Below are 57,671 nucleotides of genomic sequence, written 5' to 3' on the forward strand. Positions count from 1 at the left end.
GATCATCCTCGCTGGGATTTTTATCGGCGTACTGTATTCCGTCTCCTCGGTGCTGATTAACGTCTTCGTCAGCAGCAAAGAGTTGAAATTTACTGGCGGATCGGTACAGGTATTCCACGGCATGGCGGCGTATTTTGGTCTACCGGAAGCACTGATGAATCGCTTTGTCGGTCTGGTGTCCTTTACCGCGATGTTCGGTTCCCTGCTGATGTGGACGGCAACGCCGGTGAAAATTTTCTTCTCCGAAATTCCGGAAGGCATCTTTGGTAAGAAAACCGTCGAACTGAACGAAAACGGCGTTCCGGCGCGCGCAGCGTGGATCCAGTTCCTGATCGTCATCCCGCTGATGATTATCCCGATGCTCGGTTCCAATACCGTGCAGGATCTGATGAATACCATTATTAATATGACCGCCGCAGCGTCCATGCTTCCGCCGTTATTCATCATGCTGGCTTACCTGAATTTACGCGCCAAATTAGATCACCTGCCACGCGATTTCCGTATGGGTTCCCGACGCACCGGTATTATCGTTGTTTCAATGCTGATTGCGATATTTGCTGTAGGGTTTGTCGCTTCGACATTCCCGACTGGCGCGAATATTCTGACCATCATTTTTTATAACGTCGGCGGTATTGTTATCTTCCTCGGCTTTGCGTGGTGGAAATACAGTAAATATATAAAGGGATTAACGGCTGAAGAGCGCCATATTGAAGCGACGCCAGCCAGCAATGTTGATTAAGCAGAATAATAAAAAATGAGCAGGCATTTTCCCTCTTCCTGGATGGGGAGAGGGAAAATAGTTTCTGCCTTTATATTTTTATAATTACAACGATAAAAGGCTGTACTTTTTCTTTAGCTCATGGATTAACACAATGAAATTAATCACTGCACCATGCAGAGCATTACTTGCTCTGCCGTTTTGCTACGCCTTTTCTGCGGCCGCTGAAGAAGCACGTCCGGCAGAACATGACGACACAAAAACACCCGCAATTACCTCGACATCTTCTCCTTCATTTCGTTTTTACGGCGAATTAGGGGTTGGTGGGTATATGGATTTAGAGGGTGAGAATAAACATAAATACAGCGACGGCACCTATATTGAAGGTGGCCTGGAGATGAAGTACGGCTCCTGGTTCGGCCTGATTTACGGCGAAGGCTGGACCGTGCAGGCCGACCACGACGGTAATGCCTGGGTGCCTGACCATAGCTGGGGCGGTTTCGAAGGTGGGATTAACCGTTTCTATGGCGGTTATCGTACCAATGATGGCACCGAAATCATGCTCAGTCTGCGTCAGGATTCCTCGCTGGATGATCTGCAATGGTGGGGCGATTTCACGCCCGATCTGGGCTACGTCATTCCCAATACCCGCGACATTATGACTGCGCTGAAGGTACAGAACTTAAGCGGCAACTTTCGTTATAGCGTTACCGCCACACCTGCCGGACATCATGACGAAAGCAAAGCCTGGCTACATTTTGGCAAGTACGATCGCTACGACGACAAATACACCTATCCGGCAATGATGAACGGTTACATCCAGTATGACCTTACAGAAGGTATCACCTGGATGAACGGTCTGGAAATCACCGACGGCACAGGCCAACTCTATCTCACGGGCCTGCTTACCCCTAACTTTGCCGCTCGCGCCTGGCACCATACCGGACGCGCCGACGGGCTGGACGTACCGGGAAGTGAAAGCGGGATGATGGTGAGCGCCATGTATGAAGCGTTAAAGGGCGTTTATCTCTCCACCGCTTACACCTACGCCAAACATCGCCCTGACCACGCTGACGATGAAACCACCTCTTTCATGCAGTTTGGTATCTGGTACGAATACGGCGGCGGACGTTTCGCAACGGCTTTTGATAGCCGCTTCTACATGAAAAATGCCTCTCACGATCCCAGCGACCAACTCTTCCTGATGCAATATTTTTACTGGTAATAAGGACAGTAATCTCATGAAAATAAAAACTATTTTAACGCCAGTAGCCTGTGCTCTGCTGATGAGCTTTTCCGCCCATGCCGCTAACGCCGACAATTATAAAAACGTGATTAACCGTACTGGCGCGCCGCAGTACATGAAGGATTACGATTACGACGATCACCAGCGTTTTAATCCGTTTTTCGATCTCGGAGCCTGGCATGGTCATCTGTTGCCAGACGGCCCGAACACCATGGGCGGCTTTCCGGGCGTTGCGCTGCTGACGGAAGAGTACATCAACTTTATGGCCAGCAATTTCGACCGCCTGACCGTCTGGCAGGACGGCAAGAAAGTCGACTTCACGCTGGAGGCATACAGTATTCCCGGCGCGCTGGTGCAAAAACTGACAGCAAAAGATGTGCAGGTCGAAATGACTCTGCGCTTCGCCACGCCGCGCACATCACTACTGGAAACCAAAATCACCAGCGATAAACCGCTGGATCTGGTGTGGGATGGTGAACTGCTGGAAAAACTGGAAGCGAAAGAAGGGAAACCGCTTTCCGATAAAACCATTGCTGGCGAATACCCTGACTATCAGCGCAAAATCAGCGCCACCCGTGATGGCCTGAAAGTCACCTTTGGCAAAGTGCGCGCCACCTGGGATCTGCTGACCTCCGGTGAATCAGAATATCAGGTGCATAAATCCCTGCCAGTGCAGACTGAAATCAACGGCAATCGCTTTACCAGTAAGGCGCATATCAACGGGTCGACCACGCTCTATACCACCTATTCCCATCTGCTGACCGCTCAGGAAGTTAGCAAAGAGGAAATGCAGATCCGCGATATTCTGGCACGTCCGGCGTTTTATCTCACCGCCTCGCAGCAACGCTGGGAAGAGTATCTGAAGAAAGGGTTAACCAATCCGGATGCGACGCCGGAACAGACGCGCGTCGCGGTGAAAGCCATCGAAACACTCAACGGTAACTGGCGATCGCCGGGCGGTGCGGTGAAATATAACACCGTCACACCGTCGGTGACCGGGCGCTGGTTCTCCGGCAATCAGACCTGGCCGTGGGATACCTGGAAACAGGCGTTTGCGATGGCGCATTTCAATCCGGATATCGCCAAAGAGAATATCCGCGCGGTCTTCTCCTGGCAGATCCAGCCAGGCGACACCGTGCGTCCACAGGATGTGGGCTTTGTCCCCGACCTGATTGCGTGGAACCTTAGCCCCGAGCGTGGCGGCGATGGCGGCAACTGGAACGAACGCAATACCAAGCCCAGCCTTGCCGCCTGGTCGGTGATGGAAGTGTACAACGTCACCCAGGATAAAACCTGGCTGGCAGAGATGTACCCGAAACTGGTGGCCTATCACAACTGGTGGTTACGTAACCGCGATCATAACGGCAACGGCGTGCCGGAATATGGCGCGACCCGCGACAAAGCCCACAACACCGAGAGCGGCGAGATGCTGTTTACGGTGAAAAAAGGCGACAAAGAAGAGACGCGGTCTGGGCTGAACAACTACGCCCGTGTGGTGGAGAAAGGCCAGTACGACAGTCTGGAAATTCCGGCACAGGTTGCTGCGTCGTGGGAATCAGGTCGTGATGACGCCGCCGTCTTTGGGTTTATCGACAAAGATCAGCTGGATAAATATGTCGCTAACGGTGGCAAACGTAGCGACTGGACGGTGAAATTCGCCGAAAACCGCAGTCAGGACGGAACGTTGCTGGGCTACTCGCTATTGCAGGAGTCGGTGGATCAAGCCAGCTATATGTACAGCGATAACCATTATCTGGCGGAGATGGCAACCATACTCGGTAAGCCGGAAGAGGCCAAACGCTATCGCCAGTTGGCACAGCAGCTCGCGGACTACATCAACACCTGTATGTTCGACCCGACTACCCAGTTCTACTATGACGTACGTATTGAAGATAAACCGCTGGCGAACGGCTGCGCGGGCAAACCGATTATTGAGCGCGGTAAAGGGCCAGAAGGCTGGTCGCCGCTGTTTAACGGTGCGGCAACGCAGGCCAACGCCGACGCGGTGGTGAAGGTGATGCTCGATCCTAAAGAGTTCAACACCTTTGTCCCGCTGGGAACGGCGGCGTTAACCAACCCGGCTTTTGGCGCTGATATCTACTGGCGCGGGCGCGTATGGGTCGATCAGTTCTGGTTTGGTCTGAAAGGAATGGAGCGTTACGGTTATCGCGATGATGCCCTGAAACTGGCGGATACGTTCTTCCGGCACGCCAAAGGGTTAACCGCCGATGGCCCAATTCAGGAGAATTACAACCCGCTGACTGGCGCACAGCAAGGCGCACCAAATTTCTCCTGGAGTGCCGCGCATTTGTATATGTTGTATAACGATTTTTTCCGTAAGCAGTAATTTTTCCCGATGCCGGACGACTGTATTACCGCCGTCCGGCATGACGAACGGGCGTATTCTTTTTGAATCCCATCACAAACCCCGCACTCCCCTTTTCCCTTTTCTCCGGCGACGGCTAAATTAGAACTCATCCGACCACATAACAATTATTTTACATACTGGACAATTTTATGAGCTACCCGTCGCTGTTCGCCTCGCTGGATTTAGGTTTTACCACGTTAAAAAACCGCGTGTTGATGGGTTCAATGCACACCGGGCTGGAGGAATACCCGGACGGTGCTGAACGGCTGGCAGCGTTTTATGCCGAACGCGCCCGTCACGGCGTGGCGTTGATTGTCAGCGGCGGTATCGCACCAGATTTAACAGGCGTTGGCATGGAAGGCGGTGCAATGCTCAATGACGCCAACCAGATCCCACACCATCGCACCATTACCGAAGCCGTACATCAGGAAGGCGGCAAAATTGCCCTGCAAATTTTGCATACCGGGCGCTACAGCTACCAACCGCATCTGGTCGCCCCCTCCGCATTGCAGGCCCCCATCAACCGTTTCGTGCCCCATGAGTTAAGCCATGAAGAGATCCTGCAACTGATCGACGATTTCGCCCGCTGCGCACAACTGGCACGGGAGGCTGGATACGACGGTGTAGAGGTGATGGGTTCCGAAGGGTATTTGATCAACGAATTTCTGACTCTGCGCACCAACCAGCGTAGCGACCAGTGGGGCGGCGATTACCGCAACCGGATGCGATTTGCCGTCGAAGTAGTGCGTGCGGTGCGCGAACGCGTCGGCAATGACTTCATTATTATCTACCGTTTGTCGATGCTCGACCTGGTCGAAGGCGGCGGTACTTTTGCCGAAACGGTAGAACTGGCGCAGGCCATTGAAGCGGCGGGCGCAACCATTATCAACACTGGAATAGGCTGGCATGAAGCGCGGATTCCGACCATCGCCACGCCCGTGCCGCGCGGCGCATTTAGCTGGGTCACACGCAAACTGAAAGGCCACGTTTCGCTGCCGCTGGTGACCACCAACCGGATTAACGATCCGCAGGTTGCCGACGATATTCTCTCGCGCGGTGATGCCGATATGGTATCGATGGCGCGACCGTTTCTTGCTGATGCGGAGCTGCTGTCAAAAGCGCAATCGGGGCGAGCCGATGAGATCAACACTTGTATTGGCTGCAATCAGGCCTGTCTCGATCAGATCTTTGTCGGCAAGGTCACCTCGTGTCTGGTGAATCCTCGCGCCTGCCACGAAACCAAAATGCCGATCCTTCCCGCCGTGCAGAAAAAAAATCTGGCGGTGGTCGGCGCAGGTCCGGCGGGGCTGGCGTTTGCCATCAATGCGGCGGCGCGTGGTCATCAGGTAACGTTGTTTGATGCACATAGCGAGATCGGCGGGCAGTTTAATATCGCCAAACAGATCCCCGGCAAAGAGGAATTTTACGAAACATTGCGCTACTACCGCCGGATGATCGAAGTGACTGGCGTGACACTGAAACTTAATCACACCGTGACCGCAGATCAGTTACAGGCGTTCGATGAAACGATCCTCGCCAGTGGGATCGTACCGCGCATTCCGCCTATCGACGGGATCGATCATCCGAAGGTGTTGAGTTATCTCGACGTACTGCGCGACAAAGCGCCGGTGGGCAACAAAGTTGCCATCATCGGTTGTGGCGGGATTGGTTTTGATACGGCGATGTATTTAAGTCAGCCGGGCGAATCCACCAGCCAGAATATCGCCGGGTTCTGTAATGAGTGGGGAATCGACAGCAGCCTGCAACAGGCTGGTGGCTTAAGCCCGCAGGGAATGCAGATCCCGCGTAGCCCACGGCAGATTGTGATGCTCCAGCGCAAAGCCAGCAAACCGGGACAGGGGTTAGGCAAAACCACCGGCTGGATCCATCGCACCACCCTGCTCTCGCGGGGTGTGAAAATGATCCCAGGCGTAAGTTATCAGAAGATTGACGATGACGGGCTGCATGTGGTGATCAACGGCGAAACGCAGGTATTAGCAGTGGACAATGTGGTGATCTGCGCAGGGCAAGAGCCAAACCGCGCATTGGCGCAACCGCTGATTGATAGCGGGAAAACTGTGCATTTAATTGGCGGCTGCGATGTAGCTATGGAGCTGGACGCACGACGGGCAATTGCCCAAGGAACACGGCTGGCGCTGGAGATTTAAATTGTGCATTGAAGTGCCGGATGCGACGCTTGCCGCGTCTTATCCGACCTGGGGGTAATGTGCTGAACGTATGCCAGATAAGGCGTTTACGCCTTATCTGGCAGGTAGCTGTCAATCTTACCGACGACGCCCCAGCTTCACTGCTTTCAGCACCACAAATTTATTATTCGTGGCGATGGTGGTGCAGTTGCCGAAAATCTTCTTCAGTTTATGGAAGTAATCCAGGTGACGGTTGGCAACGATATACAGCTCGCCGTTGATTTTCAGACAGCGGCGGGCGTGGTGGAACATCTCCCAGGCGACGTTATCGGTCAGCGCATGTTGCTGATGAAACGGCGGGTTGCAGAGCACAGCATTAAAGCGGAAAGGCTCCACGCCGGAGAGCGCGTTGTTGATCATAAACTCGCAGCGATCCAACGCCTCTGGCATGTTGGTTTCAACGTTCAAACGGCTGGAAGCAACCGCCATCGGCGATTCATCGACAAACACCACTTTCGCCTGCGGGTTTTTATCAAGCAGCGTCAGGCCAATAACGCCATTACCGCAGCCGAGATCGACAATCTCACCCTCGAGATTCTCTGGCAGATGTTGCATAAAGAAGCGCGCGCCAATATCCAGCCCGGTGCGGGAGAAGACATTCGCATGGTTGTGGATAGTCCAGTCAGTACCTTCCAGTTTCCAGCTAACGGTCTGCGGCGCATCGGCCAGCGGCGGCTCGTTGAAAGTACAGTTAATTAAGCGTGCCTTCTTCCATGCCAGCGTGGTGGTGGTCGGGCCGAGCACTTTTTCGAACAGTTCCAGCGTGGAAGTGTGGATGTCACGGGCTTTGGCACCGGCAATAATACGTGTATCCGGCGTGACCACTTTGCGCAGCGCTCGCAGTTGTTGTTCCAGCAACGCCAGTGTTTTCGGTACTTTGATCAGTACCACGCCCGGCTGTTGCGGGTAGTCGGCGGTGCTGTCGAGAAACTTCACGCTCGACTCATCAATCCCGTTGAGGCGTAAATTCTCGCGCGTCGCCAGTTCGCTGATGTATGAGTCGCCAATGCTGTATGGCTTATGTTCCGCCAGCGCACAACTTAACGCACCAAAGGCATCATTCAGGATCAACACCGGGCCGCGGATTTCTGTGTCGTCCAACTGTTGCAGCAAATATTCATCCGCCGCTTCCCACGCCTGTAGCGGGTTAACGTCATCCGTCGCCGGAAAACGTTGTAGTGTCAGTGAACGGAAACCGTTGTCTAAGTGGCTCATCGGCCCTCCTGAATGATAAAATTTCGACGTTGCCCCTGAAAAGGGTGCGTGAGTATACCCTTTTTCTCTTTTTCGTGGGCGGTTATGAGCAATCTTACTTATCTTCAGGGTTATCCCGAGCAGCTACTTTCCCAGGTGCGAACGCTGATTAACGAACAGCGTCTGGGCGATGTGCTGGCAAAACGCTATCCGGGAACACACGACTACGCCACCGATAAAGCCCTCTGGCAATATACTCAGGATCTTAAAAATCAGTTTCTGCGCAATGCCCCGCCGATCAATAAAGTGATGTATGACAACAAGATCCACGTGCTGAAAAACGCGCTCGGGTTACATACCGCTGTCTCGCGTGTGCAGGGCGGCAAGCTGAAAGCAAAAGCAGAGATCCGCGTCGCTACCGTGTTTCGCAACGCGCCGGAACCGTTTTTGCGCATGATCGTGGTGCACGAGTTGGCGCACCTGAAGGAGAAAGAGCATAACAAAGCGTTCTATCAATTGTGCTGTCATATGGAGCCGCAGTACCACCAGCTTGAGTTCGACACCCGGCTGTGGCTAACGCAGTTGTCGCTTGGGCAGGACAAAATCTGAAAATGATGTCAGGCGTTATTTTTTCTTTCTTTAGCGCCTAAAATCGACCTCCCCCCTTTCGTTAAGGATAACGACCATGCTGCGCGCCTTTGCCCGCCTTCTTCTCCGTATTTGTTTTTCTCGCCGGACTCTAAAGCTTGGCTGTTTATTGTTGCTTATAGCAGGAGCGACCATTTTTATTGCCGATCGCGTTATGGTCAACGCCAGCAAGCAGCTGACCTGGAGCGATGTCAACGCCGTTCCGGCGCGGAACGTGGGTTTATTGCTGGGGGCGAGGCCGGGTAATCGCTACTTTACCCGACGTATTGATACCGCAGCAGCGTTGTACCACGCCGGAAAAGTGAAATGGCTATTGGTAAGTGGCGATAACGGACGTAAAAATTACGATGAAGCGTCAGGAATGCAGCAAGCCTTGATCGCTAAAGGCGTACCGGCAAAAGTGATCTTCTGCGACTATGCCGGATTCTCAACGCTTGATTCGGTGGTGCGTGCCAACAAGGTGTTTAGTGAAAATCATATCACCATTATCTCGCAAGAATTTCATAACCAACGCGCCATCTGGCTGGCAAAACAGTATGGTATCGATGCTATCGGTTTTAACGCGCCAGACCTCAATATGAAGCACGGTTTATATACTCAACTGCGGGAAAAACTTGCCAGAGTCAGCGCGGTGATTGATGCGAAAATCCTCCATCGCCAGCCGAAATATCTCGGGCCGTTGGTTATGATTGGGCCGTTTAGTGAGCATGGCTGTCCGGCGAAAGAATAATGCGTATCTGCGCACGTCGAAGATAAAAAAGGCGTGCTACAGTGACGAGAGAATCCCTTTATGGAGTATCCACGCGTTATGATACGTTTCGCTGTGATTGGTACGAACTGGATCACTCGCCAGTTCGTCGAGGCCGCCCATGAGAGCGGTAAATACAAGTTAACTGCCGTTTATTCCCGCAGTCTTGAACAGGCCCAGCACTTCGCCAATGATTTTTCTGTCGAGCATCTGTTTACGTCGCTGGAAGCGATGGCAGAAAGCGATGCCATTGACGCGGTGTATATTGCCAGCCCGAATTCCCTGCACTTTTCCCAGACACAACTTTTCCTTAGTCACAAAATTCATGTGATTTGCGAGAAGCCACTGGCGTCGAATCTGGCGGAAGTGGATGCCGCCATTGCCTGTGCGCGGGAAAATCAGGTGGTGCTGTTTGAGGCATTTAAAACCGCCAGCCTGCCGAACTTTCATCTGTTGCGCCAGGCGCTGCCGAAAGTCGGCAAACTGCGTAAAGTCTTTTTCAACTATTGCCAGTATTCCTCGCGGTATCAACGTTACCTGGATGGTGAGAATCCCAACACCTTTAATCCGGCATTCTCTAACGGTTCAATTATGGATATCGGCTTTTACTGCCTGGCGTCGGCGGTGGCATTATTCGGTGAGCCGAAAAGCGTGCAGGCAACCGCCAGTTTGTTGGCAAGCGGCGTAGATGCCCACGGCGTGGTGGTGATGGATTACGGTGATTTCAGCGTTACGTTGCAGCACTCAAAAGTGAGCGATTCTGTCCTGGCAAGCGAGATTCAGGGCGAAGCGGGATCGCTGGTGATTGAAAAACTCTCTGAATGCCAGAAAGTCTGCTTTGTACCGCGTGGCAGCCAGATGCAGGATCTCACCCAACCGCAGCATATTAATACCATGCTCTACGAAGCAGAGCTGTTCGCTACCCTGGTGGATGAGCATCTGGTGGATCATCCAGGGCTGGCGGTCAGTCGCATCACCGCCAAACTGCTGACCGAGATCCGCCGCCAGACTGGGGTGATTTTTCCGGCAGATAGCGTAAAACTATAAATTGCCAAAGTAAAACAGTGTAAAAGGTATGTAACAGACCATTGACTGACTGAATGGTCTGTCATACTTTGTTACCTGCAAAGGGGAGTAACTTCATTGCCGGTCGATCGTCATTACGATGTGTGAAAAACCACATCCGGTCACCGGGCAACCCGAAAGGAATACGCAGACGTATTCCTTTTTTGTTGTAAGTGAGACCTTGCCGGAAGGCGAGGTCTATGCATAAAAAGCAGCGGCTGACGTCTTCCGACGTTGGCCGTTTTTTTATGTGTAAGGAACTTCTATGAATACTGTCGGCACGCCGTTGCTATGGGGCGGATTCGCTGTTGTTGTCACCATTATGCTGGCTATCGACCTGTTGTTGCAGGGGCGTCGTGGGGCACATGCCATGACCATGAAACAGGCTGCGGCCTGGTCGCTGGTCTGGGTGACGCTGTCGTTACTGTTTAACGCCGCTTTCTGGTGGTATCTGGTACAGACACAGGGGCGCGAAGTCGCTGACCCGCAGGCGCTGGCCTTCCTCACCGGTTATCTGATTGAGAAATCGCTGGCGGTCGATAACGTCTTTGTCTGGCTGATGTTGTTCAGCTATTTCTCTGTTCCGGCGGCATTACAACGTCGCGTGCTGGTGTATGGCGTGCTTGGGGCGATTGTTCTGCGTACCATCATGATCTTCACTGGTAGCTGGCTGATTTCACAGTTCGACTGGATCTTGTATATCTTCGGTGCCTTCCTGCTGTTTACCGGCGTGAAGATGGCGCTGGCTCATGAAGATGAATCAGGCATTGGCGACAAGCCGCTGGTGCGCTGGCTACGCGGTCATTTGCGCATGACCGACACCATCGACAACGAGCATTTCTTTGTGCGTAAGAATGGTTTGTTGTATGCCACGCCGCTGATGCTGGTGCTGATTCTGGTGGAGTTGAGCGATGTGATTTTCGCCGTGGATAGTATTCCGGCTATCTTCGCCGTGACCACCGATCCGTTTATTGTGCTGACCTCAAACCTGTTTGCGATCCTCGGCCTGCGTGCGATGTATTTCCTGCTGGCGGGCGTAGCAGAACGTTTCTCGATGCTCAAATATGGTCTGGCAGTGATTCTGGTGTTTATCGGTATCAAGATGCTGATTGTCGACTTCTACCATATTCCGATCGCCGTCTCGCTGGGCGTGGTGTTTGGCATTCTGGTGATGACGTTTATTATCAACGCCTGGGTGAATTATCGGCATGATAAGCAGCGGGTTGGATGATTTTTAATCTGCCCACGCCGTGTACCCTGTCATCAACATGAGCACCGTTTTCTCCCTCTCCCCAAAAGGGGCGAGGGGACTGACCGAGTACTTTTTTGACGTTGTCATCAGTCTGGAAGCCGCACGTTGGGCTTTATTTTTATGTCAAATAAATGTAACCATTAAGTTGCAAAATATGACCTCTCTTTAAAATCCAGCATTTTTCGCTTCCCGAAGCTGTAACTTTCCTTATACTCGACCTTGCAAACACTTTGTTACATCCTGAAAGATGCGTCGACAGAACGCACCAGGGATGTGCGACAACACAATGAAAGGATCGAAAAATGACTACGCAACGTTCACCGGGGCTATTCCGGCGTCTGGCTCATGGCAGCCTGGTAAAACAAATCCTGGTCGGCCTTGTTCTGGGGATTCTTCTGGCATGGATCTCAAAACCCGCGGCGGAAGCTGTTGGTCTGTTAGGTACTTTGTTCGTCGGCGCACTGAAAGCCGTTGCCCCCATCCTGGTGTTGATGCTGGTAATGGCATCTATTGCTAACCACCAGCACGGGCAGAAAACCAATATCCGTCCTATTTTGTTCCTCTATCTGCTGGGCACCTTCTCTGCTGCTCTGGCCGCAGTAATCTTCAGTTTTGCCTTCCCTTCTACCCTGCACTTGTCCAGTAGCGCGGGTGATATTTCGCCGCCGTCAGGCATTGTAGAAGTGATGCGCGGGCTGGTAATGAGCATGGTTTCCAACCCCATTGACGCGCTGCTGAAAGGTAACTATATCGGGATCCTGGTGTGGGCAATTGGCCTCGGTTTCGCACTGCGTCACGGTAACGAGACCACCAAAAACCTGGTCAACGATATGTCGAATGCCGTCACCTTTATGGTGAAACTGGTGATTCGCTTCGCACCGATCGGTATTTTTGGTCTGGTTTCTTCTACCCTGGCAACCACCGGTTTCTCCACACTGTGGGGCTACGCGCAACTGCTGGTCGTGCTGGTTGGCTGTATGTTACTGGTGGCGCTGGTGGTTAACCCCTTGCTGGTGTGGTGGAAGATTCGTCGTAACCCGTTCCCGCTGGTGCTGCTGTGCCTGCGCGAAAGCGGCGTGTATGCCTTCTTCACCCGCAGCTCTGCGGCGAACATTCCGGTGAATATGGCGCTGTGTGAAAAGCTGAATCTGGATCGCGATACCTATTCCGTTTCTATTCCGCTGGGAGCCACCATCAATATGGCGGGCGCAGCAATCACCATTACCGTGTTGACGCTGGCTGCGGTTAATACGCTGGGTATTCCGGTTGATCTGCCCACAGCGCTGCTGTTGAGCGTAGTGGCTTCTCTGTGTGCCTGTGGCGCATCCGGCGTGGCGGGGGGGTCTCTGTTGCTGATCCCACTGGCCTGTAATATGTTCGGTATTTCGAACGATATCGCCATGCAGGTGGTTGCCGTCGGCTTTATCATCGGCGTATTGCAGGACTCTTGCGAAACCGCGCTGAACTCTTCAACTGACGTGCTGTTCACTGCGGCAGCTTGCCAGGCGGAAGACGATCGTCTGGCAAATAGCGCCCTGCGTAACTAATACTTAGCCCCTTTCGTCTACGGCGGAAGGGGTTTTCTCCACTTTAAACGGATCAATTCCCCTTCTCTGCATACGCCAGAAACGAATGATATTCAGGCCATTCATTAGCAGAAAACTCCCCTCAATCATCGTGCCGCCTATCGACCCCGCCCAGAAGTTGTGAATCACCCAGCAACACGTTGAAAACCACATTACGCAGCGCATGGTCAGCCCTTTACAGCGGAACAGCGCCCAGGTACTGACAATCGTGCCGATTACCGGCAGTAGTTCGACAGGATGATGGAACTTCGCGAGGCCAATTCCGCCAGTCAGCACAATAAAAATCGCCATTACCCATAAGCTGCGCGTGCGTAAGGTAATCAATGTACGAATGGCATTAAGGATGGCACTGGCACCGGCAGGATAGGTGCCCAGAAGAAAAAAATGTACGCCAATAACGGCGCTATAGACCGAAAGCTGCTTTTTGAAGCGACGTTCGTCACGATTGAAAAATGTTGTGATACCAATCAGAAAGGCGATGACACCCACGCCCTGGGCCAGCCAATACGCGGTCATGATAAATCCTTAGCAGGTATGGAAAAGCAAACGGCGCTTCACATTATGAAACGCCGTTTTTTATTAACAACTCATTTCGACTTTATAGCGTTACGCCGCTTTTAAAGATCGCCAGTTCACGGAAGTCGTTACGCTCGTTGCAGGTTTGCTTACCGTTGGCAAACTCAACGATGGTATCGATAAATTCTTCCAGCAACTGCGGCATCGCTTTACCGTGGATCAGCTGACCCGCGTCAAAGTCGATCCAGTGTTTTTTCTTCGCCGCCAGTTCACTGTTGGTGGCGATTTTCACCGTCGGCACAAATCCACCATACGGCGTACCACGACCAGTACTGAACAGCACCATATGGCAGCCCGCACCCGCCAGGGCGCTGGTCGCTACGGCATCGTTACCCGGCGCACTTAACAAGTTCAGCCCCGGCGTTTTCAGACGCTCGCCGTAACGCAGCACGTCAACCACGACACTGGAACCCGCTTTCTGGGTACAGCCGAGGGATTTGTCTTCCAACGTAGTGATACCGCCCGCTTTGTTCCCCGGTGATGGGTTTTCGTAGATCGGCTGGTCATGGGCAATAAAGTACTGCTTGAAGTCATTGACCATGGTGACCAGTTTTTCAAACGTTGCTTCGTCGCGGCAATGGTCCATCAGCAACTGCTCTGCGCCAAACATCTCCGGCACTTCGGTCAGTACGGTAGTACCACCGTTAGCAATCACGTAGTCAGAGAAACGACCGAGCATTGGGTTGGCGGTAATACCGGAAAGACCGTCAGAACCGCCGCACTCCAGACCAAACTTCAGTTCGCTGAGTTTGCCCGGCTCGCGCTTGTCGTTGCGCATCACGTTATACAACTGATGCAAATGCGCGATCCCGGCCTCGATTTCATCATCCTGCTGTTGGCAGATCATGAAATGAACGCGTTCAGGATCGATATCGCCCAACGTTTCACGGAATGCGGCAACCTGGTTGTTTTCACAGCCCAGACCAATCACCAGCACTGCGCCCGCGTTCGGGTGGCGCACCATGTTTTGCAGCATGGTGCGAGTATTGATGTGATCGTCGCCCAGTTGTGAGCAGCCGTAGGTGTGGCTGAAGAGGAACACGCCGTCGGTACCTTCAGCGTTGTTGGTCTCTTTCAGGAAACGATTTTGGATCTGCCGCGCGATGCCGTTGACACAGCCCACGGTTGGCAGGATCCACAGCTCATTACGCACCCCGACATCGCCGTTCGCGCGACGATAGATCTGCACTTCACGATCTGCCGCTTGCGCAGGCAGATCCTGAAAATCAGGTTGATAGCGATACTGATCCAGATCGCTCAGATTCGTGCGCGTATTGTGGGCGTGAACGTGTTCACCCGCCGCAATATCCGCCAATGCATAACCAATCGGCAGGCCATATTTAATGACGTTGGCCCCTTTTGCGATATCCGTTAACGCAAATTTATGTCCACGAGCAACATCCTGGCGCAGCGTAACAGTCTGGTTATCGACACTGACTTCTGTGCCTTCAGCCAAATCCGCTAAAGCAACCGCGACGTTATCCAGCGCATGGATCTTGATGTATTGCATATCAACCCCAGACCTTAGTTCAGTTCAATGGCGAAGTAGTCACGCGCATTGTTAAAGCAAATATTTTTCACCATCTCGCCCAGCAGGTTGATGTCCGCCGGTGCTTCGCCTGCTTCCACCCAGCGACCGATCATCTGGCACAGAATGCGGCGGAAGTATTCGTGACGGGTGTATGACAGGAAGCTACGGCTGTCAGTCAGCATACCGACAAAGCGGCTCAGCAGACCGAGCTGCGCCAGTTGGGTCATCTGACGTTCCATACCGTCTTTCTGGTCGTTAAACCACCAGCCGGAACCGAACTGCATTTTGCCCGGCATACCTTCGCCCTGGAAGTTACCGATCATGGTGCCCAGCACTTCGTTATCGCGCGGGTTCAGGCAGTAGAGAATGGTTTTCGGCAGCAGGTTTTCTTCGTTCTGCTTGCTCAGCAGCTTAGACAGCTCTTCCGCCATCGGACGGTCGTTGATGGAGTCAAAGCCGACATCCGGCCCCAGCAGTTTGAACTGACGCAGGTTGTTATTACGCAGTGCGCCAATGTGGTACTGCTGTACCCAGCCGCGACGTGCGTATTCAGCGCCGAGGAACACCAGCACCGCAGTTTTGAACTGTGCCACTTCGTGCTCGCTCAGGGTTTCGCCTGCCAGACGGCGCGCGAGGATGCTGTCCAGTTCCGCTTCGTTCGCTTCAGCAAACATCACTACATCCAGCGCGTGGTCAGACACTTTACAGCCGTGAGCGGCGAAGTGATCCAGACGTTTAGTCAGGGCTGTTTGCAGGTCAGCAAAGCGGCGAATGTCGGTATCGGAAACTTCGCCCAGCTTCGTCATGTAGTCGTTAAAGGTCGCCTGTTCAATGTTAAAGGCTTTGTCCGGACGCCAGCTCGGCAGCACTTTAATGGTGAAAGAGCCATCTTTGGCGATCTCTGCGTGATGCTCCAGAGAATCGATCGGGTCATCGGTGGTGCCGACCATTTTCACGTTCATCTGCTGCATGATGCCGCGTGCAGAGAAATTATCCTGCGCCAGCAGTTCGTTACATTCGTTCCAGATTTCATCGGCAGTTGACGGAGAAAGCAATTTGCCAGTGATACCAAACGGACGACGCAGTTCGAGGTGCGTCCAGTGGTATAACGGGTTGCCGATAGTGTGCGGAACAGTCGCCGCCCAGGCGTCAAATTTTTCACGGTCAGACGCATCACCGGTGCACAGACGCTCGGCCACACCGTTGGTACGCATAGCGCGCCATTTGTAGTGATCGCCCTTCAACCAGATGTCATACAGGTTTTTAAAACGATAGTCTTCCGCAATCTGCTGCGGCGGCAAATGGCAATGGTAATCGAAAATCGGCTGGTCTTTTGCGTAGTCGTGATACAGACGGCGGGCAAATTCGGTATCTAACAGGAAATCTTCAGTCATAAACGGAGTCATTTTCGTCTTCCTCTCAACGAGTGAGCTAGCTTGCTTATGGTGCGATGCTGACAAAGTTATCACACCAATTTCCAGAGTCCGAAGATATTTTCGTGAGTTAGATCAATAAACGTAGTTAAAAAAATTACTCTCAAAGTGGTAAATCTCGCTGCAGGCCGCGCCAGTACTGGCCTCGTGGTCGTCAGGTAATGTCCCTACAAATATTCGCACATTTGTGATGGCTCTCACCTTTTAAAGTTGTATGACAAGTTATCTTTCTGCCGTCGCAAATCATAAGTCGACGGAATGCAAATTGCCGATTCATTCATTTGTTAGATGAATCGGGTTAACCGGTACGGAAGCCGAATTAGCACGAAACTTTCATGGCAACGTTCGGGGCGTGCCGGTTTTTTTTCGGTTACCCGGTCGTAACTAACATCTTCAGCCTCTGGCGGGATGATGGCCGCGCTTCCTGCGGATATAACAAAACGATGAGGTTTTACATGCGTAAAATTAAAGGGTTACGTTGGTATATGATCGCACTGGTGACGCTCGGCACCGTGCTTGGTTACCTGACGCGTAACACTGTGGCGGCAGCTGCGCCAACTCTGATGGAAGAGTTAAACATCTCCACCCAACAGTATTCCTATATCATCGCAGCGTATTCTGCTGCTTATACGGTCATGCAACCGGTAGCGGGTTATGTACTGGATGTGCTGGGTACGAAAATCGGTTATGCAATGTTTGCTGTACTGTGGGCCGTGTTCTGTGGTGCAACCGCGCTGGCAGGTAGTTGGGGTGGCCTGGCTGTTGCTCGTGGTGCGGTCGGTGCCGCGGAAGCCGCGATGATTCCGGCGGGTCTGAAAGCCAGCTCCGAATGGTTCCCGGCGAAAGAGCGTTCCATCGCGGTAGGTTACTTTAACGTAGGCTCTTCGATTGGTGCGATGATTGCGCCGCCGCTGGTGGTATGGGCAATCGTGATGCACAGCTGGCAGATGGCATTTATCATCTCCGGTGCGTTGAGCTTTATCTGGGCGATGGCATGGCTGATTTTCTACAAGCATCCGCGCGACCAGAAACATCTGACCGATGAAGAACGCGACTACATTATTAATGGTCAGGAAGCCCAGCACCAGGTTGACACAGCGAAGAAAATGTCCGTTGGTCAGATCCTGCGCAACCGTCAGTTCTGGGGTATCGCGCTGCCGCGCTTCCTGGCAGAACCGGCATGGGGTACTTTTAACGCGTGGATCCCGCTGTTCATGTTTAAAGTTTACGGCTTTAACCTGAAAGAGATCGCGATGTTTGCCTGGATGCCGATGCTGTTTGCTGACCTCGGTTGTATCCTCGGTGGTTACCTGCCGCCGCTGTTCCAGCGTTGGTTTGGTGTGAACCTGATCGTTTCCCGTAAGATGGTCGTAACGCTGGGTGCTGTGCTGATGATTGGCCCGGGTATGATCGGTCTGTTCACCAACCCGTATGTCGCGATTATGCTGCTGTGTATCGGTGGTTTTGCTCACCAGGCACTGTCTGGCGCACTGATTACGCTCTCTTCTGACGTGTTCGGTCGTAACGAAGTGGCGACGGCGAACGGTTTAACCGGGATGTCCGCATGGCTGGCAAGTACGCTGTTTGCACTGGTAGTCGGTGCACTGGCTGACACCATCGGCTTCAGCCCGCTGTTCGCAGTTCTGGCAGTGTTCGACCTGTTAGGTGCGCTGGTTATCTGGACCGTGTTGCAGAACAAACCGGCGATTGAGGTGGCGCAGGAATCACATAACGATCCCGCACCGCAACATTAAGACTTAACGTAAGTTGTAATGACGAAGCCGCCTCTTCAGGCGGCTTCGTTGTTTAGTTTTTTCTGGTCTGCGAGGTCAATTGATCGTCGGCAATGACGGGGTAAAGATGACCGACAATTTACCCATATAATATCCCGCCTGTTTTGCCGTCACGTTAAATTTGTCGACCACCAGCGTCAGCGGTGTGGGAACACACATCACAGCGTAACGAATGCCTGGAAGCACCACCGGGCGGACATGTTTAAGATTGATGTTGGTCCAGACCATGCTCTCATTGTTGCGCACATCAATTTGCCCTCCTGATTCCGGGTCATACATTTTGACACGGTAATCAATACGCTCCCCTTCATCCGTTGAGCTCGCGCCCTGACGATAAATCGAAAACTCACCATTACTGCGTCCTGCCGCCGTTCTTCCCTCATCTTTTAGCAAAATTTCATAGCTAAGACCGTTACCGTTAAAGCCATCGTACAGGCACATATCCAACATCGTCAGATCTTGCGCGTAGTTGTTGCCGTTAACGCTACCTGTTGGATGCAAATCCAGTTGTACGCGTGGCGTAGCGTGGGCGAACTCCGGGAAGAACACGTCGATATGGTTGGGATCGAGGGTGTTCAGGGTAATATATGCAAAATAGTCCACTGAAGGGCTATTTGAGTGCAGCTTAACCTGCCCTTTCCAGACACCGCCAATCGGCAACTTCTTCATTTCTGCCTGTTCAAGGTAAAGCGTAAGATATTTATCACTAGCATAATGTGGGGTTGGATCCCCCTTTACGGTGCATGTATACCGATTTGAGTCCCTGAGATCCGTTTGTGCAACGTATCCATCGCACCCTGGAATCCCGTCATCGACATAAGCTTTTTTAAATCCTTTGAGCGTAATCGGCCAACGCATACCACTGCGCTGCTCCGTTAAATAAATTTGTACTGTCGAGAAATTACCAGAGTCCGAGCAAGTTTGCTGGATATTGGGATATGAACATTCATACCACATATACGCGTTATTTCCGGGGGATTCTTCCTCGTTCCAGAAATAATAATCTGCTCTGCCAGCGGCCAAATCATAAGTAATTTCAGCCGTCACAGACGGTTCTGCCTGAACACCCGCTACCATGCCAAATAAGCATAAAACCATGGCAATTAATCGATTTCTCATGGTGCAACCTCCCTTTGCGCCGTCTGGACGTTTCCACGTAATTTAGGCTGTTTCAACTGTGCCTGAACCTGAATAGATTCCGGCAATTGTGAATAACTCACCACGCTACAATTCACATCCCCGCTATAGCGAATGCTGGCGCGTTTCTTCAAAACATTCAGCGGACATTTCAGGAACTGCTGCCCGGAAAGCAGATACAACTCTTTTTCACCACTGCTGATCTCAAGTGTGAATCCGCCATCTTCAGCCACCAGTAACATGGCGCTATTCAGACCCACCAGCGGGAATTTCTCTACCGATGCGGGCAATAACAAACGACCGATATAGTTGTAATTAAAGCTGGCAGACACCTCGCGATAACGTAATTTGCCCGGCAACAGCATTAACTCGCGATTTCCCGCGCCGTTAATGATGTTGGTTGTTCCTTGCTGGTTACCCTGATTACTGTCGTTAACTTCAACAAAGCCAGACTGAAATCCAGGATAGGGGAATAACACGCTATCGCTTTGACCAAGCTGCAATGTTCTGCTGCCAGCCACCCGCGCTTCGAGTTGCAGACCCTGACTCTGTTCATCCTGTTCAGAGAAACCTTTCACATCCACCAACACCGCTCCCAGCAAATCATCTGAGCCGCTGGCCCCCAAATTGATGCCATAGCGACTCACCGCCAGCGTGGAGCTGTACGTTCCGGTGAAGGCCGAGAGATGATCATGGTTCTGGCGATCATAACTGTCTGAGACAGTAGCGTAGACATTTCCATATTGGCCATCCCAACGCCCGTTAACCGCGCTGTTTATGGTATCGGTGTTCAAACCGCCGACGGTCACGCCAAGCTCTTTATGGCTGAATGAGTCGTTATAAAAGGTATGCGATAACTGCCATGACGTTTGATCGCCATCCTGATCGCTATAACGATAATCAGTAGAAACATTGGTTGAATGGCTGTTGTTATTGCTGTCCATCGTCGGCGTATCAGATAACGAAAACGACAGATACAAACCGTTGTCATCGCTACCACCGCCGTTGTCATTACGATGGAAAACCCCAAGGGAAGTACTCAAAATCCAGTCACGCATCACAAAAGCGCGAGAAGCGCTAAGTTGTACGGTCTCGGAAATGCTTTGAGCCGAAGTCTGGCGAAGATAGTTATTTTCAAAGCTCTGCTGTTTGTCCCAGCGCAAACTATCATCAGTGTTATTTTGTGTGCGGGTATAGCCCAGCATCATATTCCAGCCGACAAAATTCTGTGAAACCGTCGCGGAAATACTTTCATAACAGCTTAAGGCGTTGTAGCTCTCTCTGTTGTCGGTTGTACAAGCATCACCGTCAGAGTTGGTCCGATAAAAGCCCAACGTCGGCCATCCCGGATGACTCCAGTTGGCCTGTTGCATATCGCCTTTGCCGCCGTCATCGTTACGGAACACGCTGGCACTGATAGCCAGATTCCCCGCCCCGCCTAAATCTGCCGTCCAGTTATTGCCTAACTCGAAAGCACTTACATCATCGGCATTCGCCAGCCCTGCGTAGAGCTCATATTGCGGATGTAATGGCAGGCGTACGCCTAGCTGATAAGCAGAACTTTCATCATCAGAAACCTGTGATGTGGTTTTACCTGCCTGCAAGAACCACTGGGCATTTCCGTCCGTCAGACCGCCGGTTTTGGTAAACGGTACAAGCTCGGTGCGGGTGAGTTGGTTATTTTCATAAACTTTTAACGCCACGCTGTAGCTGCCTGGCGGAAAGGAACTGGTATCAATAAATTGCGAACCACTATTGAGGTAAAACGATCCCAACAGTTGTTCATTACGATAAGCATCAACACGAGAATTGCGCGAAAGCAGGATCATTACCGGCGTTCCCTGCTGGCTTTGCGTCTGGTTTAAATAACTGAGAGTCGACCCGATACGCATTCCGTCGATGGCACCGAGTGGCAGAAAGTTAAAAGTAAAGTTTCCACCTTGCGCATTAAATAATGTGCGGTTGTCCATCCGCCCCGCCTGCACATAATAACGGCGTAAAAAATCATAGCGGTAATAGAGATCGCTGACATCGACATTGTTGTCGCTGACATCATCTGCATCATAACCGTCGAAATTCCAGTGCGCACCAATATAGCTATTTTCTGTTATTCCCAGTGCGCCATTACCCTGAATTGACAACGATTGGTAATCATCCTGTACCAGCACATTAATATCTTGCTGATGTATAAAAGCGTTAACCGTATTTTTGTCTGGATTTAAATACAATGACTTCGAGTTAAACGCAGAACTCCATTGCGGATTAAGAAATAGGGTTGCTGAACTTTCTTCATCATTGTAGATTATTTCTACTGTCTCAGTATTAAGAAAACCGCATCCTGAATCAGTACGTACAAAACCACAAGCCAGTTCACCGTGGCGAGCTAAGGGTTGCGATAGTTTTTCTTTCACTGTATGAGCGATTTTTTGATCGTCAGTGCTCAATTCAAGTTTGCTGTATAAACTTGATGAATCAAGAAAGGTTACGGTATCAAGATTAACCATAGCATAATATTTACCGAGACTTTTCCCTGCAAAATAAACCTCGATATACTCCTGCTGTCCCTGAGCAATAACCTCAAAACCAGCGGGAATTTTTGTTAATGTTGCCTTTGCCGGGCTGAGACTCGCCAGGATCAAAAGAGCCAGTAATTTTTTGTCCATGGCTGTCCTGTAATCCATAATAAATACTAAAATAGTTAAAAGAAGGGAGGACTTGCCTCCCTTTATTGCATGTTAATTCTGTTATCCAGATTAGAGAGCCTGGGACAGATAAATGCTAACTACGCCACGGTAGATACCCGTTTCCAGAACACCTTTGGTAGCCTGGGAAAACATCAGTGGTTTAGCCAGCGAACCGTTAGTTAACGCATCGGAAGCAAAGATTTTCGTTGCGGTAAACGTGGTTGCCGCATCAGCTTTAATCTCTTCACCACCCCAGGTTACGGTCAGCGGAACGATTTTGCTGGCGTCCAGGCTCTGAACCAGTTGCGCAGGCGAAACTAACTGCATTTTCACGTCTTTGGTCGTGTCATTTGACCAGATTTTAGTCATTAACTGGTAAGATTGCAGACCCTGACCCGGCAGATATTGCATTTCTACTGCCTTCGGCAGTGCAGTATTATCGGTCTGTGTCATATCCAGAGCAGCATCAACGTTAGCAGTAACAGTGATATCTTTTTGTACTGCTAATGCAGAACCTGCAACGGAAAACATTGCCGCTACCAGAAGAGATTTTGCGAATACCTTTTTCATTACTATTCCTTGGTTTATTACAATGATAATTAATGGACCGCCAGCTCAAACTCACCATTGTCCTTGGTGATCCAGTTATTATATTTGACAACGATTTTATCGTAGCCAGATATGCTTTCTAAAACTCTTTCCTGACCAGGAAAAATGTTTTTATTTACGGTCTGTGTTCTGCACTCCGCAGAACCACTATTTTTACAATAGGCAATGGTTAATATCTTCAGACGTTGATTGCCATTATTGATTAGCTTTTTATCGGCGTTAATATCTAACTTTGCCACAGGCTGCTGAGGTGGCACGCTGACAACAATCCCCCAAATTAAGTTAACCGTTAATTGCATGGAGAGATCTTTTTTATTATCTGTTGCATCATCAATGCTGGGTACAGCTTCAAATTTAACCCGATAGTTTTTTTCTTTTTGCTCAGGTTCCATTGCCACAAAACGCACGGTTTTGCTACTACCGCCAGGCAAAGCAAATTTGGGCGGCATTATCACAAGTTGGTTTGCATCGCCTGAAGTTACTTCGATTTCTTTTTCTTGTGGTGTTGATGGATTATCGATACGAAATACGGTTGCCTTTATATATTGGACTTCATTCGTTTTCGATATTACACGAACACTTCCTTCTCCCTGACTGTTTATAGATACAGACATAGGATATACAGTCATATTAGATTGTGCGAAAAATGATGTGCACAGAAGTAAGACAGGCCCGAGCCGTAATAATCGATTAATTTTCGCCACCATTTAATCAGTTTTACATTATTTCATAAAAAGTTGGCGCATTAGAAATCATACTATTTTTCAAGTCAACACAAAAAAGCATCTTTAGATAAAATTATTTATTATCAAAAAAATACAACCTACTGAAAAATATGTTTTTTCACAATTCAACATAATCAATTTTAGGAATATATTAATATTCATAACATCAATAAATAATATTATTTCAATCATGCGATTTATATTTTAACAATGGCATACGCATGCATAAAGTGGTATGATAACTTTGTCCGCATTCCACTCCTGGAGACGCATATGGAAATCACTGAACCACGCCGTTTGTATCAACAACTTGCCGCTGATCTGAAAGAGCGCATCGAACAGGGCGTCTATCTGGTAGGTGATAAACTGCCTGCCGAACGCTTTATTGCCGATGAAAAAAACGTCAGCCGCACCGTGGTTCGTGAAGCCATCATCATGCTGGAAGTTGAAGGCTATGTCGAAGTGCGTAAAGGTTCAGGTATTCATGTGGTTTCCAACCAGCCGCGCCATCAGCAATCGGCTGACAATAATATGGAGTTTGCCAATTACGGTCCGTTTGAGCTACTGCAAGCCCGCCAGCTCATCGAAAGTAATATTGCCGAGTTCGCGGCAACTCAGGTCACAAAACAGGACATCATGAAATTGATGGCCATCCAGGAGCAGGCACGCGGCGAACAATGCTTCCGTGATTCCGAGTGGGATTTGCAGTTCCATATTCAGGTAGCCCTGGCGACGCAGAACTCCGCCCTGGCGGCTATCGTTGAAAAAATGTGGACCCAGCGTAGTCATAACCCGTACTGGAAAAAACTGCACGAACACATTGATGCCCGTACCGTCGATAACTGGTGTGATGACCACGATCAAATCCTCAAGGCGCTGATTCGCAAAGATCCTCATGCTGCTAAGCTGGCAATGTGGCAGCACCTGGAAAACACCAAGATCATGTTATTTAACGAAACCAGCGACGATTTCGAGTTCAATGCCGACCGCTATCTGTTCGCCGAAAACCCGGTGGTGCATCTCGATACAGCCACCAGCGGCAGTAAATGAAATTCCTGTCCGACAGGCGCTACAGTGCGCCTGTTTGTCTCGTCGGTAAGCGAAAAGTATAAAGTGTCAGCCTGTGTAAATCCTCTCGCCTCCCTCCCCTGCATTCAGCAAAATCAGACTCCACGGACATGTAATTTTGATAACGAACAACGTTGACCTTTGTTACAATTAGATTCAATTTGAATTTATGCTTTTGAATGCTTTCTTATCTCACGATTTAACAGGGAATAGTTCAGGCTGTGTTGATGTATCAAACCCGCAGAACATACCAAGACAGCAATAACATTGCGGTAGTGCATCATTTAAAACCAGCGTGGCGTTAACCGATTCACCAGGAATAATGAATGGAACTTTTGACCCAATTGCTGCAAGCCCTGTGGGCGCAGGATTTTGAAACCCTGGCCAATCCGTCGATGATTGGCATGTTGTATTTTGTCTTGTTTGTCATTTTGTTCCTTGAAAACGGCTTGCTTCCGGCGGCCTTTTTACCGGGCGACAGTTTACTGGTACTGGTCGGCGTATTGATTGCGAAAGGCGCGATGGGCTATCCGCAAACGATTCTGCTGCTGACCGTTGCCGCCAGCCTCGGCTGCTGGGTCAGCTATATTCAGGGGCGATGGCTGGGCAATACCCGCACCGTACAAAACTGGCTATCTCATTTACCCGCGCATTATCATCAACGCGCACACCATCTTTTTCATAAACACGGTTTATCGGCGCTGTTAATTGGTCGCTTTATTGCGTTTGTCAGAACACTGCTGCCGACGATTGCCGGGTTATCAGGGCTGAATAACGCGCGCTTTCAGTTCTTCAACTGGATGAGCGGTCTGCTGTGGGTATTGATCCTGACAACTCTGGGTTACATGCTCGGCAAAACGCCGGTATTTTTAAAGTACGAGGACCAGCTGATGTCATGCCTGATGCTGCTCCCGGTGGTGCTGCTGGTGTTTGGCCTGGCAGGTTCTCTGGTCGTGTTATGGAAAAAGAAATATGGAAATCGGGGGTAAGGGATGCAAATACCTCGCATGTCACTTCGCCAGCTAGCCTGGTCCGGCGCTGTTTTACTTCTGGTCGGCACGCTGTTGCTGGCCTGGTCCGCGGTTCGCCAGCAAGAGTCTACGCTGGCGATTCGTGCCGTTCATCAAGGGACAACGATGCCAGACGGTTTTTCAATCTGGCATCACCTTGACGCTCACGGCATTCCTTTCAAAAGTATCACCCCCAAAAACGACACTCTGTTAATTACCTTTGACTCCAGCGACCAGAGCGCCGCCGCAAAAGCGGTCCTCGACAGAACATTGCCCCATGGCTACATCATTGCGCAGCAGGACAATAATAGTCAGGCAATGCAGTGGCTGACCCGGTTGCGGGATAACTCTCATCGCTTCGGATAACTTCCTGTTATCTGAAACAGATCACTCACTTTGGTGATTTCACCGTAACTGTCTATGATTAATGGGGCGGTGGTTAACACGACCGCTTCGTTGTCTGGACAATCGTTCCTTTGTAATAGGTCCGAATCACAATGGAAGGTTCAAGAATGAAATACCGCATCGCTTTAGCTGTTTCTCTCTTTGCTCTTAGTGCCGGTAGTCATGCCACTACCCTGTGTCAGGAAAAGGAGCAAAATATCCTTAAGGAGATCAGCTATGCCGAAAAACACCAAAACCAGAATCGTATTGACGGTCTGAATAAAGCCCTGAGTGAAGTCCGGGCCAACTGTTCAGATAGCCAACTGCGTGCCGATCATCAGAAGAAAATCGCAAAGCAGAAAGATGAGGTGGCGGAACGCCAGCAAGATTTAGCCGAGGCGAAGCAAAAAGGCGATGCAGATAAGATTGCCAAACGCGAACGGAAACTGGCAGAAGCGCAGGAAGAGCTGAAAAAGCTGAAAGCGCGCGACTACTAACTCACAATAGTCACTACTTACTCACCTGGAGAAAACTATGTCGAAAGAACACACTACGGAACATCTGCGTGCTGAGTTGAAATCCCTTTCCGATACGCTGGAAGAGGTGCTTAGCTCATCTGGCGAGAAGTCGAAAGAAGAGTTGAGTAAGATTCGTAGCAAAGCGGAGCAGGCACTGAAACAGAGCCGTTATCGCCTGGGTGAAACCGGTGATGCCATCGCCAAACAAACCCGTGTCGCGGCGGCGCGTGCCGATGAGTATGTGCGTGAAAATCCGTGGACCGGCGTGGGCATTGGCGCTGCAATCGGTGTAGTGCTCGGCGTTCTGCTGTCGCGTCGTTAATTATGGCGGACACTCATCACGCGCAAGGGCCCGGTAAAAGCGTTCTGGGCATCGGGCAGCGAATTGTTTCCATCATGGTTGAAATGGTGGAAACACGTCTGCGGCTGGCGGTGGTGGAGCTGGAAGAGGAAAAAGCGAATCTCTTTCAACTTTTACTGATGCTGGGCCTGACGATGCTTTTCGCTGCATTTGGTCTTATGAGCCTGATGGTGCTAATTATTTGGGCGGTTGATCCGCAATATCGCCTGAATGCGATGATTGCCACCACCGTGGTGTTGCTGCTACTGGCACTGATTGGCGGTATCTGGACGTTACGTAAATCGCGTAAATCCACCTTGCTGCGCCATACACGCCATGAGCTGGCAAACGATCGGCAGCTGCTCGAGGAGGAGTCCCGTGAGCAGTAAAGTCGAACGTGAACGACGTAAGGCGCAACTGCTTAGCCAGATCCAGCAACAACGGCTGGATCTTTCTGCCAGTCGTCGTGAATGGCTGGAGGCAACAGGCGCTTACGATCGTCGCTGGAATATGCTGTTGAGTCTGCGCTCCTGGGCGCTGGTTGGCAGTAGCGTGATGGCGATCTGGACGATTCGCCATCCTAATATGCTGGTCCGCTGGGCCAGACGCGGTTTTGGCGTATGGAGCGCCTGGCGTCTGGTGAAAACAACCCTCAAGCAACAACAGCTTCGCGGTTAACTTCCTCTCTGGCCGGAGATATTCCGGCCTTATCCCTCAAATTTTTTGAAAAAATTTGACAGTTTTCCTTGCTAACAATCACGCTTCACCACGTTTATGATTCTCTCCATCGACAGCAACGACGCTAATACCGCGCCATTGCACAAAAAAACAATCAGCAGCCTGAGCGGCGCAGTGGAGAGTAAGATGAAAAAATTAGAAGATGTTGGTGTACTGGTAGCGCGTATTTTAATGCCGATTCTGTTTATTACCGCAGGCTGGGGAAAAATTACTGGCTACGCGGGTACCCAACAATATATGGAAGCAATGGGCGTCCCCGGCTTTATGCTGCCGCTGGTGATTCTGCTTGAGTTTGGTGGTGGTCTGGCAATCCTGTTCGGTTTCCTGACACGTACCACAGCCCTGTTTACTGCGGGCTTTACGCTGCTGACGGCATTTTTATTTCACAGCAACTTTGCTGAAGGCGTCAACTCGCTGATGTTCATGAAAAACCTGACGATTTCTGGCGGGTTCCTGCTGCTGGCAATTACCGGTCCAGGCGCGTATAGCATCGACCGCCTGCTGAATAAAAAGTGGTAAGCACGCGCTATACTTAACAATAAAAAACGAGGAGGAAGCTCCTCGTTTTTGCTATTGGAGGAGAGAAAAATGGGTCAACTGATTGACGGCGTCTGGCATGACACCTGGTACGATACCAAATCCACCGGCGGTAAATTTCAACGTTCAGCTTCCGCATTTCGTAACTGGCTCACTGCCGATGGCGCGCCAGGCCCCACTGGCAAAGGCGGTTTTGCCGCAGAGAAAGATCGTTATCATCTCTATGTTTCACTCGCCTGCCCGTGGGCGCACCGCACGCTGATCATGCGTAAGCTCAAAGGACTGGAACCGTTTATTTCCGTTTCCGTAGTGAACCCGCTGATGCTGGAAAACGGCTGGACCTTTGATGACAGTTTTCCGGGAGCAACCGGCGACACGCTCTATCAACATGAATTTCTGTATCAGCTTTATCTCCACGCCGATCCACACTACAGCGGACGAGTTACTGTTCCCGTGCTGTGGGACAAAAAAAACCACACCATCGTCAGCAACGAATCAGCAGAAATCATACGCATGTTCAATACCGCGTTTGATGCGCTGGGCGCGAAAGCGGGTGATTACTACCCACCAGCCCTGCAAACGAAAATTGACGAACTTAACGGCTGGATTTATGACACTGTTAACAACGGCGTGTATAAAGCTGGTTTTGCCACCAGCCAGCAAGCTTACGACGAGGCGGTGGCGAAAGTGTTTGAATCGCTGGCGCGACTGGAACAGATTTTAGGTCAGCACCGTTACCTGACCGGCAACCAGCTAACCGAAGCCGATATTCGCCTGTGGACCACGCTGGTGCGTTTTGATCCAGTGTATGTGACCCACTTCAAGTGTGATAAGCACCGCATCAGCGATTACCTGAATCTGTATGGCTTCCTGCGCGATATCTACCAGATGCCGGGAATTGCCGAAACAGTCAATTTCGATCACATCCGTAATCATTACTTCCGCAGCCATAAGACCATCAACCCTACGGGGATTATTTCAATTGGTCCGTGGCAGGATCTCGATGAACCGCATGGACGAGATGTTCGCTTCGGTTAAAAAAAGGCACCTTACGAGGTGCCTCTGATAATTAGCTAAGTGCGTGTTGTTCATGTCGGATGCGGCGTAAACGCCTTATCAAACCTACAAAACATTTATATTCAATATGTTGCAATGACCGCGCAGGCCAGATAAGCGTAGCGCATCTGGCAATTTTGCGCTTGCCCTTATCCTTCACAGCGCCTTATTAATTCATCGAGATAATATTTACTGCCATTTCATTCACGTCTATTCTTAATTTGCTGCTTTAAAAACAAGTGATTGAGCAAAATTGAGGCAAAAATGGACTGGTATCTGAAAGTACTAAAAAATTATGTCGGTTTCCGGGGTCGTGCGCGGCGCAAAGAGTACTGGATGTTTATTCTGGTCAACATCATCTTTACGTTCGTGCTGGGGCTACTGGATAAAATGTTAGGCTGGCAACGTGCCGGTGGCGAAGGCATCCTGACGACAATCTACGGTATTCTGGTGTTTTTACCATGGTGGGCAGTTCAGTTCCGCCGCCTGCACGACACCGACCGCTCGGCGTGGTGGGCACTGCTGTTCTTAATCCCGTTTATCGGCTGGCTTATTATCATCGTCTTTAACTGCCAGGCGGGTACGCCAGGCGAAAACCGCTTTGGACCTGATCCGAAACTGGAACAGTAATAATAATTAAGCACCTTGTAAAAGGTGCTTAATTGATTATTTTCCGCTAAAAAGTTTGGGAATTTCCCGCAGACACCAGGATTTCGCCTCCCCCATACTGTCACGACGCCAGGCCATAATAATATCGATCTCGCTGGTCGATTCCGGGCTGACGACACGCAACCGCCCTTCCGCAATATCTTTTTCGACCATCGGATACGGCATCGTCGCCACGCCAAGCCCCGCCAGTAATGCCTGACGTTTATCTTCAATCGTGCTCACCGTTAAACGCGGCTGTTTGTCCAGTAGCTGTACGGTCAATACCGGGCGCTCACGAGCGGTATCCGCCACCGCAATTCCACGATATTTCACGCGCGTCACTTCAGATAACGGTTCCGGCTCCTGATGAATCGGGTGATCAGGCGCGGCAACGTAAACGTTCATTAACGTATAGAGCTTGCGCGAGTTGATCTCCGACGAGGAGCGAAAATGCATATCCGGCGCGATAACAATATCCGCCCGCCCCTGCTCCAGCCGTTCCCATGCCCCCGCCAGCACTTCGGTGATGATTGCCAGTTGGGTATTCGCTTTTGCCGCCAGTTTGTCAATTAACGGGAAAAAGGCAGGTGTCGGTACCAGCGCTTCGGTCACAATGGTGAGATGCGTTTCCCAACCGCGCGCGAGAGCTTCCGCATCGGTAGTCAGTTTATCTGCGGCTTCCAGCAAAACGCGCCCTCGCTCCAGCAACATCCTCCCGACATTGGTGAATTTGGTGCGATGGCCCGAGCGGTCAAACAGCACCACATCCAGCTCTTCTTCCAGTTTTTGCATGGTGTAGCTAAGTGCGGAAGGCACGCGTCCCAGCTCATCCGCCGCCGCCGCAAAACTGCCCCGGCGATCGATCGCATCCATAACCCGTAGTGCTTCCAGCGTTAATGCCCTTTCTTTGGCCATTTCGTTCTCATTCAGGAAATTTGAACATACCGGGCAGAATATCTGGCTAACAATGTAGCGTCCAGCCCCTTACCATAAAAGGAAGTAAAGAGAGGTCAAGAATTATGATTACTACCCGAACTGCCAGGCAGTGTGGACAAGCAGACTACGGATGGTTGCAGGCCCGGTATACTTTTTCCTTTGGACACTACTTCGACCCGAAATTGTTAGGCTATGCCTCCCTGCGCGTGCTTAACCAGGAAGTGCTGGCCCCAGGTGCCGCCTTTCAGCCGCGAACCTATCCCAAAGTCGATATTTTAAATGTGATTCTGGATGGAGAAGCTGAGTATCGCGACAGCGAAGGCAATCATGTTCAGACCAGCACTGGTGAGGTGTTGCTGCTCTCTACCCAGCCGGGTGTCAGCTATAGCGAACACAATCTCAGCAAAGACAAACCGTTAACGCGAATGCAGCTTTGGCTGGATGCCTGCCCACAACGAGAGAATCCGCTGATTCAAAAGCTGGCGCTTAATATGAGCAAGCAGCAATTAATCGCCTCGCCAGAAGGTGGGATGGGAAGCCTGCAATTGCGCCAGCAAGTGTGGCTGCACCATATCGTGCTCGACAAAGGCGAAAGTGCGAATTTCCAGTTGCATGGGCCACGCGCGTATTTGCAATCGATTCACGGGAAATTTCATGCGCTTACGCATCATGAAGAGAAAGCGGCGCTAACCTGCGGTGATGGGGCGTTTATTCGTGACGAGGCTAACATTACGCTGGTTGCCGATTCCCCACTGCGCGCTTTGCTGATAGATTTGCCTGTCTAGTTGTTTTTACAGGGAGATGATGATGAGTAAAAAATCGGCCAAAAAGCGTCAGCCAGTGAAGCCCGTGGTGGCGAAAGAACCTTCTCGCACCGCCAAAAATTTTGGCTATGAAGAGATGTTGAGCGAGCTGGAAGCCATCGTCGCGGATGCTGAAACGCGTTTAGCCGAGGATGAAGCTACCGCGTAAAGACAAGTGCCGGATGTGGCGTAAACGCCTTATCCGGCCTACAAAACACAACAACATCAACAAATTGTGCAATTCGTAGGCCGGATAAGATGCGCCAGCATCGCATCCGGCACGATACCCAAAACCTGGCGTTTATCTGGCCTTGCTCGCCATAATCTCGATAATCTGCCGATCCGTTTGCTGCATCGAATGGCTTGCTAACGCACACAGGTTGGCAATCGACTGCTCAACATCATGCGCCACGATTCCTTCATTGCCGGTCACTGCGGTATCATCCAGCGCCATTAACACCGCTTTCCACGCAGCCGAAGCACTGGTCGAAACCTTCATCGCGCAGCTGTTCGACGCTCCATCGCAAATCATGCCGCTGACATCGCCGATCATACTGCTGATCGCCATCGAGATGGTTTCATAACGCCCATCCACCAGCCATGCCATCCCGGCGGCGGCCCCCATTGCTGCGGTCGTTGCGGCACAAAGCGCAGACAAACGCGGTAACTGGTTATGGATGTAAATCGCGCTCAAATGCGAAAGCATCAGCGCACGCGCCAGCCGTTCATCATCGGCCCCGAAGTGTTCTGCTACCACCACCACAGGCATTGTTGCAGTGATCCCCTGGTTACCCGAGCCGGAGTTACTCATTGCCGGAAGCGTAGCGCCGCCCATACGCGCATCGGATGCCGCGCTGGTACGAATCACAATGGATGAAGAGAGATCTTTCGCCAGCAAGCCGCGCGCGCACTGTTTTTCCAGCGTCGCGCCAATATGCAGCCCCCAGTTACCGCTCAAGCCTTCCTGTGATAACGCGCAATTTAACTTCGCGGAATCGAGAATAAAGCGGATCGCCGCAAACGGGACTTCATTGACGAACTTCAGGATCTCAGCCAGCGTCGTCCTGGAAAGCACCGTCAGCGGCGACTCTTGCTCGCCCTCTGTCACACACGCCTGCTGGGTAAACACCACACCATTGTGCGTCTCAATATGCACAATGTTGGTATGCCCGCCGACGATGGTGACACACGCCCACTTCTCACCGTTCCAGACTTTGGCGCGTGAGAAGAGGATTTCATCGCAAGGTTCCTGGATCTTAACTGAGACTTTCCCCGCCGCCAGCAGTGCTTTGGCATCGGCAATTGCCTGCGCAGTTGCATCTTTCAGCACTTCCAGCCCGGCGTTAGCATTTCCACCTAACGCTCCCAGCGCCGCCGCAATCGGCAGCCCCACCATTCCCGTGCCGGGAACGGTGACGCCCAGACCGTTCTTCATCAGATTTGGCGAAACCCAGGCTTCTACACGTTCAACCGGACCTTCCAGTTCTGCCGCAGCAACCGCCGCCGCCAGCGCCAGTGAAATCGGTTCAGTACATCCCAGCGCCGGTTTTACTTCCTCCTGAACGGCGAGGATGTAACGCTGCCATAACGGATTTAAAGTCGAATCAAACATATTAAAAACCTTAAAATTTCAGGTAAATCAAGAAAATGCCAGGAACGGAGAAACACAAAGCAACAAACCAGTGACGATAATCAGGTACAGAGACATCCCTTTGTATTTGTGCAATGCCGGTACTTTGTAAACCAGCCACGCCGGGATCAGGCACCCTACCATGCCGAAAATCGGGCTACAGATAGAGGTGAAGCTCAACACCGGTGCGTTCAGTACGATGGCGCTCCAGGCCAGCAAAATGGCGAAAATCATGATGCCGCGCTGAACGAGATTTTCGTTAATCTTCTCGGCAGGCATCTTGCGACGCAGGATGTTCATTACGATCCCTTGCGTTGCTTCGCGAAAGCCTAAATAGACGCCAAAAAACGCGGTCATTACTGCAAAGATATTGAGAATGACGCTGACCACTTTCACCCACGCTGCGCCATCACCGCTAATAAACTGTGCGGCAATCGCCAGCGCGGAAATATTCTGCTCGTAGGCTTTTACCGCTTCGTCATGTCCCATCGCCAGCGTGAACGACACGGCGTAGAAAAAGACGGTGACAAACAAAATACCAAACGCGATATTCATTGCCCGCAATGCTTTATGCCGCGCCACTTCAATCGATTTTTCCCGCGAGCGATAAGAGATCACCATCGGGCTTAACGTCTGGATAAACAGAATCGACGTCAGGGTAAACGGCAGCGTAATAATGGCGTTTTTCACCAGCAGCCCCAGCGGCGGTAGCGAACCGACGTTATACAGATGCCACATTCCCACCATCGACACGCCCAGCGCCGCGACCACCAGCAGCTTGGTCAGCACCATGCCGGTCGAAATTTTGAATAACAATTTCTCGCCGCGTGAAGAGATCGCCACCAGAATGCAAATCAGTACCAGACCATAAAAGGGACTGTCTGACAGCAACCCTTCCGTCACGCCGAAGGTATGCAGGTAGGAAGCACTATCGTTGGTGATGGCGGTGGAATAGACGAACATCCAAATCACCAGCATTACGAAATAGAGCGCACCTAACAGGATGCCCCAGTTTTTACCTAAATAACCGCTAATGACGCTCGGGTAATCTTTACATTCTGGTGATTCTGCCAGCGTATTAATAAACAACCGCTGAAACAGATACATTGCCGGGTAACCAATCACCGATGAGAGCAAAAATACCCACAACCCCATCAAACCGACCTGCACCGGGAGAAAAACAATCCCCGCGCCAATCGCCATCCCGATACTCATAATCACCCAGCCGGTGTCAGTACTGTCGAATTTGATCGCTTCTCGCCACTCGCTCTCACTCATTCCAGCACGACCCGCCGGGGTCGAAGCGTCTGCAATGACGCCTTTATTCGATGCAATTTCCATAATTTCTCGCTCAATATTTTGTAGGGCTTATTATTTTTTTCCGAGCCGCATCAAGGCGATATGCGGTCTACGTTTTTGCAGGCGAGTTATTAGAATAAAGAAATGATACGCGCGAGGTCAGAGAAAATCTTCACAATCAAGACTTTGAAATAACGGAGATGGATAAGAATTTTCTACTAAATTAATCACAAGAGAATATTCATTCTCTATTTGCGGCAGATCACAAAAAAAAGGTGCACATTTGTGCACCCAAGGATGAAAGCTGACAGCAATGTCAGCCGCAGACCACTTTAATAGCCAGTCCTCCGCGTGATGTTTCGCGGTATTTATCGTTCATATCTTTGCCGGTTTCATACATCGTCTCGATAACTTTATCGAGTGAAACACGCGGTGCCGAGGTGCGGCGCATCGCCATCCACGCGGCGTTTACTGCTTTCACGGCATTAATAGCATTACGTTCAATGCACGGGATTTGTACCTGTCCGGCAACCGGATCGCAGGTCAGCCCAAGGTTATGCTCCATCGCGATTTCCGCCGCATTGCATACCTGCGCCGGACTGCCGCCCAGTAGTTCAGTTAACCCTGCCGCCGCCATTGAACAGGCCACGCCAATCTCCCCCTGACAGCCGACTTCCGCGCCAGAGATGGAGGCATTCATTTTATACAGCGCGCCAATAGCCCCCGCAGCCAGAAAATAGCGGGCAATTGACCGCTCGTTTACCGGACGACGGAACTTATCGTAATAAGCCAGCACTGCCGGAATAATGCCGCACGCACCGTTAGTCGGTGCCGTTACCACGCGCCCGCCAGCTGCGTTTTCTTCACTAACCGCCAGCGCGTACATGTTGATCCAGTCGATGACATTCATCGGATCGTTAGAGATGTTATCGCTGGAAACCAGCTGACGACGCAGCGCTACGGCACGGCGCGGCACATTGAGCGGACCAGGCAGCACGCCTTCAGTATTCATTCCACGTTCAATACCGTCATGCATCACTTGCCAGATACGGGCAAACCCTGCGTCAATTTCCGCTTTACTGCGCAGCGCCAGCTCGTTGTGCATCATCAGGCCAGATATAGACAGGCCGTTGTAATCACACATTTTCAGCAGTTCACCTGCTGAGTGGAAATCGTAAGGTACGGGTGTTTCGACATCGTGCGACAGGCCGAAGTGTTCTTCTTCGACAATAAACCCGCCGCCGACAGAGTAATAGGTTTTGCTTAATAGCGCTTCCTGCCCCTTCCAGGCAGTGATCCGCATTCCGTTCTCATGGCGAGGCAACATTTCGGGATGGAAGATAATGTTCTTTGCTACAGGAAAATCAACAATATGCGCCCCAGAAGCCACCGGCAACCGCCCGCTGCGCGTTACTAACTCTATAAATGCAGGGATCTCATCAATGACAACATCCTGCGGACTGTTTCCTGCCAGTCCCATGATGATGGCGACATCCGTGGCATGGCCTTTGCCCGTCAGTGACAACGACCCGTACAGATCGACCACAATATGGCTCGTCGCGGTTAATAAGCCGCTACTTTCCAGCCGATCAATAAAACTTTTTCCGGCATTCATTGGCCCCACGGTATGCGAACTGGAGGGACCAATCCCAATTTTGAAAATATCGAATGCACTAATCATATCCTCACCCTCGGATTGCCGTTCAGTGAAGTGGAGCGGAACGACCTTGCGACCGTCCCGCTCACGAGGCTTTACGCACTACGTACTGCGATGGCTTCAATTTCCAGCTTCACATCTTTCGGCAAACGCGCTACCTGCACACAGCTCCGGGTCGGGTAGGTCGCCTGATGCTCATCGAAGAACTGCTTATAGACTTCATTGATGGTGGCAAAATCATTCAGATCGGTGATGAACACGGTCATCTTGATGATATCGCCCACGCTCAGCCCGGCAGCAACCACGATCGCTTTGACGTTTTCGAGGCTTAAACGCGCCTGATCTTGCACATCAGCCGGGATCTCACCGGTCTGTGGGCAAACCGGAATTTGCCCGGAGGTGAAGACCATGCTGCCTAAATCAACGCCCTGAACATAAGGGCCGATTGCACCTGGGGCACGTTGCGTTTCGATAATCTTTTTCATACATCCTCCGGCGTCAGAGCGCCTGGGTAAAAGTACGTGAAATAACATCCTGTTGCTGTTCACGGGTCAGTGCGTTGAAGCGCACGGCGTAGCCAGAGACACGGATTGTCAGGTTAGGATATTTTTCCGGGTGCTCGATGGCATCCAGCAGCATTTCCCTATTCATTACGTTGACGTTGAGGTGTTGACCGCCTTCGACATCCGCTTCGTGGTGGAAATACCCATCCAGCAGGCCGACAAGGTTGGTTTTACGTACTGGATCTTCTTTGCCCAGCGCCGCCGGGACAATTGAGAAGGTGTACGAGATCCCGTCTTTGGCGTAGGTGAACGGCAGTTTCGCCACCGACGTCAGCGAGGCTACCGCACCTTTGCGGTCACGACCGTGCATCGGGTTAGCGCCCGGTGCGAACGGTGTACCCGCGCGACGACCGTCTGGCGTGTTACCGGTTTTCTGGCCGTACACCACGTTAGAAGTGATAGTCAGAATCGACTGGGTGGGGACGGCGTTGCGATAGGTTGGCAGCGCTTTAATTTTCTTCATAAAGCGTTCAACCAGATCGCAGGCAATGCTGTCTACGCGCTCGTCGTTGTTGCCATACTGCGGATATTCGCCGTCGATTTCGAAATCCACCGCCAGGCCGTTTTCGTCACGGATCGGTTTCACGCGGGCATATTTGATGGCAGACAGGGAGTCCGTCGCCACCGACAGACCCGCGATGCCGCAAGCCATCGTGCGATAAACATCACGATCGTGCAGCGCCATCAGCGAAGCTTCGTAGCTGTACTTGTCGTGCATGTAGTGAATGATATTCAGCGCGCTGATGTACTGCACCGCCAGCCAGTCCATGAAGTGATCGAGACTGTCCATCACTTTGTCGTAATCCAGCACGTCGTCCATCAGCGGTGCCGTTTTCGGACCGACCTGAATCTTCAGCTTCTCATCCACCCCGCCGTTAATTGCGTACAGCAGCGTTTTCGCCAGGTTAGCGCGTGCACCAAAGAACTGCATTTGCTTACCAATCACCATTGGGCTGACGCAGCAGGCAATCGCGTAATCGTCGCTGTTGAAGTCAGTACGCATCAGATCGTCGTTTTCATACTGCAAGGAAGAGGTGACGATTGACACCTGCGCGGCATATTTTTTGAAGGCAATCGGTAATTCTTCCGACCAAAGAATGGTCAGGTTAGGTTCCGGTGCAGGCCCCATAGTGTGCAGGGTGTGCAAATAGCGGAAGGAGTTTTTGGTCACCAGTGTACGACCGTCCAGCCCCATCCCGCCGATCACTTCCGTCGCCCAGATTGGATCGCCGGAGAACAGCGAATCAAATTCCGGCGTACGCAGGAAGCGCACCATACGGATCTTCATAATGAAGTGGTCGATCAGTTCCTGTGCCTGCTGCTCATTGAGGACGCCAGCTTTAAAGTCGCGCTCAATGTAGATATCGAGGAACGATGCCGTGCGGCCCAGCGACATCGCGCCGCCATTTTGCGATTTCACTGCCGCCAGATAAGCGAAGTAGAGCCACTGCACCGCTTCCTGCGCATTCTGCGCCGGGCGAGAGATATCAAAGCCATATTTCGCCGCCATTTCCTGAATCTGCAACAGCGCATGACGATGCTCTGCCAGCTCCTCACGCAGACGGATGGTGGCTTCCAGATCCTCGCCTTTTTCCAGACGGGACTGGAGATCGGCAAATTGCAGTTCGCGTTCACGCACCAGATAACTGATGCCATATAGCGCCACGCGGCGATAGTCACCGATAATGCGCCCACGACCATAGCCATCTGGTAAACCGGTCAGCACGCCAGATTTACGGCAGCGCAGCATATCCGGTGAGTAAACATCAAATACGCCCTGGTTATGGGTTTTACGCAGATCGGTAAACAGATATTCAAATTCACTGTCCATTTCACGACCATAGGCGTGGAATGAACTTTTAATCATATTAATGCCACCGAACGGATGCAGCGCACGCTTTAATGGCGCATCCGTTTGCAGGCCCACTATTTTTTCCAGCGGCTGGTTAATATATCCCGCATCATGAGCGGTAATGGTGGTAGCAATATTAGTATCGAAATCCAATGGCGCGTGAGTCGCATTTTCGATACGGATGCCTTCCATCACTTTTTCCCACAATTCCGTGGTGGCAGGCGTCGCTTCGGCGAGAAAAGATTCATCGCCTTCATAAGGTGTATAGTTATGTTGAATAAAATCGCGGACATTAATTTCGTTTTTCCAGTCCGTACCTTTAAAGCCAAGCCATGCGTCGGCGTACAGCTTATCGCTGGTATCAATATCTACCTTCATGAAAAATAATCTCTCTACAATACTTCAACTAAATTATGCAAATTCTGCGGGCGCGTTAACTTTGCCTAAATAAATGGCATCCAAAGCAATCATTTTTTCTTCGTTGGTTGGGATAACGGCGCAAATGACACGCGCATTTTCACTGGAAACAATTCGCTCACCACAGGAGTTAGAGCGATTATTCATTTCTGTATCAATCTCTACGCCTAATACAGCCAAATGTTCCATGACCAGACGACGAATTAAACTTGAATTCTCTCCTATTCCGCCGGTGAATATAATTCCATCCAGGCGACGTAATGAGGCTGCGTGTCCGGCAATATGGCGGGCAATTCGGTGAACAAAGGTTTTAATTGCCAGTTGCGCGCGTTCGTGACCTTCATGCCAGGCTTTTTCCAGAACACGTAAATCCGAAGAAAGACCGGAAATACCTAATAATCCCGACTCTTTATTCACTACGCGTTCCAGGTCACCCAGGCTCTGGTTGGTTTGGCTGGCGACCCAGGACATCGCACCAAAGTCGACATCGCCACTGCGGGTACCCATCATCAAGCCTTCCAGCGGCGTCATTCCCATTGAGGTATCAACACTCTGACCGTTGCGAACTGCGCAGATTGACGCGCCATTGCCAAGATGCGCCACAACCAGGCCGGAGTCATCTTCCGCCAGATTCAGCAAAGAATGTGCGCGCTGGGAAACATAGCGGTGCGACGTGCCGTGGAAACCATAACGGCGTACACCTAACTCTTCATAATATTTCCACGGCAGGCCGTATAAATAAGCTTCCGGAGCCATCGTCTGGTGGAAACTGGTATCAAATACCGCCACCTGAGTTACGCCCGGAAATAATTGCTGCGCCGATTCAATACCGCTTAAATTGGCGTAATTATGCAGGGGTGCCAGTGGAGAAACGCGACGGATATTATCAATGACTTCATCGGTAATAATGGCGGACTCGGTAAAAATACTGCCGCCGTGAGCGATGCGGTGGCCAATTAAGGCCACACTGTCATTTAAATTCCGTTTTTCCAGTTCAAATGCAATTGCCTTCAATGCACCTTCGTAGCTGTGGTGAGCCAGCGGTGCTGGCTCTCCCCCATTTACGGATAAGAATGCATTTTCCGAGTTAATACCGTCGGCAATACCTGACATTAATACTTCACAGTCGCTGGCATCGAGTACGGAAAACTTAATCGAAGACGAACCACAGTTAATAACCAAAACAACCGGAAATTCATTCATCTCTTTTCTCATCCTGAGTTACGGATTAAAACAGTTTGTATACGATGTTCAGGATGGTCAGCAGACCAATCACGGTAACAAACACGTTATCCAGACGACCACGGTATTTCGCCAGAGACGGCGCTTTACGGATGGCATACATCGGCAACAGGCACAGCAGGGATGCGATAATCGGTGCGCCCATGGCTTCAATCAGGTCGAGGATGTTCGGGTTGGCGTAGGCAACAACCCAGGTGGAGCCCATGATGAAGATCATGCTGAGAGTATTCAGTTTACCCAGCGACACTTTGGTTTTGTCACCTTTATAACCGAACTTCAGAATCAGGCCATTCAAGCCTTCCAGCGTCCCCAGATAGTGACCGAAGAAAGATTTGAAGATAGCCACGAGTGCGATGATGGAAGCCGCATATTCCAGTGTAATCGCGAACGTTGTTTTGGTACCGGTCATGGACGCAAAGTGGTTAGCCAGATAAGAAAGCACTGGAATATTCTGCGCTTTGGCTTCCGCCATGTTGGCCGGAGACAGCGTAAACAGGCAGCTAAAGGCAAAGAACATCACCACTGCAACCATCAGCATGCTGGCACGAGAAATGATTTGGGAACATTTACGTTCGGTGAAGTCGCGACCGAAGTCTTTCTCATACTCTTCACGTTTAGAAACCACGAAGGAAGAGACGATTGGCGAGAAGTTAAAGGAGAAAACCATGATGGAAATCCCCAGCCAGACAGTGATCAGGATACCGTCATGACCAGTTAACGACAGCGAACCGAGGTCAACCTGGTCGATAACTGCAGAGTTCCAGTAAGGGATCAGCGACAGAGAAATCAGCACCAGGCTGGCGATAAACGGCCATACCAGGTAGCTCATCACTTTAACCATCAGATCCTTACCAAACCAGATGACGAAAGCCATCAGCAGCAACAGGAACAGCGCCACAAAGCCGCGATTCAGCGGTGCAAAGCCGAGCTGGTTTTCCCAGAACGTCATAAAGGTATTGGTAATAGTAACGCCATAAATCCACAGCAGTGGGCAAATCGCGAAGAAGTACAGGAACGTGATAACCACGCCGCCAGTTTTACCAAAATGCTCTTCCACCGTTTCCGTAATGTTGCCGGAAGGGTTAGAGCCAGAAAGACACAGACGCGCCAGCGCCCGGTGGCAATAAAACGCGATGGGGTATGCCAATACCAACATCAGAAGAATCGGGATCAGTCCGCCAAAACCTGCGCGGATAGGGAAGAACAGCACCCCGGCGCCGATTGCCGTACCAAACAAGCCTAACGTCCATGTGGTATCTGATTTACGCCAGGACGATTGTTTTGTCTGGCTGGATACAATGCTATCTGAAGTACTCATATCCTATCCTCAACGAATTAATTAAGCGTCAACGAAACCGGTGATTTGAGAGACGCGAGAAAGATCGATATTGCCGCCGGAAATAATACTGACGGTTTTTCTGTTTTGAATATATTGGTCTAATTTACCGCTTAATAATGCAGCACATGCCAGAGCGCCTGCGCCTTCGGTGACGACTTTATTGCGCTGAATTAAGGCAATCATACTGTTTCTGATTTCGTCTTCGCTGACCAGCACGATGTCATCGACTAATTCACGAACGATTTCGTAAGTTAAATTACCCGGGCGGGAGACATCACAACCATCCGCCAGGGTGCCGGTAGTTCGGTGCGTGGTTATTTCTCCGGAGTGGAAAGAAGCCGCCATGCCGTGAACGTTTTCAGACTGTACGCCAATAACACGGATGGTCGGGTTAATAGATTTAATTGCCACCGCAATACCAGCAATTAAACCGCCACCACCAATTGGCACAATCACGTTATCGACATCATAGAGATCTTCCATAATTTCCAGACCAATCGTTCCCTGGCCAGCAATCACTTTCGGATCATCGTAAGGTGGGATAAAAATACGGCCTTCCATTTCGACAATTTCGCTCACTTTAGCGATAGTGTCGTTGAAGTTATCACCATGCAGAACGACTTCTGCGGAGTAGTCGCACGTTGCCGCTACTTTGGATTTTGGCGCACCTTTTGGCATCACCACTTTACCGTCGATGCCCAGCATCGCGCAGGAGAGGGAAACCCCTTGCGCATGGTTGCCCGCAGAACAGGCCACCACGCCTTTGCGTTTTTCCGCATCGGTCAGTGAACTTAATTTATTAAATGCGCCACGAATTTTAAATGAACCCGTACGCTGCATATTTTCAAACTTCAGGAATATTTCACCTTTGCAACGTTCACTAAAATAGTTGGAGCGAGGCATGCCTGTTTTATAAATTCGCCCAGCCAGTCGTTGTTTCGCTTCAATAATGTCATCAATAGCAACCGGCAGATCGTATGTAATATGCATTATAAAACCTCTTCGCCTGAATTAAATATGTAGGTAACCGTAACCGACACCTGCAAGACAGACAGGTGGATTATTTATGTTTAAATAAAAACAAATAACTAACCAACTTCTATTAATTGCCTTCGTCTACACCCATTATAAGATGAATACTCTTTGGCTAATTCCACCAAAACCGATGCTGCTTTTTTAATACGATAATTTTTCGACCATACCGCGGCATATTGTGCCACAGGTAATGTTTCTTCAACCGGAATAGTAATAAATTGATTAGAACCAAAAGGTGATGTCATATCACATGGAATTACAGTTAAGAAATCAGCATTGAGAACAAGATTATAAATTGTCACGACTGAGTCGGTTTTAACGATGTTTTCAATACTGATGCCATTTCTTTGTAACGTAGTAAGCAGCTCGCTGTAGTACCCCATATTGGTTTGTGGCAACACCCACTGTTCGTTCTTCAACGACTCCAGCGTGGTGGTGCCGGTGCATGTTCGGGACTTACTGGCTACCAGCACAAACTCGGACTCGAACAGCGGCTCAACATGTAAATCCTGAAGCTTCATTTCTGCACTTAACGTACCAATCGCAAAATCCAGTCGACCGTCGCGGATTGCCGGTAAGAACGAAGACAGTTGCGCTTCATACATAGAAACCTGCGCTTTCGGGAACACCTCTTTGAACTTGTTGATCATCCCTGACATAAAAGTAAAACCAATCAATGAAGGAAAACCAAATGAGACTTCCACCACCGCCTCAGAAGACATACCGCTTATCTCATTAACCATATTTTTCATTTCACGGGTAATGGATTCGGAACGAGAGAGTAACAATTGACCGGCAGGTGTTAATGTTACACCGGTATTTTTCCGCACCACTAATTCCACACCAAAATAATCTTCAATATCGTTAATGATTTTACTGACGGCCGGTTGAGTTAACCCTAATTCTTTTGCAGCCGAGCCGATAGAACCACTTCTAATGACTTCCTGAAAGACTACCAGGTGCTGCGTTTTCGGAAGAAGAATAGTGCTCATAACGACCTACGTTAATTACCTCATTGACGGCATGAAGTGTATCAAAATGAAATGAACAGGATATGTGCGACCACTCACAAATTAACTTTCAATACTTTCCAGGGTAACTTCACGTCAATTAAATACCTTTAAATATCAATAAGTTAAAGTATAAAAATCAGCATAAACCCTGATTTTTGTCAAAAAAAATGACGGGGATAACCATATTTTATGGCGATAACATCATTCGTTATGTGGTTAATACAAAAAAGGGGCTGAGACCATATTTCAAGCAATTACCGGATAATTACCAGGCAAAATTTGAGTTAAATTTAATGAGCAAGTTCTCAAATTTTATTATAAATAAACCATTTTCAGCGATAAATAATGCGGCACGTCACATTTTTTCACGCTATTTGTTGGAGAACAAACATTTATTTTATCAATATTTTAAAATTTCGAATACAGGTATTGATCATCTCGAACAATTGATTAACGTCAACTTTCTCCCTCATGACAGGACGTCATTTTGTGAATGCAATCGTTTTCCATAAATTCTTCTCCCCTCATAGGTGACGAATAGCATTTTGTGTTGAGGATCACAAAACGAATAATTGCTGGTCGCCGCGATAAGGTCAGCCAAAGACAACAAGGGGAATTTTCACAGAGCTTTTGATCGGCGTAGGCCACAGAATGTTGCTTCGTTTACTGTAATGCCGGGTAAATGAGCGTTTTTTGATAGTGCGAAAGTGCCGTGCGAGGAAAATAAACATCTATTATTGTTTGTCATGATGACAAGGCAGGCATCAATGAAAGGCTTCCCAATTGCACATATTTTTCACCCTTCAATCCCGCCAATGCACGCAGTGGTTAACAATCACAACAGAAATATTGATTATTGGACGGTAAAAAGAAAGTTTGCAGAAATTGTCTCCACCAATGACGTTAATAAAATATACAGTATAAGTAATGAACTGCGGAGAGTATTATCTGCAATTACTGCATTGAATTTCTATCAAGGCGATATTCCTTCTGTCATGATCCGAATCCAACCGGAAAATATGAGTCCATTCATCATAGATATTTCTACAGGAGAACATGACGATTATATCATACAAACATTAGATGTAGGCACTTTTGCACCTTTTGGTGAACAATGTATTTGCTCAGCCGTCAATAAAAAAGAGCTGGAATGTATTAAGGAGACGATTTCTAAGTATTGTGCAAAATTCACCCGAAAAGAAGCCATCTTAACACCTCCTGCGCACTTTAATAAAACCAGCATTACTTCAGATTGTTGGCAAATTCTCTTTTTTTCACCCGATCATTTTAATAATTATTTTTATTGATTATTTATAAAGGATAAAATAATGTTCCCTGTTTCATCAATTGGTAATGATATTAGTAGTGATTTAGTCCGTCGAAAAATGAATGATCTTCCTGAAAGCCCCATAGTTAATAACCTCGAAGCACTAGCACCAGGTATAGAAAAACTAAAACAGACCTCTATTGAAATGGTCACTTTACTTAACGCGTTACAACCAGGTGGGAAATGCATTATCACTGGTGATTTTCAAAAAGAATTAGCGTACTTACAAAATGTAATTCTTTATAATGATTCGTCTCTTCGTCTGGATTTTTTTGGTTATAACGCCCGAATTATTCAACGATCAGACAATACCTGTGAACTTACAATTAATGAACCGTTAAAAAACCAGGAAATATCCACAGGCAATATCAATGTTAATTGCCCATTGAAAGACATTTACAATGAAATCAGGAGGTTGAACGTAATCTTTAGTTGTGGTAGTGGAGGTATAGTTGATCTATCCTCTCTGGACTTACGGAATGTCGATTTAGAACTTTATGATTTTACAGATAAACATATGGCCAATACAATTTTAAATCCTTTTAAATTGGATGACACAGATTTTACTAATGCCAACATGTTTCAGGTAAATTTCGTTAGTTCAAAACAAAACGCCACAATCTCATGGGATTATTTACTAAAAATAACGCCTGTTATAACAAGCATTAACGATATGTATTCTGAAGAAAAAATTAAGCTTGTCGAAAGTTGTTTAAATGCGCTTGGAGATATTACCGAAGAACAATTAAAAATCATGAGACTTGCAATTATAGAATCTATACCAAGAGCAGCTCTAACAGATCAATTAGAAAATGAATTAACAAAAGAAATATATAAAAGCTCATCGAAAATTAACAATTACTTGAACAGAATTAAATTACCAGAGATGAAAGGATTCTCATCAGGAAAAATAGATTATTACATCGATATAATCATTAAAGATTATGAAAGCGTCAAAGAAAATGCTTATCTTATCGATCCAAAAATTAATTACAATACAGATTTAAACATAGAGGATTCTAGCTCAGAGGAATTCCTTTCAGATAATACACTAGAGAAAGACGAAAATTCTCATGGCAATTGCTTTGAGGTCGTAAAATATAACACATATGAAGCTTATAACTCAGAGAAGCAATATTTTACCAGAGAGGACTATACGTATGATTACGACCTTTTAAATGCAATATAGACTTAATAATTTCTTACAAAGTCTATTATTAATACCGTAAATATTTATTCATCTTACACTATGCTCCAAAAAGCAAAAACCCGCCGAAGCGGGTTTTTACGTAAAACAGGTGAAACTGACCGATAAGCCGCTTTCTTTTGGGTATAGCGTCGTGGACAGTCATTCATCTTTCCGCTCCTCCGAAAAGCAAAAACCCGCCGAAGCGGGTTTTTACGTAAAACAGGTGAAACTGACCGATAAGCCGGGTTCTGTCGTGGACAGTCATTCATCTAGGCCAGCAATCGCTCACTGGCTCAAGCAGCCTACCCGGGTTCAGTACGGGCCGTACCTTATGAACCCCTATTTGGCCTTGCTCCGGGTGGAGTTTACCGTGCCACGGACTGTTACCAGCCGCGCGGTGCGCTCTTACCGCACCCTTTCACCCTTACCTGATCCCGCTTGCGCGGGCCATCGGCGGTTTGCTCTCTGTTGCACTGGTCGTGGGTTTCCCCCCCAGGCGTTACCTGGCACCCTGCCCTATGGAGCCCGGACTTTCCTCCCCTCCGCCCGTCTCCCCCGAAGAGGACGACGACGAAGCGGCGACTGTCTGGTCAGCTTCGGCGCGCAGTATAGAGGGTTTGCGCGCCCTTGTCACCCCGCGTTGCGCATTCCAATCGCCAGTGTCGCGGCGATATTACGTGAAGCACGGTAAATATTGTCATAAGCCCCGCGGAATGCTTCGTCCAACGTACCAATACTGTTCAATACGCTGAAGACCGCATCAATGCCATGCTGATGTACAACGCCAACATCATTGGTCAGGCTACCCGCAATGCCAATCACCGGTTTATGGTACTTTTTCGCCACGTTTGCGACGCCAATCGGAACCTTGCCGTGTATACTCTGGCTGTCAATACGCCCTTCACCGGTGATCACCAGCGTACAATCGTGAATATGTTCCTCCAGATTCAGCGCCGTAGTGACGATTTCAATACCGCTTTTCAGTTCCGCACCAAGAAACGCCATTAGCGCCGCGCCCATACCACCCGCAGCTCCTGCGCCGGGGACATCTTTCACATCAACATGCAGCGCTTTTTTAATGACATCGGCATAGTGAGAGAGGTTATTGTCCAGCTCAACAATCATCGCTTCACTGGCTCCCTTTTGTGGGCCAAAGATGCGCGATGCGCCGTTATCGCCCACCAGCGGATTGGTGACATCACAAGCGACGCGAATGACGCAATCTTTTAAGCGCGGATCGAGGCCGGAAATATCAATATCATTCAGAGTATTAAGACTACCGCCGCCAAAACCAATTTCATTGCCGTTGGCGTCGCATAATTTCGCCCCCAGCGCCTGTACCATGCCTGCACCGCCATCATTTGTAGCGCTACCGCCAATGCCGATAATAATGTTTGTCGCGCCGCTCTCCAGCGCCTGCAGAATTAACTCGCCTGTGCCGCGTGAAGTGGTCACGAGTGGATCACGTTTTTCCGCAGGTACCAGCTCCAGCCCACTGGCCGCCGCCATTTCAATAAACGCGGTTTTGCCATCGCCGGAGATCCCCCAACTGGCATTCACCTTCTCGCCCAGCGGCCCTGTAACCCAGGCGTGACGTTCGGAACCCTGGGTGGCTGCAATCATCGCTTCCACCGTTCCTTCACCACCGTCGGCAACAGGAACAGAAACGTACTGTGCATCAGGAAAAATTTCCCGAAATCCTTTTTCTATCGCCTGCGCAACCTCGCTGGCAGATAAACTTTCTTTATAAGAGTCTGGGGCGATTACGATTTTCATACCTATGCCTGTTACCACATGACGCCGGAGGGCGTTTCTCTTATTCGGCCTGGATTCCAGGCCCGGATTGCAATACGCCATCCGGGCACGACGTCATTAACGAGTAACTTCGACTTTCGCCAGTTTTTCGTAGTAGCACGCCAGGGCGCTATGATCTGCCGTTCCTAAACCATCTGCTCGCAGTGCCTGCATCATCTCCATAACCGCAGCTGTGAGCGGCAGTTGCGCGCCGACGCCGTGGGAAGTATCCAGCGCATTTGCCAGATCCTTAATATGCAGATCAATACGGAAGCCCGGCTTGAAGTTGCGGTCCATCACCATCGGCGCTTTGGCATCCAGCACGGTACTGCCCGCCAGTCCACCGCGAATTGCCTGATACACCAAATCCGGGTTAACGCCCGCTTTGGTTGCCAGAGTTAACGCTTCTGACATCGCGGCAATATTCAGCGCCACAATGACCTGATTCGCCAGTTTGGTAACGTTACCTGCACCAATTTCCCCGGTATGCACCACGGAACCCGCCATTGCTTTCATCAAATCATAGTATTTGTCGAAAATAGCCTTGTCGCCGCCCACCATCACTGACAGCGTACCGTCGATAGCTTTCGGTTCACCGCCGCTCACCGGAGCATCCAGCATATCAATGCCTTTCGCTTTCAGCGCTTCGCTGATTTCACGGCTTGCCAGCGGTGCGATAGAACTCATATCGATCAATACCGTACCAGGCTTCGCGCCTTCAATAATGCCATTCTCACCCAGCGTCACCTCTTTCACATGAGGGGAGTTTGGCAGCATGGTTATGATGACGTAGCACTGTTCAGCGATCGCTTTAGCCGTAGAGGCTGTTTCTGCACCTGCAGCAATCACGTCAGCAATAGCTTCTGGGTTACGGTCAGCAACCACCAGCGAGTAACCTGCTTTCAGAAGGTTTTTACTCATTGGTTTACCCATAATCCCCAGGCCAATAAAACCAACTTTCATAGTCATATCAATCATCTCTCTTATTGCGGTGGTGGTTATTTTTTAAAGGTATCAGCCAGTTTCTGAGTGGCAGAGCGGAAGACGCCGAGATCGCTGCCGACAGCCACAAACGTCGCCCCCCATTCCAGATAACGACGCGCATCGGCTTCGACCGGTGCGAGGATACCGCTGGGTTTGCCGTGCGCACTGGCACGGTTAAAAATATGCTGAATTGCTTTTTGTACATCCGGGTGCGAGGCATTGCCGAGATGGCCTAATGCCGCAGCCAGATCGCTGGGGCCGACGAAGATACCGTCTACGCCTTCGGTAGCGGCAATGGCATCGACGTTATCTACGCCCTGCTGACTTTCTATCTGGACCAGAATGGTGATGTTCTTGTTCGACTGAGCGAAATAATCCGCCACGGTGCCAAACATATTGGCGCGGTGAGAAACGGAGACGCCGCGAATGCCTTCCGGTGGGTAACGGGTTGATGCCACCGCCTGCTCTGCTTCCTCTTTTGTTTCTACAAAAGGAATCAGGAAGTTATAGAAACCGATATCCAGAAGACGCTTAATAATTACCGGCTCGTTGGTCGGCACTCGTACTACTGGCGCGCTGGCGCTGCCTTTCAGGGCCATTAACTGCGGAATAAACGTGGAGATATCGTTTGGCGCATGTTCGCCATCCAGCACCAGCCAGTCAAACCCAGCCAAACCAAGAACTTCAGTGCTAATCGGGTTAGAGAGTGCTGACCAGCAACCAATTTGTACCTGTTTCGCAGCCAGTGCGGCTTTGAATTTATTCGGGAAAACATCGTTATTCATCGCTTATACCTTTGCTTATTTCTGCAATTCCATACGTTTAATGTCGCCAACTACGAAGAGGTAGCAGACCATCGCCATCAGCGCTGAACATCCCACGAAAACCAGTGCTGCATTGAAGGAGTGCAATTCACTTACCAGGTAGCCAATCACCAGTGGAGTGACAATGGAGGCAACATTGCCAAAGACGTTAAAGACGCCGCCGCAGAGACCAACAATCTCTTTCGGCGCGGTGTCAGAAATCACTGGCCAGCCCAGCGCACCAAATCCTTTGCCAAAGAAAGCCAGCGCCATCAGCATGACCACCAGCGTGGTGTTGTTGGTGTAGTTACATAAGATGATGGTGGAAGCCAGCAACATTCCCAGCACAATCGGTAGCTTACGTGCCAGGGTCAGGGACAAACCGCGTTTGATCAGATAATCCGAGAAGACACCTCCCAGTACGCCGCCCGCAAAGCCACACAGTGCCGGAATCGAGGCGACCAGACCCACTTTCAGAATCGACATGCCTTTTTCCTGCACCAGATAAATTGGGAACCAGGTGAGGAAGAACCAGGTGATGGTGTTGATAAAATATTGTCCGAAAAATACGCCCAGCATCATGCGGTTAGAGAGCAATTGCTTGATGTAATGCAGTTTGGGACCGCTTGCTGCCGCACTGCCCGGCTTTTTGTGGTCCATATCGACCACCGCGCCATTTTCTGAGATAAACTTCAGCTCTTCCGCAGACATACGTGGGTGATCTGTCGGGTTATGAATCAACTTGATCCACAGCGCCGTCAGCACAAAACCAATCACCCCCATAACGGTGAAGACGTGCTCCCAGCCCCAGGCGAAAGTCAGCCAGCCAAGCAGCGGCGAAAAGAGCGCCAGCGAGAAATATTGCGCCGAGTTAAAGATGGCGGAGGCAGTTCCACGTTCTTTTGTCGGAAACCAGGCGGCGACAATACGGGCGTTCGCCGGGAATGATGGCGCTTCCGAGAACCCCAGCATAAAGCGCATAAAGAACATGGAGATCCCTGCCCAGGCCAGCGGGAACATATCAACAAAGCCTTGCAGGAAGGTGAACAGCGACCAGAAAAAGAGGCTGTAGGTGTAAACTTTTTTCGAGCCAAACTTATCAAGCAGCCAGCCGCCGGGAATTTGCATCAGCAGGTAGGCCCAGCCAAAAGCGGAGAAGATGTAACCCATCGAAACCGCACTTAACTGCAACTCTTTTGCCACTTCGGTACCAGCAATAGACAGCGTTGCACGATCGGCGTAGTTAACGGCGGTAACAATAAAAATAATCAGTAATATTAAATAGCGGGTATGCACGCCTTTCTTTTTTACGTCAACGGTGTCCAGAATCATTTTATTTACCTCGGGTACTTATGCTGATTTTTATTATTATGGGGAAGGTGTTATTTATGAGTTTTATTTATGCCGTTACGGCAATGAACTCGGGAATTAGTATAAGCAGCGCGAGAATAATAATCATTGTGCAAATGCTAATTTAATTAATACTATTTAAATATTATTTTGAGCATATGCACATAAGGTTGCGCGCTAAAGCACAGATTTGCGCTTTACCTTGCCGGACGGCACTGCAATCCCTGAAATAATTGACATTGATCACATTTCTGCGTTTAAACTCCTGACATTCTTATTTCACCCAATGAAGTCATTTATTTTTAAATGAGACCAGGTCCTCATTTTAATAACCCCTGGCTGGAGAATATTGCACAATGGCCAACATCGAAATCAGACAAGAAACGCCAACTGCGTTTTATATAAAAGTTCACGACACAGATAATGTGGCAATTATTGTTAATGATAATGGCCTGAAAGCAGGAACGCGTTTTCCGGATGGGCTGGAATTAATTGAACATATTCCCCAGGGGCATAAAGTCGCATTGCTGGACATTCCAGCTAATGGTGAAATTATTCGTTATGGCGAAGTGATTGGTTACGCCGTGCGCGCAATCCCACGCGGAAGCTGGATCGACGAATCAATGGTTGTACTACCGGAAGCGCCGCCGTTACACACGCTGCCACTGGCAACCAAAGTCCCGGAACCCTTACCGCCGCTGGAAGGATACACCTTTGAGGGCTATCGCAATGCCGATGGCAGCGTGGGCACTAAAAACCTGCTCGGCATCACCACCAGCGTCCACTGTGTAGCAGGCGTGGTGGACTATGTAGTAAAAATCATTGAACGCGATCTGCTACCGAAATACCCGAACGTCGATGGCGTGGTGGGGCTGAATCATTTGTACGGCTGTGGCGTGGCGATTAACGCACCGGCGGCAGTTGTGCCTATTCGTACCATCCACAATATTTCGCTGAACCCTAACTTTGGCGGCGAAGTAATGGTGATTGGTCTGGGTTGTGAAAAGTTGCAGCCTGAGCGCCTGCTGACTGGAACGGATGATGTGCAAGCTATTCCAGTAGAAAGCGCCAGCATTGTCAGTTTGCAGGATGAAAAGCATGTCGGCTTTCAGTCCATGGTCGAGGATATTTTGCAGGTCGCCGAACGCCATTTGCACAAACTGAATCGACGGCAGCGAGAAACCTGTCCGGCTTCAGAACTGGTTGTCGGCATGCAGTGCGGTGGCAGCGATGCGTTTTCTGGCGTAACGGCAAACCCGGCGGTTGGGTATGCGTCTGATCTACTGGTGCGCTGCGGCGCAACGGTGATGTTTTCAGAAGTCACGGAAGTGCGTGACGCGATCCATCTGCTGACACCACGCGCAGTGAACGAAGAGGTCGGCAAACGGCTGCTGGAGGAGATGGAGTGGTACGATAACTATCTCAATATGGGAAAAACCGACCGCAGCGCCAACCCTTCGCCGGGCAACAAGAAAGGCGGTCTGGCAAATGTGGTGGAGAAGGCACTCGGCTCCATTGCGAAATCGGGTAAAAGTGCGATTGTTGAAGTGCTGTCACCGGGTCAACGTCCGACCAAACGTGGATTAATTTACGCGGCCACACCTGCCAGCGATTTTGTCTGTGGTACTCAACAAGTGGCTTCGGGTATTACCGTACAAGTTTTCACCACCGGGCGCGGCACGCCATATGGCCTGATGGCAGTACCGGTCATTAAAATGGCAACACGTACTGAGCTGGCAAATCGTTGGTTTGACTTAATGGATATCAACGCGGGCACCATCGCCACCGGCGAAGAAACCATAGAAGAGGTAGGCTGGAAGCTGTTCCACTTTATTCTCGATGTCGCCAGCGGAAAGAAAAAAACTTTCTCGGATCAATGGGGACTGCATAACCAGCTGGCGGTGTTTAACCCGGCACCGGTGACCTGATTTCTTTTGGAACGTCCCTCGCAAAACATGGCCTTAGTGCCATGTTTTTATTGTTTAAAGTCCACACATCCATTAATAATGCATTTGCATTACCTTAGTTCAAGCTTATAATTTGAGCAGAAAACAGGCTGTAAAAGGACAGTGAATCATGCCCGCTAATGCTCGCTCTCACGCTGTACTGACCACTGAATCAAAGGTCACGATACGCGGACAAACAACTATCCCCGCGCCAGTGCGTAAGGCCTTAAAACTGAAGCCAGGCCTGGACAGCATTCATTACGAAATTCTGCCTGGTGGGCAAGTATTTATGTGCCGACTGGGAGATGAACAGGAGGATCATACTATGAATGCATTTTTGCGTTTTCTGGATGCAGATATCCAGAACAACCCGCAAAAAACTCGTCCATTCAACATTCAACAAGGAAAGAAACTTGTCGCTGGCATGGACGTCAACATTGATGATGAGATTGGCGACGACGAATAATGGATTTTCCACAAAGGGTTAATGGTTGGGCGCTATATGCTCATCCCTGTTTCCAGGAAACCTACGACGCTTTAGTTGCCGAAGTCGAGACATTAAAGGGAAAAGATCCTGAAAATTATCAGAGAAAAGCCGCCACAAAGTTATTGGCGGTAGTCCATAAAGTGATTGAGGAGCATATCACGGTCAATCCATCATCACCGGCATTCCGTCATGGCAAGTCGTTAGGCTCTGGGAAAAATAAAGACTGGTCACGGGTAAAATTTGGTGCTGGTCGTTATCGTCTCTTCTTTCGTTATAGTGAAAAAGAGAAAGTCATCATTCTGGGATGGATGAACGATGAAAACACTCTGCGCACCTACGGTAAAAAAACAGATGCCTATACCGTATTCAGCAAAATGTTAAAAAGAGGACATCCTCCTGCCGACTGGGAAACCCTCACCCGAGAGACAGAAGAAACCCATTGATGGTGTTCACAATGCCCGCCGAACGCATTCGTGTTGACCAGCGGGCACCCTTTCTCACTCCCCGACCAGAATCACTTCAACCCCAGCCTTTCGCAGGCCTTCCAGACTATCCGCAGGAATGCCTTCATCAACAATGATCATGTCGATACGTTGAGTATCAATGATCTTATGTAAACTGGAACGATTGAACTTACTGGAATCGGTGACCACGATGATCCGTTCCGCAACTTCGCACATCCGACGGTTTAAACGGGCTTCATCTTCATTATGCGTGCTGACGCCGCGCTCCAGATCGATCGCATCTACACCAAGAAACAGCATATCGAAGTGGTAATTTTGCAGCGATTGCTCAGCCTGATCACCGTAAAAAGATTGCGACTGACGGCGCAAATGCCCTCCGGTCATCAGCAGCTCAACGCCTTCCGCTTCCAGCAACGCATTAGCCACGTTCATACCGTTGGTCATCGCAATTACGTCGGTGTGCTTGCGCATCAGACGAGCAATCTCAAAAGTGGTGGTCCCGGAATCGAGGATCACCCGATGACCTGGCTGAATCAACTCAACGGCAGCTTTCGCAACGCTGCGTTTCATTGCGGTGTTCAGCGCGCTTTTATCTTCCACTGATGGCTCGACTGACGGCGTCGTGCTATCGCAGATCAACGCGCCGCCATAGGCACGCACAGCGATCCCCTGCTTTTCCAGAAACGCCAGATCGTTGCGGATCGTCACAGTAGATACGCCATACAATGCCGACAGATCGTTAACCTGCACACTTCCTTGCTGGCGCAGGCGTTGAATGATCTGCTCTCGTCGCTCACTGGTGCCTGTCACTCGCTTCTCGCCTGAAGCGTCGGTATTACTCATAGTAAGTCCTTTCGTAAAACTTTCGTTTCATTTCGTTTTGCCTATTAACGCCTTTCTATTAAGCAAATGCAAGCCCACCTTACCCATTGGCGCAAGCTACTCTCGTTTCAGTGGCTTTCATTATGTTTCTTTTGTGAATCAGATCAGAAAACTATTATCTTTCGTTTTATTTTTATCTCACCATGGCGCAGTATCAACTGAAACAAAACGAAAGATTAATATCGCAGTAATCTGAACTGGAGAGGAAAGTGAAACATCTGACAGAAATGGTGAGACAGCACAAAGAGGGCAAAACAAATGGGATTTATGCCGTTTGTTCCGCACATCCGCTGGTGCTGGAAGCTGCAATCCGCTACGCCAGTGCAAACCAAACGCCGTTACTGATTGAAGCAACCTCCAATCAGGTGGACCAGTTCGGCGGTTATACCGGAATGACGCCCGCCGATTTTCGCGGCTTTGTTTGTCAGCTCGCCGACTCGTTGAATTTCCCACAGGATGCGTTGATTCTGGGTGGCGACCATCTGGGGCCAAACCGCTGGCAAAACCTGCCTGCCACTCAGGCAATGGCCAATGCCGATGATTTGATTAAAAGCTACGTGGCGGCAGGATTCAAAAAAATTCACCTTGATTGCAGCATGTCCTGTCAGGACGATCCGATTCCCTTAACTGATGACATCGTGGCCGAACGCGCCGCTCGTCTGGCGAAAGTGGCGGAAGAAACCTGCCGTGAACATTTTGGCGCGGCCGATCTGGAGTATGTCATTGGTACCGAAGTGCCGGTGCCTGGCGGCGCGCATGAAACCTTAAGCGAGCTGGCGGTCACCACGCCGGATGCCGCCCGCGCCACACTGGAAGCCCATCGCCACGCCTTTGAAAAGCAGGGCCTGAATGCCATCTGGCCACGCATTATTGCCCTGGTGGTTCAACCCGGCGTCGAATTCGATCACACCAACGTTATTGATTATCAGCCAGCTAAAGCGACCGCCTTAAGCCAGATGGTCGAAAACTACGAAACGCTGATTTTCGAAGCGCACTCAACCGATTACCAAACGCCGCAATCGTTGCGCCAGCTGGTGATTGACCACTTTGCCATTCTGAAAGTTGGCCCGGCGCTGACCTTCGCCCTGCGTGAAGCTCTGTTCTCTCTGGCGGCGATTGAAGAAGAACTGGTACCAGCAAAAGCCTGTTCTGGTCTGCGTCAGGTGCTGGAAAACGTGATGCTCGACCGCCCGGAATACTGGCAAAGCCACTACCACGGTGACGGCAACGCGCGTCGTCTGGCGCGTGGTTATAGCTACTCGGATCGCGTGCGCTATTACTGGCCGGACAGCCAGATTGATGACGCTTTCGCTCATCTGGTTCGTAATCTGGCGGATTCACCAATTCCGCTACCGCTCATCAGCCAGTATTTGCCGCTGCAATACGTGAAAGTTCGCTCCGGCGAGCTGCAGCCAACACCACGGGAACTCATTATCAACCATATTCAGGACATCCTGGCGCAGTACCACACAGCCTGTGAAGGCCAATAAGCAAAACAAAGAGGAACACGCTATGCCAAATATTGTTTTAAGCCGGATTGATGAGCGTTTGATTCACGGTCAGGTCGGCGTTCAGTGGGTCGGATTTGCGGGGGCAAATCTGGTGCTGGTAGCCAACGATGAGGTTGCCGAAGATCCGGTACAACAAAACCTGATGGAAATGGTACTGGCAGAAGGGATCGCCGTACGTTTCTGGACGCTGCAAAAAGTCATCGACAACATTCATCGCGCCGCCGATCGACAGAAAATCCTGCTGGTTTGTAAAACACCTGCCGATTTCCTGACGCTGGTAAAAGGTGGCGTTCCGGTGAATCGCATTAACGTTGGCAATATGCACTACGCCAATGGCAAGCAACAAATCGCCAAAACGGTTTCTGTGGATGCGGGTGATATCGCAGCATTTAACGACCTGAAAGCCGCTGGGGTGGAATGCTTCGTTCAGGGCGTCCCGACAGAGCCTGCAGTGGACCTCTTTAAATTACTTTGAGGGATTCATCATGGAAATCAGTCTGTTGCAGGCATTCGCGTTGGGCATTATCGCCTTTATCGCTGGCCTGGATATGTTTAACGGCCTAACCCATATGCACCGCCCGGTGGTCCTCGGCCCGTTGGTCGGGCTGGTACTTGGCGATCTGCATACCGGTATTTTAACCGGCGGTACGCTGGAACTGGTGTGGATGGGGCTGGCCCCGCTGGCGGGCGCACAGCCGCCTAACGTGATTATCGGTACTATCGTCGGCACGGCGTTTGCCATTACTACTGGCGTGAAACCCGATGTCGCGGTCGGTGTCGCCGTACCTTTCGCTGTCGCAGTACAGATGGGGATTACCTTCCTGTTCTCGGTGATGTCCGGCGTGATGTCCCGATGCGACCGGATGGCGGAGAACGCCGATACTCGCGGCATTGAACGCGTGAACTATCTGGCACTGCTGGCACTCGGCACTTTCTATTTTCTCTGCGCTTTCCTGCCTATCTACTTCGGCGCGGAACATGCAAAAACCATCATTGATGTCCTGCCGCAACGATTAATCGACGGCCTCGGCGTCGCGGGCGGCATCATGCCAGCAATCGGTTTTGCCGTGTTGCTGAAAATCATGATGAAAAACGTCTACATCCCCTACTTCATCCTGGGCTTTGTTGCCGCAGCCTGGCTCAAGTTACCGGTGTTGGCTATTGCTGCCGCTGCGCTGGCGATGGCGCTGATCGACCTGCTGCGTAAATCTCCTGAACCGACTCAACCTGCGGCACAGAAAGAGGAATTTGAAGATGGCATCTAATCAAACCACCCTGCCGAACGTCAGCGAAAATGAAGAAACACTGCTGACTGGCGTCAATGAAAAC

General features: G+C 50.1%; 56 protein-coding genes and 1 other RNA gene (2 of these 57 running past the window's edge). 33 read left to right on the forward strand and 24 right to left on the reverse strand.

Features of this window, described 5'->3' with window-relative positions:
- The 4 genes from ACJHX7_RS06145 to fadH form a co-directional block, all read left to right on the forward strand.
- Positions 1–739: the 3' portion of an amino acid permease gene (locus tag ACJHX7_RS06145; protein ID WP_001285446.1), read on the forward strand. It extends 695 nt beyond the left edge of the window; the window shows 739 of its 1,434 coding nt (coding positions 696–1,434); its start codon lies beyond the left edge, outside the window; its stop codon occupies positions 737–739.
- A gap of 133 nt (positions 740–872) precedes the next feature.
- Positions 873–1,943, forward strand: a complete 1,071-nt coding sequence (gene ygjJ, locus ACJHX7_RS06150; protein ID WP_001571949.1) for a protein YgjJ — start codon at positions 873–875, stop codon at positions 1,941–1,943.
- Between the two features lie 16 nt (positions 1,944–1,959).
- Complete coding sequence (gene ygjK / locus ACJHX7_RS06155; protein WP_094029916.1) at positions 1,960–4,311, forward strand: alpha-glucosidase; 2,352 nt, start codon at positions 1,960–1,962, stop codon at positions 4,309–4,311.
- 170 nt (positions 4,312–4,481) lie between these two features.
- Positions 4,482–6,500 (forward strand): NADPH-dependent 2,4-dienoyl-CoA reductase, encoded by a 2,019-nt coding sequence (gene fadH / locus ACJHX7_RS06160; RefSeq protein ID WP_094029915.1) that lies wholly within the window; start codon positions 4,482–4,484, stop codon positions 6,498–6,500.
- Between the two features lie 117 nt (positions 6,501–6,617).
- Here the strand turns inward: fadH and rlmG are convergent, their stop codons facing one another.
- Positions 6,618–7,754, reverse strand: a complete 1,137-nt coding sequence (gene rlmG, locus ACJHX7_RS06165; RefSeq protein ID WP_000018671.1) for a 23S rRNA (guanine(1835)-N(2))-methyltransferase RlmG — start codon at positions 7,752–7,754, stop codon at positions 6,618–6,620.
- 84 nt (positions 7,755–7,838) lie between these two features.
- Between rlmG and ACJHX7_RS06170 the strand changes: the two genes are divergently transcribed.
- The 5 genes from ACJHX7_RS06170 (at position 7,839) to sstT (ending at position 12,993) form a co-directional block, all read left to right on the forward strand.
- Positions 7,839–8,342 (forward strand): M48 family metallopeptidase, encoded by a 504-nt coding sequence (locus tag ACJHX7_RS06170; RefSeq protein WP_001295542.1) that lies wholly within the window; start codon positions 7,839–7,841, stop codon positions 8,340–8,342.
- A 76-nt stretch (positions 8,343–8,418) separates the two neighbouring features.
- Positions 8,419–9,111: a vancomycin high temperature exclusion protein gene (locus tag ACJHX7_RS06175; RefSeq protein ID WP_000942562.1), complete on the forward strand. Its 693-nt coding sequence runs from the start codon at positions 8,419–8,421 to the stop codon at positions 9,109–9,111.
- A gap of 78 nt (positions 9,112–9,189) precedes the next feature.
- Positions 9,190–10,176, forward strand: a complete 987-nt coding sequence (locus ACJHX7_RS06180; RefSeq protein ID WP_001361214.1) for a Gfo/Idh/MocA family protein — start codon at positions 9,190–9,192, stop codon at positions 10,174–10,176.
- 283 nt (positions 10,177–10,459) lie between these two features.
- The gene (gene alx / locus ACJHX7_RS06185) at positions 10,460–11,425 is read left to right on the forward strand and encodes a TerC family membrane protein Alx (protein ID WP_088170306.1); all 966 of its coding nucleotides are present in this window, start codon (positions 10,460–10,462) and stop codon (positions 11,423–11,425) included.
- Positions 11,426–11,748: 323 nt separating this feature from the next.
- Positions 11,749–12,993, forward strand: coding sequence for a serine/threonine transporter SstT (sstT, locus tag ACJHX7_RS06190; RefSeq protein ID WP_000211642.1), 1,245 nt, complete (start codon positions 11,749–11,751; stop codon positions 12,991–12,993).
- Between the two features lie 3 nt (positions 12,994–12,996).
- On the opposite strand, the gene ACJHX7_RS06195 is transcribed toward sstT, so the two are convergent.
- The 3 genes from ACJHX7_RS06195 to uxaC all read right to left on the reverse strand — a co-directional run bounded on the left by ACJHX7_RS06195 (position 12,997) and on the right by uxaC (position 16,545).
- A complete protein-coding gene (locus ACJHX7_RS06195; RefSeq protein WP_000128143.1) occupies positions 12,997–13,548 on the reverse strand; it encodes a YgjV family protein in 552 nt (183 codons plus the stop codon).
- A gap of 82 nt (positions 13,549–13,630) precedes the next feature.
- On the reverse strand, positions 13,631–15,118 hold the full coding sequence (gene uxaA, locus ACJHX7_RS06200) for an altronate dehydratase (RefSeq protein ID WP_001199369.1): 1,488 nt from the start codon (positions 15,116–15,118) through the stop codon (positions 13,631–13,633).
- Positions 15,119–15,132: 14 nt separating this feature from the next.
- Complete coding sequence (gene uxaC, locus ACJHX7_RS06205; RefSeq protein ID WP_094029914.1) at positions 15,133–16,545, reverse strand: glucuronate isomerase; 1,413 nt, start codon at positions 16,543–16,545, stop codon at positions 15,133–15,135.
- A 482-nt stretch (positions 16,546–17,027) separates the two neighbouring features.
- Here uxaC and exuT point away from each other — a divergent pair, with 482 nt between their 5' ends.
- Positions 17,028–18,326, forward strand: coding sequence for a hexuronate transporter ExuT (gene exuT / locus ACJHX7_RS06210; protein ID WP_001298326.1), 1,299 nt, complete (start codon positions 17,028–17,030; stop codon positions 18,324–18,326).
- A gap of 75 nt (positions 18,327–18,401) precedes the next feature.
- Here the strand turns inward: exuT and ACJHX7_RS06215 are convergent, their stop codons facing one another.
- The 4 genes from ACJHX7_RS06215 to ACJHX7_RS06230 all read right to left on the reverse strand — a co-directional run bounded on the left by ACJHX7_RS06215 (position 18,402) and on the right by ACJHX7_RS06230 (position 23,502).
- The gene (locus tag ACJHX7_RS06215) at positions 18,402–19,484 is read right to left on the reverse strand and encodes a CfaE/CblD family pilus tip adhesin (RefSeq protein WP_094029913.1); all 1,083 of its coding nucleotides are present in this window, start codon (positions 19,482–19,484) and stop codon (positions 18,402–18,404) included.
- Positions 19,481–22,165: a TcfC E-set like domain-containing protein gene (locus tag ACJHX7_RS06220; RefSeq protein ID WP_000358691.1), complete on the reverse strand. Its 2,685-nt coding sequence runs from the start codon at positions 22,163–22,165 to the stop codon at positions 19,481–19,483. Before ACJHX7_RS06220 ends, ACJHX7_RS06215 begins: the two co-directional genes overlap by 4 nt.
- 90 nt (positions 22,166–22,255) lie before the next feature.
- Positions 22,256–22,756, reverse strand: coding sequence for a CS1 type fimbrial major subunit (locus ACJHX7_RS06225; RefSeq protein WP_000755089.1), 501 nt, complete (start codon positions 22,754–22,756; stop codon positions 22,256–22,258).
- A 29-nt stretch (positions 22,757–22,785) separates the two neighbouring features.
- Positions 22,786–23,502, reverse strand: a complete 717-nt coding sequence (locus tag ACJHX7_RS06230; RefSeq protein ID WP_001361213.1) for a fimbria/pilus periplasmic chaperone — start codon at positions 23,500–23,502, stop codon at positions 22,786–22,788.
- Between the two features lie 291 nt (positions 23,503–23,793).
- Here ACJHX7_RS06230 and exuR point away from each other — a divergent pair, with 291 nt between their 5' ends.
- From exuR to ACJHX7_RS06285, 11 genes are all read left to right on the forward strand, one after another.
- Positions 23,794–24,570 carry a transcriptional regulator ExuR gene (gene exuR, locus ACJHX7_RS06235; protein ID WP_000406495.1) on the forward strand — a complete coding sequence of 259 codons (777 nt, stop codon included), beginning with the start codon at positions 23,794–23,796 and terminating at the stop codon, positions 24,568–24,570.
- 239 nt (positions 24,571–24,809) lie between these two features.
- Positions 24,810–24,893 (forward strand): hypothetical protein, encoded by an 84-nt coding sequence (locus tag ACJHX7_RS06240; RefSeq protein ID WP_212734101.1) that lies wholly within the window; start codon positions 24,810–24,812, stop codon positions 24,891–24,893.
- A 21-nt stretch (positions 24,894–24,914) separates the two neighbouring features.
- Positions 24,915–25,577 carry a DedA family general envelope maintenance protein YqjA gene (gene yqjA / locus ACJHX7_RS06245; RefSeq protein ID WP_000422149.1) on the forward strand — a complete coding sequence of 221 codons (663 nt, stop codon included), beginning with the start codon at positions 24,915–24,917 and terminating at the stop codon, positions 25,575–25,577.
- 3 nt (positions 25,578–25,580) lie between these two features.
- Positions 25,581–25,964 carry an EnvZ/OmpR regulon moderator MzrA gene (gene mzrA / locus ACJHX7_RS06250; protein WP_001166760.1) on the forward strand — a complete coding sequence of 128 codons (384 nt, stop codon included), beginning with the start codon at positions 25,581–25,583 and terminating at the stop codon, positions 25,962–25,964.
- A gap of 146 nt (positions 25,965–26,110) precedes the next feature.
- Positions 26,111–26,479, forward strand: coding sequence for a DUF1090 family protein YqjC (yqjC, locus tag ACJHX7_RS06255; protein WP_094029912.1), 369 nt, complete (start codon positions 26,111–26,113; stop codon positions 26,477–26,479).
- Between the two features lie 37 nt (positions 26,480–26,516).
- Positions 26,517–26,822: a YqjD family protein gene (locus ACJHX7_RS06260; protein WP_000031415.1), complete on the forward strand. Its 306-nt coding sequence runs from the start codon at positions 26,517–26,519 to the stop codon at positions 26,820–26,822.
- A gap of 2 nt (positions 26,823–26,824) precedes the next feature.
- A complete protein-coding gene (locus ACJHX7_RS06265; RefSeq protein WP_000785722.1) occupies positions 26,825–27,229 on the forward strand; it encodes a phage holin family protein in 405 nt (134 codons plus the stop codon).
- Entirely contained in the window at positions 27,219–27,518 is a 300-nt protein-coding gene (locus ACJHX7_RS06270) for a YqjK-like family protein (RefSeq protein ID WP_000096086.1), read from the forward strand. The genes ACJHX7_RS06265 and ACJHX7_RS06270 overlap by 11 nt, the downstream gene beginning before the upstream one ends.
- 186 nt (positions 27,519–27,704) lie before the next feature.
- The gene (locus ACJHX7_RS06275; protein ID WP_000732240.1) at positions 27,705–28,097 is read left to right on the forward strand and encodes a DoxX family protein; all 393 of its coding nucleotides are present in this window, start codon (positions 27,705–27,707) and stop codon (positions 28,095–28,097) included.
- A gap of 69 nt (positions 28,098–28,166) precedes the next feature.
- Complete coding sequence (gene yqjG, locus ACJHX7_RS06280) at positions 28,167–29,153, forward strand: glutathionyl-hydroquinone reductase YqjG (RefSeq protein WP_077737628.1); 987 nt, start codon at positions 28,167–28,169, stop codon at positions 29,151–29,153.
- A 282-nt stretch (positions 29,154–29,435) separates the two neighbouring features.
- Positions 29,436–29,801: a DUF805 domain-containing protein gene (locus tag ACJHX7_RS06285; RefSeq protein WP_094029910.1), complete on the forward strand. Its 366-nt coding sequence runs from the start codon at positions 29,436–29,438 to the stop codon at positions 29,799–29,801.
- A gap of 36 nt (positions 29,802–29,837) precedes the next feature.
- On the opposite strand, the gene yhaJ is transcribed toward ACJHX7_RS06285, so the two are convergent.
- Positions 29,838–30,734, reverse strand: coding sequence for a DNA-binding transcriptional regulator YhaJ (yhaJ, locus tag ACJHX7_RS06290; protein WP_001041010.1), 897 nt, complete (start codon positions 30,732–30,734; stop codon positions 29,838–29,840).
- Between the two features lie 104 nt (positions 30,735–30,838).
- Between yhaJ and ACJHX7_RS06295 the strand changes: the two genes are divergently transcribed.
- Together ACJHX7_RS06295 and yhaL are read left to right on the forward strand one after the other, a co-directional pair.
- Positions 30,839–31,540, forward strand: coding sequence for a pirin family protein (locus tag ACJHX7_RS06295; protein WP_000633601.1), 702 nt, complete (start codon positions 30,839–30,841; stop codon positions 31,538–31,540).
- A 22-nt stretch (positions 31,541–31,562) separates the two neighbouring features.
- Complete coding sequence (gene yhaL, locus ACJHX7_RS06300; protein WP_022646154.1) at positions 31,563–31,727, forward strand: protein YhaL; 165 nt, start codon at positions 31,563–31,565, stop codon at positions 31,725–31,727.
- Positions 31,728–31,859: 132 nt separating this feature from the next.
- On the opposite strand, the gene cyuA is transcribed toward yhaL, so the two are convergent.
- From cyuA to tdcA, 9 genes are all read right to left on the reverse strand, one after another.
- Positions 31,860–33,170, reverse strand: coding sequence for a cysteine desulfidase (cyuA, locus tag ACJHX7_RS06305; RefSeq protein WP_000460504.1), 1,311 nt, complete (start codon positions 33,168–33,170; stop codon positions 31,860–31,862).
- A gap of 27 nt (positions 33,171–33,197) precedes the next feature.
- Complete coding sequence (locus ACJHX7_RS06310) at positions 33,198–34,529, reverse strand: amino acid permease (protein ID WP_000401598.1); 1,332 nt, start codon at positions 34,527–34,529, stop codon at positions 33,198–33,200.
- Between the two features lie 274 nt (positions 34,530–34,803).
- Entirely contained in the window at positions 34,804–36,168 is a 1,365-nt protein-coding gene (tdcG, locus tag ACJHX7_RS06315) for an L-serine ammonia-lyase (protein ID WP_410231545.1), read from the reverse strand.
- Between the two features lie 71 nt (positions 36,169–36,239).
- Positions 36,240–36,629, reverse strand: coding sequence for an enamine/imine deaminase (locus ACJHX7_RS06320; protein ID WP_000719990.1), 390 nt, complete (start codon positions 36,627–36,629; stop codon positions 36,240–36,242).
- Between the two features lie 13 nt (positions 36,630–36,642).
- Positions 36,643–38,937 carry a 2-ketobutyrate formate-lyase/pyruvate formate-lyase gene (gene tdcE / locus ACJHX7_RS06325; RefSeq protein WP_022646155.1) on the reverse strand — a complete coding sequence of 765 codons (2,295 nt, stop codon included), beginning with the start codon at positions 38,935–38,937 and terminating at the stop codon, positions 36,643–36,645.
- 33 nt (positions 38,938–38,970) lie between these two features.
- Positions 38,971–40,179, reverse strand: coding sequence for a propionate kinase (tdcD, locus tag ACJHX7_RS06330; RefSeq protein ID WP_022646156.1), 1,209 nt, complete (start codon positions 40,177–40,179; stop codon positions 38,971–38,973).
- Between the two features lie 25 nt (positions 40,180–40,204).
- Entirely contained in the window at positions 40,205–41,536 is a 1,332-nt protein-coding gene (gene tdcC / locus ACJHX7_RS06335) for a threonine/serine transporter TdcC (RefSeq protein WP_000107721.1), read from the reverse strand.
- A gap of 21 nt (positions 41,537–41,557) precedes the next feature.
- The gene (gene tdcB / locus ACJHX7_RS06340; RefSeq protein WP_000548347.1) at positions 41,558–42,547 is read right to left on the reverse strand and encodes a bifunctional threonine ammonia-lyase/L-serine ammonia-lyase TdcB; all 990 of its coding nucleotides are present in this window, start codon (positions 42,545–42,547) and stop codon (positions 41,558–41,560) included.
- A gap of 98 nt (positions 42,548–42,645) precedes the next feature.
- Positions 42,646–43,584 (reverse strand): transcriptional regulator TdcA, encoded by a 939-nt coding sequence (tdcA, locus tag ACJHX7_RS06345; RefSeq protein ID WP_000104211.1) that lies wholly within the window; start codon positions 43,582–43,584, stop codon positions 42,646–42,648.
- A gap of 314 nt (positions 43,585–43,898) precedes the next feature.
- On the opposite strand from tdcA, the gene tdcR reads away from it, so the two are divergent.
- The 3 genes from tdcR to ACJHX7_RS06360 all read left to right on the forward strand — a co-directional run bounded on the left by tdcR (position 43,899) and on the right by ACJHX7_RS06360 (position 46,121).
- Positions 43,899–44,117: a transcriptional activator TdcR gene (tdcR, locus tag ACJHX7_RS06350; RefSeq protein WP_135143344.1), complete on the forward strand. Its 219-nt coding sequence runs from the start codon at positions 43,899–43,901 to the stop codon at positions 44,115–44,117.
- Between the two features lie 255 nt (positions 44,118–44,372).
- Complete coding sequence (gene yhaB, locus ACJHX7_RS06355; RefSeq protein WP_000675735.1) at positions 44,373–44,912, forward strand: protein YhaB; 540 nt, start codon at positions 44,373–44,375, stop codon at positions 44,910–44,912.
- A 21-nt stretch (positions 44,913–44,933) separates the two neighbouring features.
- A complete protein-coding gene (locus ACJHX7_RS06360; RefSeq protein ID WP_094029909.1) occupies positions 44,934–46,121 on the forward strand; it encodes a YhaC family protein in 1,188 nt (395 codons plus the stop codon).
- Between the two features lie 221 nt (positions 46,122–46,342).
- Here ACJHX7_RS06360 and rnpB read toward each other — a convergent pair.
- The 5 genes from rnpB to garP form a co-directional block, all read right to left on the reverse strand.
- Positions 46,343–46,719, reverse strand: an RNA gene (gene rnpB, locus ACJHX7_RS06365) — RNase P RNA component class A.
- Between the two features lie 32 nt (positions 46,720–46,751).
- Positions 46,752–47,897, reverse strand: coding sequence for a glycerate 2-kinase (garK, locus tag ACJHX7_RS06370; protein WP_094029908.1), 1,146 nt, complete (start codon positions 47,895–47,897; stop codon positions 46,752–46,754).
- Between the two features lie 96 nt (positions 47,898–47,993).
- The gene (gene garR / locus ACJHX7_RS06375) at positions 47,994–48,884 is read right to left on the reverse strand and encodes a 2-hydroxy-3-oxopropionate reductase (protein ID WP_094029947.1); all 891 of its coding nucleotides are present in this window, start codon (positions 48,882–48,884) and stop codon (positions 47,994–47,996) included.
- 29 nt (positions 48,885–48,913) lie between these two features.
- Positions 48,914–49,684 (reverse strand): 2-dehydro-3-deoxyglucarate aldolase, encoded by a 771-nt coding sequence (garL, locus tag ACJHX7_RS06380; RefSeq protein WP_001058227.1) that lies wholly within the window; start codon positions 49,682–49,684, stop codon positions 48,914–48,916.
- A gap of 15 nt (positions 49,685–49,699) precedes the next feature.
- Positions 49,700–51,034: a galactarate/glucarate/glycerate transporter GarP gene (garP, locus tag ACJHX7_RS06385; RefSeq protein WP_000599651.1), complete on the reverse strand. Its 1,335-nt coding sequence runs from the start codon at positions 51,032–51,034 to the stop codon at positions 49,700–49,702.
- A 374-nt stretch (positions 51,035–51,408) separates the two neighbouring features.
- Between garP and garD the strand changes: the two genes are divergently transcribed.
- From garD to yhaV, 3 genes are all read left to right on the forward strand, one after another.
- Positions 51,409–52,980, forward strand: coding sequence for a galactarate dehydratase (gene garD / locus ACJHX7_RS06390; RefSeq protein WP_001273758.1), 1,572 nt, complete (start codon positions 51,409–51,411; stop codon positions 52,978–52,980).
- A gap of 148 nt (positions 52,981–53,128) precedes the next feature.
- Positions 53,129–53,464, forward strand: coding sequence for a type II toxin-antitoxin system antitoxin PrlF (gene prlF / locus ACJHX7_RS06395; protein WP_094029907.1), 336 nt, complete (start codon positions 53,129–53,131; stop codon positions 53,462–53,464).
- Entirely contained in the window at positions 53,464–53,928 is a 465-nt protein-coding gene (gene yhaV, locus ACJHX7_RS06400; protein ID WP_000347273.1) for a type II toxin-antitoxin system ribonuclease toxin YhaV, read from the forward strand. The genes prlF and yhaV overlap by 1 nt, the downstream gene beginning before the upstream one ends.
- Positions 53,929–53,982: 54 nt before the next feature.
- Here the strand turns inward: yhaV and agaR are convergent, their stop codons facing one another.
- Complete coding sequence (agaR, locus tag ACJHX7_RS06405) at positions 53,983–54,792, reverse strand: aga operon transcriptional regulator AgaR (RefSeq protein ID WP_000072187.1); 810 nt, start codon at positions 54,790–54,792, stop codon at positions 53,983–53,985.
- 248 nt (positions 54,793–55,040) lie between these two features.
- On the opposite strand from agaR, the gene kbaZ reads away from it, so the two are divergent.
- The 4 genes in view from kbaZ to agaE are tightly spaced (at most 22 nt apart) and all read left to right on the forward strand, a layout consistent with a single transcriptional unit that may run on beyond the window.
- Entirely contained in the window at positions 55,041–56,321 is a 1,281-nt protein-coding gene (gene kbaZ, locus ACJHX7_RS06410; RefSeq protein WP_410231546.1) for a tagatose-bisphosphate aldolase subunit KbaZ, read from the forward strand.
- A gap of 22 nt (positions 56,322–56,343) precedes the next feature.
- Positions 56,344–56,817, forward strand: coding sequence for a PTS N-acetylgalactosamine transporter subunit IIB (gene agaV, locus ACJHX7_RS06415; RefSeq protein ID WP_001295547.1), 474 nt, complete (start codon positions 56,344–56,346; stop codon positions 56,815–56,817).
- Between the two features lie 10 nt (positions 56,818–56,827).
- On the forward strand, positions 56,828–57,607 hold the full coding sequence (gene agaW / locus ACJHX7_RS06420) for a PTS N-acetylgalactosamine transporter subunit IIC (protein WP_000406214.1): 780 nt from the start codon (positions 56,828–56,830) through the stop codon (positions 57,605–57,607).
- Positions 57,597–57,671: the start of a PTS N-acetylgalactosamine transporter subunit IID gene (agaE, locus tag ACJHX7_RS06425; RefSeq protein ID WP_001295548.1), read on the forward strand. It continues 804 nt past the right edge of the window; 75 of the gene's 879 nt are visible here — the first part of the coding sequence; the start codon lies at positions 57,597–57,599; the stop codon falls past the right edge of the window. Before agaW ends, agaE begins: the two co-directional genes overlap by 11 nt.

The sequence above is a fragment of the Escherichia sp. WS1451 genome, assembly GCF_046487365.1.
Classification (GTDB): Bacteria; Pseudomonadota; Gammaproteobacteria; order Enterobacterales; family Enterobacteriaceae; genus Escherichia; species Escherichia coli.

What these genes read in the sequence shown, in the direction of transcription:
- ygjJ (WP_001571949.1), top strand. Translation starts at nt 873, where the DNA reads ATGAAATTAATCACTGCACCATGCAGAGCATTACTTGCTCTGCCGTTT.
- ygjK (WP_094029916.1), top strand. Translation starts at nt 1,960, where the DNA reads ATGAAAATAAAAACTATTTTAACGCCAGTAGCCTGTGCTCTGCTGATG.
- fadH (WP_094029915.1), top strand. Translation starts at nt 4,482, where the DNA reads ATGAGCTACCCGTCGCTGTTCGCCTCGCTGGATTTAGGTTTTACCACG.
- rlmG (WP_000018671.1), bottom strand. Translation starts at nt 7,754, where the DNA reads ATGAGCCACTTAGACAACGGTTTCCGTTCACTGACACTACAACGTTTT.
- ACJHX7_RS06170 (WP_001295542.1), top strand. Translation starts at nt 7,839, where the DNA reads ATGAGCAATCTTACTTATCTTCAGGGTTATCCCGAGCAGCTACTTTCC.
- ACJHX7_RS06175 (WP_000942562.1), top strand. Translation starts at nt 8,419, where the DNA reads ATGCTGCGCGCCTTTGCCCGCCTTCTTCTCCGTATTTGTTTTTCTCGC.
- ACJHX7_RS06180 (WP_001361214.1), top strand. Translation starts at nt 9,190, where the DNA reads ATGATACGTTTCGCTGTGATTGGTACGAACTGGATCACTCGCCAGTTC.
- alx (WP_088170306.1), top strand. Translation starts at nt 10,460, where the DNA reads ATGAATACTGTCGGCACGCCGTTGCTATGGGGCGGATTCGCTGTTGTT.
- sstT (WP_000211642.1), top strand. Translation starts at nt 11,749, where the DNA reads ATGACTACGCAACGTTCACCGGGGCTATTCCGGCGTCTGGCTCATGGC.
- ACJHX7_RS06195 (WP_000128143.1), bottom strand. Translation starts at nt 13,548, where the DNA reads ATGACCGCGTATTGGCTGGCCCAGGGCGTGGGTGTCATCGCCTTTCTG.
- uxaA (WP_001199369.1), bottom strand. Translation starts at nt 15,118, where the DNA reads ATGCAATACATCAAGATCCATGCGCTGGATAACGTCGCGGTTGCTTTA.
- uxaC (WP_094029914.1), bottom strand. Translation starts at nt 16,545, where the DNA reads ATGACTCCGTTTATGACTGAAGATTTCCTGTTAGATACCGAATTTGCC.
- exuT (WP_001298326.1), top strand. Translation starts at nt 17,028, where the DNA reads ATGCGTAAAATTAAAGGGTTACGTTGGTATATGATCGCACTGGTGACG.
- ACJHX7_RS06215 (WP_094029913.1), bottom strand. Translation starts at nt 19,484, where the DNA reads ATGAGAAATCGATTAATTGCCATGGTTTTATGCTTATTTGGCATGGTA.
- ACJHX7_RS06220 (WP_000358691.1), bottom strand. Translation starts at nt 22,165, where the DNA reads ATGGACAAAAAATTACTGGCTCTTTTGATCCTGGCGAGTCTCAGCCCG.
- ACJHX7_RS06225 (WP_000755089.1), bottom strand. Translation starts at nt 22,756, where the DNA reads ATGAAAAAGGTATTCGCAAAATCTCTTCTGGTAGCGGCAATGTTTTCC.
- ACJHX7_RS06230 (WP_001361213.1), bottom strand. Translation starts at nt 23,502, where the DNA reads ATGGTGGCGAAAATTAATCGATTATTACGGCTCGGGCCTGTCTTACTT.
- exuR (WP_000406495.1), top strand. Translation starts at nt 23,794, where the DNA reads ATGGAAATCACTGAACCACGCCGTTTGTATCAACAACTTGCCGCTGAT.
- yqjA (WP_000422149.1), top strand. Translation starts at nt 24,915, where the DNA reads ATGGAACTTTTGACCCAATTGCTGCAAGCCCTGTGGGCGCAGGATTTT.
- mzrA (WP_001166760.1), top strand. Translation starts at nt 25,581, where the DNA reads ATGCAAATACCTCGCATGTCACTTCGCCAGCTAGCCTGGTCCGGCGCT.
- yqjC (WP_094029912.1), top strand. Translation starts at nt 26,111, where the DNA reads ATGAAATACCGCATCGCTTTAGCTGTTTCTCTCTTTGCTCTTAGTGCC.
- ACJHX7_RS06260 (WP_000031415.1), top strand. Translation starts at nt 26,517, where the DNA reads ATGTCGAAAGAACACACTACGGAACATCTGCGTGCTGAGTTGAAATCC.
- ACJHX7_RS06265 (WP_000785722.1), top strand. Translation starts at nt 26,825, where the DNA reads ATGGCGGACACTCATCACGCGCAAGGGCCCGGTAAAAGCGTTCTGGGC.
- ACJHX7_RS06275 (WP_000732240.1), top strand. Translation starts at nt 27,705, where the DNA reads ATGAAAAAATTAGAAGATGTTGGTGTACTGGTAGCGCGTATTTTAATG.
- yqjG (WP_077737628.1), top strand. Translation starts at nt 28,167, where the DNA reads ATGGGTCAACTGATTGACGGCGTCTGGCATGACACCTGGTACGATACC.
- ACJHX7_RS06285 (WP_094029910.1), top strand. Translation starts at nt 29,436, where the DNA reads ATGGACTGGTATCTGAAAGTACTAAAAAATTATGTCGGTTTCCGGGGT.
- yhaJ (WP_001041010.1), bottom strand. Translation starts at nt 30,734, where the DNA reads ATGGCCAAAGAAAGGGCATTAACGCTGGAAGCACTACGGGTTATGGAT.
- ACJHX7_RS06295 (WP_000633601.1), top strand. Translation starts at nt 30,839, where the DNA reads ATGATTACTACCCGAACTGCCAGGCAGTGTGGACAAGCAGACTACGGA.
- yhaL (WP_022646154.1), top strand. Translation starts at nt 31,563, where the DNA reads ATGAGTAAAAAATCGGCCAAAAAGCGTCAGCCAGTGAAGCCCGTGGTG.
- cyuA (WP_000460504.1), bottom strand. Translation starts at nt 33,170, where the DNA reads ATGTTTGATTCGACTTTAAATCCGTTATGGCAGCGTTACATCCTCGCC.
- ACJHX7_RS06310 (WP_000401598.1), bottom strand. Translation starts at nt 34,529, where the DNA reads ATGGAAATTGCATCGAATAAAGGCGTCATTGCAGACGCTTCGACCCCG.
- tdcG (WP_410231545.1), bottom strand. Translation starts at nt 36,168, where the DNA reads ATGATTAGTGCATTCGATATTTTCAAAATTGGGATTGGTCCCTCCAGT.
- ACJHX7_RS06320 (WP_000719990.1), bottom strand. Translation starts at nt 36,629, where the DNA reads ATGAAAAAGATTATCGAAACGCAACGTGCCCCAGGTGCAATCGGCCCT.
- tdcE (WP_022646155.1), bottom strand. Translation starts at nt 38,937, where the DNA reads ATGAAGGTAGATATTGATACCAGCGATAAGCTGTACGCCGACGCATGG.
- tdcD (WP_022646156.1), bottom strand. Translation starts at nt 40,179, where the DNA reads ATGAATGAATTTCCGGTTGTTTTGGTTATTAACTGTGGTTCGTCTTCG.
- tdcC (WP_000107721.1), bottom strand. Translation starts at nt 41,536, where the DNA reads ATGAGTACTTCAGATAGCATTGTATCCAGCCAGACAAAACAATCGTCC.
- tdcB (WP_000548347.1), bottom strand. Translation starts at nt 42,547, where the DNA reads ATGCATATTACATACGATCTGCCGGTTGCTATTGATGACATTATTGAA.
- tdcA (WP_000104211.1), bottom strand. Translation starts at nt 43,584, where the DNA reads ATGAGCACTATTCTTCTTCCGAAAACGCAGCACCTGGTAGTCTTTCAG.
- tdcR (WP_135143344.1), top strand. Translation starts at nt 43,899, where the DNA reads ATGAGCAAGTTCTCAAATTTTATTATAAATAAACCATTTTCAGCGATA.
- yhaB (WP_000675735.1), top strand. Translation starts at nt 44,373, where the DNA reads ATGAAAGGCTTCCCAATTGCACATATTTTTCACCCTTCAATCCCGCCA.
- ACJHX7_RS06360 (WP_094029909.1), top strand. Translation starts at nt 44,934, where the DNA reads ATGTTCCCTGTTTCATCAATTGGTAATGATATTAGTAGTGATTTAGTC.
- garK (WP_094029908.1), bottom strand. Translation starts at nt 47,897, where the DNA reads ATGAAAATCGTAATCGCCCCAGACTCTTATAAAGAAAGTTTATCTGCC.
- garR (WP_094029947.1), bottom strand. Translation starts at nt 48,884, where the DNA reads ATGACTATGAAAGTTGGTTTTATTGGCCTGGGGATTATGGGTAAACCA.
- garL (WP_001058227.1), bottom strand. Translation starts at nt 49,684, where the DNA reads ATGAATAACGATGTTTTCCCGAATAAATTCAAAGCCGCACTGGCTGCG.
- garP (WP_000599651.1), bottom strand. Translation starts at nt 51,034, where the DNA reads ATGATTCTGGACACCGTTGACGTAAAAAAGAAAGGCGTGCATACCCGC.
- garD (WP_001273758.1), top strand. Translation starts at nt 51,409, where the DNA reads ATGGCCAACATCGAAATCAGACAAGAAACGCCAACTGCGTTTTATATA.
- prlF (WP_094029907.1), top strand. Translation starts at nt 53,129, where the DNA reads ATGCCCGCTAATGCTCGCTCTCACGCTGTACTGACCACTGAATCAAAG.
- yhaV (WP_000347273.1), top strand. Translation starts at nt 53,464, where the DNA reads ATGGATTTTCCACAAAGGGTTAATGGTTGGGCGCTATATGCTCATCCC.
- agaR (WP_000072187.1), bottom strand. Translation starts at nt 54,792, where the DNA reads ATGAGTAATACCGACGCTTCAGGCGAGAAGCGAGTGACAGGCACCAGT.
- agaV (WP_001295547.1), top strand. Translation starts at nt 56,344, where the DNA reads ATGCCAAATATTGTTTTAAGCCGGATTGATGAGCGTTTGATTCACGGT.
- agaW (WP_000406214.1), top strand. Translation starts at nt 56,828, where the DNA reads ATGGAAATCAGTCTGTTGCAGGCATTCGCGTTGGGCATTATCGCCTTT.